Source organism: Cyanobium sp. Lug-B, from assembly GCF_024345635.1.
In the GTDB taxonomy this organism is placed as follows: Bacteria; Cyanobacteriota; Cyanobacteriia; order PCC-6307; family Cyanobiaceae; genus Cyanobium; species Cyanobium minutissimum.
The window spans coordinates 1-56,060 of sequence record NZ_JAGQBM010000016.1 but is presented as its reverse complement, the minus strand read 5'-3'; the positions used below and the strand labels follow the sequence as shown (position 1 = coordinate 56,060).

The window sequence follows — 56,060 nt, the reverse complement described above, 5'->3', positions numbered from 1 at the left end:
GTGGATCAGCGGCTCGCTGGCCCTGCTGCTGGCGGCCCTGATCGGCTGGTCCGGTGGGGCCGCGCCCTGGCTCGCCCTGCCGCTGGCGGGGTTCGGCCTGGCCGGGATCTTTCCCGCCACGATCCTGCTGATCCCGCGGCGCCTGCCCGTCGCCCTGGTGCCGGCCGCCGTCGGCCTGGCCACCAGTGCCGCCAGCGCCGGTGCGGTGGCCGTGCCCACCTCGCTGGGCTGGATCGCCGCTGACCTGGGGCTGGCCGCCGTGCCCGCCCTGCTGATCCCCGTGGGGCTGGCCCTGGCCGGCCTCCATGTCCTTCTCCTGCCACGCCATGGTTGACATCGGACTGACCCATGTGGCCCTGCCCGTCACGGATCTGGAGCGGAGCCTGGCCTTCTATGCCACCTACACCGACCTGCGTCCCGTCCACCGGCGGGACAGCGGCACGGGCCTGCGCGTCGCCTGGATCGGCGATGGCACCCGGCCCTTCGTCGTGGTGCTGATCGAGAACGGCGTGGTGGAGGCGCCGTTGCGGCCTCTGGGCCACCTCGGGGTGGGCTGCGCCAGTCCGGAGCGACTGCTGGAGCTCTGCGAACGGGCCCGCAGCGAGGGGGTGCTGATCGCAGAGCCGCGGGACGATGGCCCGCCCGTGGGGCTCTGGGCCTTCCTGCGCGATCCCGACGGCCACACCCTGGAGCTCTCCTACGGCCAGGAGATCGGCCTCGCCTCCACCCCCACCCCTGAGACGCCATGAACCTCGACAACGACCTGCAGTGGCTGAACGAACCGCCGCAATGGGAACGGGAGGCCGCCACCGGCCGCCTGCGGCTCTGGCCGGCGGGCCGCACCGACTTCTGGCAGCGCACCCACTACGGCTTCGAGGCCGACAACGGCCATGCCCTGCTGCGGGAGATGGACGGTGATGGGCTGCTCACCTGCCGGGTGACGGCCCATCCGCGCCACCGCTACGACCAGGCCGGGCTGCTGCTGCGGCTGTCGCCGGCCTGCTGGATCAAGACCTCGGTGGAATACGAACCGGACGGCCCCAACCGGCTCGGCGCGGTGGTGACCAACGCCCAGGCCTCCGACTGGTCGACCCAGCCCCTGGCGCGGGAGATCCGCACGGTGTGGTTCCGGCTGCGCCGCGAGGGCCGCGATGTGATCGCCGACGCCAGCCTGGATGGGGAGGACTGGCAGCAACTGCGGATGGCCCGGCTGCAGGAGCTGGGCGAGACGGGACCGGCACAGGTGGGGCTGTATGCCTGCAGCCCCACGGCGGCGGGATTCCAGGCGGAATTCGATCACGTCGCCTACGCGCCGGGAAGAATGTCGTAGTGCATGACGTCTTCCCGGGTGCCGAGCTTGGTGTACAACGCGACCGCTGGGTCATCGCCGTAGTCGGCCTGGACGTAGATCACATGGATGCCGCGCTGCTGGGCGATGCGCCTGATGGTGTTGATGAGTGCGGTGGCGATGCCCCGGCGCCTGAACTCCTCCGCGACGGCCAGGTCGTAGATGTAGAACTCGCTGCGCTCCTGCTCAAACTTGGGAAGGACGTAACCGGCCAGGCCGCCGACCATCTGGTCTGCCGCAAAGGCGGCGACGGCGATGAAGGTGTCGCTGGCCAGGAGCCTGGTGAGGTAGGCGTCACTGGGTTGATGGTGGAGGTAGGACTCGGGGTCGTCGAAGGCGTCGCTGAAGAGGCCCAGCATCTGACGAAGCGCCGGGGCATCCGTGGGGCCGAGGACCCGGATCGAAGCGGGGCGGTGGCTCATCGCAGAACCAGGTAGACAGCGAGGACCAGGAAGCCGACACCAAACGACAACCAATAGGGCCAATCCGACGGTGCGGTGTTGTCGAGGACGGCGGATGCCGGATGGCGTGGGTTGTAGTAGACCCTGACCCTGCTTCCCTGGGGGTAGGGCTTGATGACCGACTCCATCGCCGCACGGCTGACGCCGTACCCGGAGAACGAAGCGCGGAAGCCAACGTAGGTTTGGCCGCCAACTTCATAGTGATAGCGAAGAATGGGCTTAGTCGTTTCCAGGCGTGCGTCGTCCACGCGAGATTCGGTGACGCGACCCATGACGCTGGGCCACTGCCGGCACTGCTGGGAGCGCAGCTTCAACCACACAGACAACCACACCAGGGCGGCGCCTGCGAGGAGCGAGAACGCAGCGAACACCATGGGTACAGATGCGAAGCCAGCTCTTGAGGTTACGCAGTAGCGGGTTACGCCGTACTGCCTGGAGCAGACGGGATGCATCTGGCTACCTCGGCCAGAGCGTCGCAGAGACCATCGAGCGGCACCGTTCTCGGGCAGAGCTTCTGAAGCAAGGTGAGAACGTGATTGATGTTGAGCGGATCCATCGACCCCCAGCGCATGGGCGACCAGAAACGCAGCAAGAATCCCGCGCGGCGCGTTGCTGATGAGATCCGAGCCTGACCATGTCCAGAACTCCTGAAAGGCGACGCCTAGGGGGATGCCATTCGCGTGTAGGGGCTATGAACTGCTCTTGCGGTGAGTTTCGATTCGGTCGTGGTTCATCGTCAATCGCCACTTATCTGCCTAACGTTTGCTTCTGCTGCAGCAGCGAGCGGCGTTATCCCGCACCCGAGTCGGCGCGCCCGCTGAGCGGCCGGGCGTACACGAGGAACTCTCGCGTTCCGTCGCGGAAGTCGCGGCTCGACACCCGCTCGAATTGGAGCCGTTGGTAGAGGCGCTGGGCGCTGGTCATCGCGGCTTGCGTCCACAGCCAGGCAACGGTGGCGCGCTGCGCCTCAGGGGCGTCGAGGAGGGCGGTGACCAACGCTTCGCCGACGCCACGACCCCGGGCGTCGGCTCGCACGGCCAAGAGATGCACCTCGAGCTCATGTGCGCCGGCGATCCGGCACGCGGGCCCGCCACCGGGGACGAGGGTGACGGTGCCGAGCAGCGTGCCCGACGCATCGTGTGCGCCGAACGTGAACCCACGCGCATGGACCGCGTCCGCCCGGAAGAGCGCGGCGGCGCGGGCCGCCTCCGTGAAGCCGGCGTGGACGTAGGCGTCGTGGAGCAGTTGCTCAAGCGCCGCGTCGTGGCGCGGGCTGCGGACAAGCGGCTGGATAATGAACTCGTCGATCACGCGCGTCGATATAACGTTCGAGTCAACCGGCCCGCCGTATCGGGTCCGGTGGTTCAACGACGGGTTAGGCGGCGCTGTGTCCGGCAAGGCGTGCACCTGGCCTTAGATGACTTGGCCAATGCGCAGGAGATTGCCGTCAGGATCGACGATGGCAAACTCTCGGAGACCCCACGGCTTGTCTTCGAGTCTGTCCATGCGTGGGATGCCTGTGTGTGGTAACCCAAGGGCTGAGCACGCTTTGTAGAAAGTATCTAAGTCTTGGACTCTGATATAGCAGCCAGATGAGGACTCTGCAGGTTGGAGATCCATGTGCGTGAAGAAATGCAGTTCGACTGCACCACGCCTGAAGATAGCGTAATCGCTGTTGAAGGGGTGCGCTCCGCCTTCGAAGCCGAGTCGTCGATAGAACTCTGTAGTCGAGGCGACTGAGCGAGATGGCAGCGTAGGAATGGCGAGGTCGTAGTTCTGCATCGTGGTGGGACTCTCTTTGTTTGCGCCGCGTAACGCCAAGTTGACCCGCAGCATGGCGAAGCTAGGCTGTCGGTGTCGAGCTTGATGTTAGGTTTTTCTCCATTCGACTGAATACCTCCAGAACAAATGCCTTCTGAATACGTGACCTGGAAGCAACCTATGCATCTCCTTCCTGATTTGCCCCATGGTGCTCGTCGCAGGCGCGGTTACCATTTCGATGACACCTTCCTGTTTTGGGCCTCTTAACAAGCTATAAATCATATTTAGTGGAATTGCAGCAGAACCGTAGATGAAGTCAGTAAGGCCCGACTCGCGATAGCAACCTAGTATAAACAAAACGCCTCCTGTTCTCAGAAGGTCCGTTGCTTTTGCAATGGCCTTTTCAAGATTCATATGGTGGAGGCTCGAGATCATACAGATGAAGTCATAGTGACTATCACGGAATGGGTATTGCAAGAAGCTACCTAGGTGAAACCTAACGTGGTCAAGGTCTGCATAATGCTCTCGGGCAAACTGGATCGCCCAATGGTCAAGATCGATAGCATCTACTTCTTCACAATGGGGACCCAGCATGACAGCGAAATCGCCTTCACCACACCCAACATCAAGGGCTTTCCCTCTAGACGTAGGGAGCCTTGATAAGATGAAGTCATAGTAATGAGAGTTATGATTCCATGGAACAGAAGCTAGTGCGCTGGGAAGACTTGCCATGAGAAGCTTCTAAACGATTCTAATGTGAGCAAGCAAGACACGGAGTCTTCTAAGAAATCTTGTGCCACGACCACTCTTTTTGCGAATTGAATCAATCTCCGGGGCCAGCTCATTCAAAATGCAGTCGACCACTTGATACAGATCCATACGATCAGTGTCGATCTTATTTGAAAAAACATCTGACTCGAGACCACTCAAACACCTGTCGATTTGCCGAAAGTTCCAGGAGCCACCATCAAATCGCTTCTTGAGGCGTCTTTCGATTGTCTCTTTTCTGGCAATCAGGGTGAAGTCTTGCACAACAATTCCAGCATCGTCTAATGGGTTGATGATTTGCCGGAAGTAGGCCTCTGATACAACGGTCATCGGTACAATGACCACACGATTTCTGTCATTCTGTGCTTCATGGAGAAGTTCCGATACCCACTTTCTCCACAATGGATAGTCCTGGAAATCGGGAAGCCTACTTTCGGGCAGTATCTGTTTCTGCAGGAAGAACCCAACTTCTTCTGGGTCCACAACGATTGAGTTCGGGATGCGATACTTAAGCTCATAAGCTGTCTGGGTCTTTCCGACTCCAAACGGTCCGTTAATCCAAATGATCATTGTGGCGTTCCTTCTTGATCTCCAATAAAACTAACTCTTCCACTCAGCAGCGGCTATAAGTCAAAGGATTCAGCCCCTCTTGGGTGCAATTCATTCGTACTCCCGTCTGCTGAAGTGGATTGTTGGCTGGCCTTCCCCGAGTGGCAGAATTTTATGAGAATAGCTGATGGGGTTTGCTTCACTTGACTTCTGTCAAGCGTGGCAGCTTCCACGTGCCCTTCAGGACTGGATCCTTAGGGCCATACAGGCGCGCCACGAAGAAAAAGGGACCAGCTGGCGCAGGCAACCAATTCGAGACTTTGTCCGCTCCTGGATTCTCGCTCTGGATATAGATCTCCAGGGATCCATCGGCTCCCAGCTTCAGACCTGATGTGCGATCACCGATCGAATAGCGTTGAATGGGGTTCTCCACAAGCAGGCGTTCCGGCAGCTTGTACATCGTCACCGACCAGAACTCCGTCACCGGTGGCAGCTGGCCCGGTTCGAATCGCAGCACCCATCGCCTGCGCCCATCAAGCACCTGGCCGTCGGGCCCGGTCTGCTGGGTGGCATAGAAGGCCTCTTCACTGCTGTTGCCATAGATCCCCAGCATCGCTCCCATCGAGCGGAACGTGAGGTAATCCGACCCCAGTTGCTGTCGGCTACCGAAGAATCCCTGGGAGCTGGTCTGTTGTTGGGCCTTGGCCTTGAGCTCCTGGCGGGCCTCGGCCACCCCTTCCTCCAGGGCGGTGCGGAGCTTCGGATCCAGCCTGGCCGGATCAAAGGGCAGGCCGGGGCCGATGCCGATGCGGGCGAACCGGGCCCGCATCGCCCGCTCCGATGGCACGGCGGGCATGAACGGCAACAGGGCATTGAGGTAGGTGATGAAGCCGATCCCCTCGGCCTTGGAGGCGTCCCAGGCGGGCCAGGCCACCGCAGGGGCGGGCGGTGGCGCCGGTTGGCCTGTGAATCGCGACAGGGGCGTGAGGACGTATTGGCCCTGGATCGCCTTCAGGGCTGGGATGTCATCGGGCCCGTTCAACTGGGTGCGGGTGAGGGTGCCGACGAAGTCGGTTTCGGCGCGGAACACCTTGGTGATGCCCTTCGGCACCGTGCCCTTCCAGCGGGGTCCGGCGAACAGATAGGTGCCGGCCCCGCGGCCGGTGGAACGCACGCCGGTGTAGGCGAAGTTGTGGGTGTAGAGGTCGAACCACTGGTTGACGTAGTAGCGGGGTGCTGGCACCGCGGGCAGCGACAGCACGATCGGCTCGGTGCGCAGATCCAGCCAGGCCCAGGAGTAGGGCGTGTCGTTGTTGGGGGTGACGATGTCCTTGTCGGCCGGGGTGGCGGAGCGGCTGTAGTGGCGGAAGCGGTCGAAGCCACCCACGTAGCCCGGGAACGCCTTGTTCTGGGTCTGGTTCCAGAGGGTCTGGTAGCCCTGCAGGGGGGCATAGGCATAGAGCCAGGCCTCCTTGGCGATGGCGCGGGCTTCTGCGGGGCTGGGGGCTGGGGCCTGGCTCGCTGAGCTGGGGACTGGTGCCGAAGCCGGTGTCGCGGCCAGGGAACCCAGGGGACTCAGCGGCAGAGCGGCGATGAGGGCGGCGATCAAGGTGACCGCTGGTCGGCTGGGGGTCGGGACCATCGTGTGGGCTGGGAACGCTATGGGTACGGAGGGGGCTGTCAGGCGATGGGTTGCCTCAGGGCTTGAGCGCTTCGATGTCGTTCAGCTGCCAGGCCTTGCTGAAGTAGGCCTCGGTGGGGCCGTAGAAGCGGAAGTAGGCGAACCAGCCCTTGCCGGGGGTGGTCTTGATCCAGTTGGCGGCGCCGGCGGGCCGCACCGGGCCAAAGGTCACATCCACCGAGCCATCGGCGTTGGTGACCAGATCCGCCTTGCGGGAGCTGAGGTCGGCGGCACCCTGGTCGGTGATGAGCGGGCCACGGCTGAGGTTGTCGTAGAGGGTGATCGACCAGAACTGCTTCACCGGCGCGCCCGCCGGCACGCGCATCCGGTAGGTGCGGCCGCCATCCAGCCAACGCCCGCCTTTGTCTTTGGAGGCCTCCAGGTACACCTGGCCAAAGCCCACGATCCGCCCCTGCATCCCCGCCGACATGCCGATCGCCTCGTAGAACCAGGAGCTGCGCTCGTCGAGCTGCACCCGGCGTCGGTCGGGGGTTTCCTGGTCGAGGTCGAACAGCACCGCGTACTCCCAGTGCTTGCCGGGGTACACCGTTGCGCCGGGGATTCGCTTGTCGTAGGCGATGGTGCGGGCCATCAGATCCCCCACCTGGGCGGCCTCCGTGAGCAGCTTGGCCTGGCGGGCATCCGGTTGGAAGGGCTGGCCAGGGGTGATCCCCAGAGGAGCCAGCATCCCGAACATCATGCGGTCGCGGGGGGCCACCGGCTCGTTGGCATAGAGCTCGCTCAGCAGGCGCCAGTAATTCAGGTCGGCGGGCTGGGCCGACTGCCAGGGGCGACCCGCCACCGGCACATAGGCGTTGGTGGGCGGGTTGTCCCGCTGGTTCCAGCCGTAGAGCCGGTGGCGGCGCACGGTGGCTTCGGCCACGGCCTTGTCGGGATCAAGGCCCCGGGTGCCGAACCAGATCTGGTGGCTGGGGGAACGCACCAGACGGTAACCGGGGGCCACCGGCTCGGGGCTGCCGGGGGGCAGGATCAGGTACTTGCCACCGGCGCCCTTGTCGGGTCCCGTCTGACCCATGTCGGTGATCGGCTGCTGCCAGATGTCCATCACCCCGCCGGCGGTGAGCCCGGCGGGCACCTCAATCACCAACGGGCCCTGCTTGGCCAGGTCCCAGAAGCTGAAGGCGTAGAGGGTGGTGATGTTGGGGGTGAGCATCCCCGCCTTGTCCTTCAGGGTCTGGTAGAGCACCACATCGCCGTTGCGGGCGCCGAAGGTTTTGGCCTGGGCGTCGTAAAGCGCCTTGAAGCCCACGGCCGGCAGGGCCCAGAGGTAGGCCTGGGTGGCGCGGTGGAAGTCGAGCTCGTCGTAGAGCCTGGCCGCGGTGGCCTTGGTGGGGTAGCCGTTCTCCAGTTGGAGAACCCCAAGCCTTGTCTGTTGGGCATCAGACGCGACGGGCTGCTTAGCTTGCACGCCACTGAAGAAGCTGATACCGGCCAGGGAGGCGATCAGCGACTTCCGAAAGAGGTTGAGCTTCAAGGATTTAAGTCAGCGATCAACTTTAGCTGCTCGATCAGCTACGGCCGAGCAAACGCTGTTCCTGAGAGGCAGGCAAAGGGCTATCGCTGTCGAGACAAACTCAACGATGCCCTGTCTACTCCAGGGGATTGCTCAAAGGTGTCGCATCAAGACAAGCAAGACTGTCGGACCTAAACCTCTTCCGCCGTGCTCAAGTCAGCTCGGCTTCACATCACACTCTGGCCATCAACTTCAGTGCATGGGCCGAGACGACCATAATGATGGCAGAAAGGCTCTGGCGTGACCCCATCTGTCGCCCAGTTCATTTGAGAGCTGGTGGTTGGTCAAGCCGCTCTCCACTGGGCGCTTGGGTGGCTCTCATGGCGTCGTGACGCAGCCTCGGGGGAGTTCCGGGGGTGGGCGTTCCGGCCGCGATGGACCTCTGGCCGCCCTCGACCTGGCGGAGCAGCTCGAGACCCTCTGCCGCGACATGCCGCAGGTGGGCCCCGTCATCGCAACGCTGACGGACGCATCGACCTGGAGGAGTTCGCCGGCCTGCTGGAGGGAGCGGGTCGGAGAGCTGATCCCGGCCAGCGGCGAGTTAATGCCCTGATCGCTGCGGTCGAAAGGGATGCGGACGGCCGTGTGGATGCCGAGGAATTCCGGAGGCTGTTCCAGGACGCAGAGAATCGCCAGCGGCGCTGGTCCAACACCTCGATGCCGGACCGGGACTGGTGGGGGAGCCTCTGGCCCGAGCCTGCCGACACGCTGCTTCACCTGGGATTGCGTCCCGGGATGGCGATGCTGGACGTGGGGTGCGGCTACGGCCTGTTCACGATCCCGGCGGCTCGGCTCGTGGAGGCCCGGCCGGAGTGGGTCTCGACTTTGACGCGGATGTGCTGGAGCAAGGAAGGAGCCTGGGCTCCTGTCTTACCAACCCGCACCGTTCGAGATGGTGTTCCTGCACAGCACCCTGCACAGCATCGATGACAAGGTCGGCCTGGTGAGCGAGGTGCATGCCCTGTTGGCTCCGAGGGGCCGCTTCGCGGTGGTGAACTGGCTGCCGATTCCCCGCGAGCAGACCATCTGGCTGGGACATCCGCGCGGTCCGAAACAGGAGGTGGGCATGGGGGCTGAGGCCACCGCGAATCTGGTGCTGGGCGCTGAACTGGAACTGCGGCTGGAGCGCACCGTTCCTCTACCTCCCCTCCATTTCGGCCTGATCTTCACCAAGGCCGACGGAGCGATCGCTTAGGGGCGTCTGGCGCAATCACCCGACCCCAGGGCTTGATTAGATACCCCTCACTGTTTTGCCTCAGAAAGCTGTTCAGGGGCAAGGGGGTGTGAGGCCGCAACTCGAACAAGACCCTTTTTCTGCTGGCCAAATGTGAGCCGAGAGTGAGTGCTGCTAACACTTGGAACGGGCGACAGTGGTAAGTGACACATGCAGCGCGGGCAGGACGCGAGACGTTTCCACATCCGCAATGTGCCAACAAAGAGCATGTACAGAATTCTCGCGAGAGCGCCAACCAGGCGAGGGTTGGTGCCAGAGGCATAACGCTCATAATCGCCAGCTCGCAAGAAGCATATGGATTCGACAGCTCAATCAACGCGGTGGGCCTGATGAATCTTGATGTTATGTAGGCTTTTGATATGGGAAGAACTTCTTTGCTGCCTGGCCACATCCATTCACAAAAATACTGTCAAACGAAGCGCCAACGAAGCCACCAACAAACGGGACAAACTTCATGAGGTTTACCACGCCTTTTTCTCCGGCTTTTGTAATGAGCCTAAATCCCACCCTCCTGTTTATCTCGACAAGAACTCTCCCGGGAATCTGTCGCAGTAGATTTCCAACTACTCTAGAGCCGAAGGCGATCCCTGCAGTTTTGAGAATCTCTTCTGCGGCCTCTCCGATCAAGCACAACAAAACTATTGTTCGTGTCTGTTCAGAATGCACATCGTAACCTCTAAGACATGCGATCGCTGCAGCAGTATTTGCTCCCAAAGCATAAGACGCTGCTAATCCTGTAGGTATACTGATCGGCATTGCTGCAAACCCACCTATTCCAGTAACGAAACCTGTTCCGGCGGCGTAGGCAGTTCGCCAAGCGATTATTGAGTCAATTGCCTCTTCAACACTGCTCGCATTCATGCGGTGGTCTGCAGCGACTTTCTCTGCAGACGGGAGGACTCCTAAACCATTAATACCTGCATCGGCAATCCATTGAAGAGTTTGCTGAACAATGCTATTGTCGTCAAGAGCCATAGTGAATGAGAAAAGCCATTGATTGGCTCGATACAGTAACTTGCAAGACGGTAGCTGATTCTCCTATGGGTTGGGGTCAACTCACTCCTGGACACCACTGAAGTCCATGCGCATATCTCAACAGAACTCCGCATAAAGACGCCAAGATCAGAAGTGGGACGCAGCCTTGGAATAGACAGCAAGCTCAACTCCCGTCTTCTGCATCTTGCTGCTATACGGATTGACACCAAGCATCAACTCTCCCAATGCATTTCCAAGAAATCATGAACGAATTGAAACAGATAGCCAAGAATTCAGCATTAGATGCTAACTCTGTTTGATCGGCTGCATCAAATACCCCATGCTACTATACTCAGTTTCTCTCAATGTCTGCGCACCTCCGATGATCGCTTGAGCGGAAAACCTGCTCTCCTGCAGAATTCCCTAAAGTCAGGCGTGTATGTGTCAATATCAAAACTACCCTCGAGAATAAAATCACTCTGCATTTCCAGCATCCATCTCAACGTGTTTTTCCATTCTCGTGATTCATGAGTCAGCTCAAACAGAGCTTCGGTGATGGCCATTTTATTGTTGCCAATCCAATGACTTGGATTCGAGGTGGCATGAATTGTTCTCCCGGCGGCAGAGCTTTTCTCTTGCTCGGCACTGAGATCATTCCATTTAAGGAACAGATCTACCGCCTGTGACCCTCGCGTCGACTTTTGTGTTTTGTAAAACTGTATTGCACTCACGCACAGAGCAACAACAGCAGTTATACTAGCAATAATCGTGCAAAGATCGGCCAAATAAGATAGGTGACTATCAGACATCTTTGATTTCGAATGGGGGAAGCGGAGTTCAAGATCATATGGCTAGCATAGTGCTGCATGGGCCGTACGCGCCAATGAGTGGCGCCGATGTGCGCAGCAAGGAGGCGTACGCTCCATTGCCTGGTTAGGCATCTGGCGCCTTTGCCACCAGATTAAAGAGAGAGGCAAGAGTCTCGGCCTTCTTAAACAATTCGTCGTAGGTAATGATTTCAACATCTTTTAGGGACGTACGAAACAGTTCGAATGATTTTCGCTTTTTCTCACTATCAAGTTCGTCAGTTGCGTTGCCTGTCACGATTATGCATCTAGGATTAAATATTTCGACCTGTGGTGAGGCTCCATTTAGAAGCGTTCGAATGCTGCTGGACAACTCTCGTCGGTAATCCAGGGCCTGTACAATTGCCCCGGAGAGCTCTGCGGATGGGCGGTACACGCCAGTGCGGTATTTGCTGCCAAGCAGTCTGGAGGTTGGCGTCTTTATCTCCACAAGTAGTGCGTCATTAGACGAGTCATTTGCGTACAGATAGTCGACGAATTTGGCATCTTGTCGATCGATTGACATGCCCCCGACGTATGCTTTTTCTCCAACGAATACAACAGGAACTGCAAATATTTATGTTAGAACATATGGGTTCTCTTTGAAGACCTGCTGCCAGAACTCTTCTTGTGGATTTGTCTTATTTCCGCGCCAAGTCTTAATGACGTCGACAAGTCGACTTGCAGAGTGGCCCATCCATACCACTTCTTCAAGATGGATCTTGAAGACGCACATTGCTCGAGCGCGTTCAGATGCGCGCATGGCCCAGGCTGCCTTTCTCGCGTTGTTTTCTTGGATGGCGTCGCGTACTACCGCGTTAAAGGTTCCAACCAGGAGAGCCCACCACTCTTTAGTTGACTGATCCTGTTGAATTCGTTCGTAGCCGGCAGGACCATCTGCTTCGCTATCCAAATCAAGGTCTTTGAGTATCTCCGAGTCTCGGAGGATCTCGTCCGCGTACTTTTCGGTTCCGGCTAACAGGTCATCAAGGTCTGATTCAGACTTGATGTCTTCGACGAATATGAGCTTCGCGAACCACCCGAGTCCGCTCTTGAAAAACCGTCCCGACCCCTTCAGTGGGTTAGCAGCGATCTGGAGCCACCCATTTGGGAATACAAGTTGGTCGCCTCGGACAATCTTGATGCCACGCCCGTTGTCGCCTGGTTCTCTCAGATTTATGCTTCTCCCGCACTCAGCGCAAGATCGAACTACATAAGGGGACGAGAGATTCTCGATGTCGACGAGGTGTTTGCACGCTTTGCAGGACATTTAAGACGGCCTCAAGAAACCTAACTCTTTATTGGACGGTTCCTTGAACCACGGAACATCCTTCGCCCCTTTCCGTAGACCAAAGCTTACGCCAGTGAAGCATCAGTCGAGAATCCTTTCCTGCGCAGAGATCTTAGTTGGAAGGGCCAAGTCATTGGCCGTGGTTCACGGGTCCGATAACCACATGTAGCTATGGCTACATCATGTCTGCTGGGCTGCAGACACCGAGCGGCCCCCGGTTCAACACATGGGTGTAGATCAGGGTGGTGCTCACGTCCTGGTGTCCCAGCAGCTCCTGGATCGTGCGGATGTCCTGCCCCCGTTCCAGCAGGTGGGTCGCAAAGGAGTGGCGGAAGGTGTGGCAACTGGCCGCCGCCAGATCAACCTGATGCAGCTGGCGCACCCTAATCTGTACAGACCTCATGTACAGACGCCCACCATGGCGCGCGTCTCCGTCACCCACCTGCGCCAGAACCTGCCGTCCTGGCTCAAACGGGTTCAGGCCGGGGAAGCCATTCAGGTCACCTCCCACGGCCGGGTGATTGCCCGCATCGAGCCGGAACAGGACCCGGCCGAGGAGGCCCGCCGCTGGCTGGAAGGGCTGGGCGGCAGCGTCACGCTGGGGGATGTCATCACCTCGATCGCCGATGGCGACGCCGATCTCGAAGGCGCGGGTGATGCTGACCATCTGTGACACCCATGTCCTGTTGTTCTGGGCCCATGAGCCCGCCCGGCTGTCCCGACGCGCCGCGAAGGCACTGGCGCAGGGACGCGCCCAGGGCCAGCTGGCCATCGCCGACATCAGCCTTTGGGAGCTGGCCCTGCTGCACGAACGCGGGCGGCTGACCCTCCCGGAAGCCGTACCCCCGGCCCTCTACCTGCGCCGGCTACTTGAAGCATTGCGGCTGGAGGTGCTGCCGATCACCGCCGAGATCGCCCTGCTCTCCCGGGGCCCCCATTTACGAGGTGTTGACCAGGCCGGTCGCCTCATCGCCGCCACGGCCCTGCAGGGCCGGCGGCCCCTGATCAGCGCCGACGAGAAGCTCCGCGCCATTCCGGAGCTGGAGACGATCTGGTGAGCACCCCCGACCGGAGCCGCCCCTCCCCCCTCACGATCCGCCCCCTGCAGAGCGCCGACATCGCCACCATCACCGGCTGGGCCCGCCAGGAGGGCTTCGCGCCGGGCGTGGGCGATGTGGCCATCTACCGCCAGACCGACCGCCAGGGGCTCTGGGTGGGCTGGCTCGGCGACGAGCCGGTGGGGTGCATCGCCGGGGTCCGCTACAACGCCTCCTACGGCTTCATCGGCCTGTTCCTGGTGGTGCCCGCCCAGCGGGGCCGGGGCTACGGGGTGCAGCTGTGGCGCCACGCACTCCAGCACCTGGCCGACGTGCCCTGCATCGGCCTCGAGGCCGCCCCGGACCGGATCGACGACTACGCCGGCTGGGGCTTCGCGCCCGCCTCCCCCACCACCCGCTGGCAGCGGCTCGTCGACGACAGCGGCGCAGCCCCGCCGGCCGCCGCCCCGGAGCCCCCCTGGTGCCTGCTGGAGGGCGGTGCCATCCCGGCGACGGCTGTCCAGCGCTTCGATGCCGAGCGGGAACCCTCGCCCCGCCCCCACTTCCTGCGCCAGTGGCTGCGGCATCCGGCCGGCACGGTGCTGGCCCTGGTGGATCGCGGCGGCGCCTGCCACGGCTTCGGGCGGGTGCGGCCCTGCCTGTTGGCCGATGGCGAGGGCTGGCGCGTTGGGCCCCTGGTGGCCGACAGCCCTGCCGCCGCCCGGGCCCTGCTGGAGGGCCTGCTGCAGCGCCATCCCGGCACGGTGCTGATCGATGCCCCCGGCGCCAATGCCGCCGCCGCCCCGCTGCTGGCGTCGCTCGGGTTCGCCCCCGTCTCCCGCACCCTGCGCATGTACAGGGGCGTGCCGCCGGCGGTGTCGCTGGCGGACGTGTACGGGCTGGCCTGCCTGGAGCTCGGCTGAGCACCCAGCACCGCGATGGCTCCCCTACCTTCGGTGCCATGGCGTCGCGCCCCACCACCCCACTCCCCGGCCTGGTGCTGCTGTCGCTGGCCCTGGCGGCCCCGCTGGCGGCCGGGCGCCTGCGGGCCGCGCCGATCCCCCTGATGGAGCCGGCGGGCATGGACCTGCTGGTGGCCAGCGGCGAGCGGGCCGACTACGGCCCCCTGGCCGAGCAGTTCCTCACCCAGGCCAACCTCGCCTACTGCGGTGTGGCCAGTGCCGCCATGGTGCTCAACAGCCTGGCCGTGCCCGCCCCCGCCGTGCCGGGTTACGGGCGTTACCGCTTCTGGACCCAGGAGAACGTCTTCGAGGTGCCCGCCGGCCGCACGGTGGTGAGCGCCGAGGTGGTGCGGCGCCAGGGCATGACCCTGGCCGAGCTGGCCGGCCTGCTGGCGGCCCACGGGGTGGCGGCCGAAGCGATCCACGGCGACCAGCTCAGCCTGGAGCAGTTCCGCACCCTGCTGCGCGCCAACCTCAGCCAGCCCGGCGACCGCCTGCTGGCCAACTACCTGCGCCCCTCCCTCGGCCAGGCCGGCGGCGGCCACATCGCCCCGCTGGCCGCCTTCCACGCCCCCTCCGACCGGGTGCTGATCCTCGATGTGGCCCGCTATCGCTACCCCTCGGTGTGGGTCCCCGTCGCCGACCTCTGGCGCGCCATCCGCACCCTTGATTCCACCTCGGGCCGCAGCCGCGGCCTGGTCACGATCCGACGAACATCCGGCGCGTGATCCCGATCAGGAGACGTCAGATCGGCGCCCACGACATCGAGAAAAGGCTCAGGAACTGGAAGAAAAAAGACTGTTCCAACGACGCGAAAGTCTTCTGGAGATCTGGCTCGTCCCTTTGGAAAGCGCCCGAAGCGGATAGCCATTCAAGGCGGCCAACAGGCAGCACCGGAGCCCATGGAAAAGATCATTGTTGTTGAAGTAAGATGCGGCGAATCTAAGCTGATTGGTTCCATGGACCCTACGGATCGGTGGAACAAGATCCCGCATCGCTGCGCCATAGCGTGAGTAAAAGCCTTCCACGCGGGACATCACACTTCGTTCCCTGAGCCGAAGATTCCTGGGACTGGTCAGCTGATCAGCCGATCCCTCATTCTTGATCACGAGGGGCAGCTCGGTGAAGACCGTGGTGAATCCGGCTCCCAGGCAACGCAGATACAGATCAATGTCACCGCCAACCCGGTGACGCTCCTCGAAGAGACCGACGTCGTCAAAGACACGACGGCAGAGCAGCAGGGCCGAGGGACCGGAGCGCAGAAAATGCCTGCCGATGAGCAACGTTTGATGCATCGGCGACATGTAGCGATCCAGATCAGGGGTCTGGGAATCAAACTCCGATTGACCGTTCCAGCGCACCTCCACGCCGCTGAGGGCCATCGAATGGCCTGGCTGCCTCTGCAGCGATGAGATCTGAACCTTCAAGTAGTCCGGTCTCCAGAGATCATCGGAATCAAGAAAAGCAATGTATTGCCCCCGGGCAACGCGAAGGCCATGATTTCGTGCGGCACCATGGCCAACGTTGGTGTTCAGGCTGATCAGTCGCACATCCGGATAGTTCTGCTGAACAAAGTTGACGGTATCGTCCTGCGAACAATCATCAACAACGATGATTTCCACGGTGCCGTCATACGTTTGAGCACAAACAGATTGCAGTGCCTCATTCAGCTTGTGGGCGCGATTGTATGTGGGCAGAATGACAGTGACATCGATATCAGCCATTCGTCTACGTGTTTCTGGTTTGCTGACCCTCTTGTCTGGAGTCCAATGGCTCCAGAGCTGAGGCTGTGATCGCCTTCTGGATGCACGGCATGCAGGCTCCCTCGGCCCCAGGCCAATGGACATTCAGCAGGCGCGCCAAGGTAGGTGCGAAATCGAGGGCTGAGATGGGTTGACTGATGGCTCCCGATGACACTCCCGGCCCCGTCACAAAGACAATGCCTTCCGGCTTGTGATCTCCGGTACGGACACCGGAATAGGCATTGTGGAGCCGACCGATCTTCGCGGACTCAATCGAACGCGGGGACTCCTTTCGATTCCACTCCACGATCAGATCCGGGAGATCGGCGAGGTGATGGCCCTGGTAATGGTGGGAGGTGCGCAGGACCTCCTTCACCACAGGCTCCCCTGTTTCAACATAAACAATCGCCTTCAGATCCTGCACCAGCTGCTGGCAGACCTGCTCATACTGCTCACCCATTGACACCTTTCCCCGCGGCTCTCTGCCAACCACATTGATGCGGATCGCTCCACAGGCGTCGTTGTTGCTCAGCATGAAGTACCGGCGGTCCTCCACATGAAGCGTCACTGCCGCGAAGTCGGGCACGGGAAACTCCAGGCCTGGGTCCAGGAACTTTCTGAATCGCCACCACAGCAGCTCGGGGCTTCTTGCATAGGTCCGAAGCTTCCTGGCAAGGCGATCAGCCAGGCTCGAAGATGCTGGTGTGGGCCGCTTGGCTGCATCGTGGTGATCCAGACGCAGGAGGATGCGCTCCAGGAAGGAATTCACCCCATCCTGCGGACCCATGCCATGACTGCTGTAGACAAAGACGTAGCTGTCCTTGTCCACTTCCGAAATCAGGCGTCCGATGGAAGCATCCAGCGCCCTGTAGCCCGCCAGCAGGGGATCTCCAAGCGACGCAGCCAGGAGCGGATCATGATCAGCATGCCTGGAATCATGGAGATGCCAGCATTGATGGCCCACACAATGGGGCTCGGTGAAGACGGTGAGAAACAGATCCCAAGGTCCCTGTCGTAAATACTTGGTCGAGAGTTTTTCCTTGGAATTGGTTCGCGCGATCATGGCCTCCACGAACTGCTGGAAGCCCTCGGGCGTTCGTTCGATGTCGTTGCACCGGGGAATCGGATTCTTTCCAAACTCAGCTTCCACCTCGGAGGCCAACCTGACAGGGTAGGCGTGGAAGACATCCTGCTTGTTGGCTTTGTGCACGCCCCAGTCCGTGATCTGCATGCCATTGAGCCGCTCCGACGGGGGCGTCAGGGGGACATCGATGATGGCCACCCGTTTGCCTGCTGAACTCAGAACATCCCAGAACCGCTCACCCTCAAGATCAAAGCTGTTGTGGCGGTAGGTTTCATAGGTTCCAGTTCGTAGCTGGCTGAAGTTGTAGCGGCCATGGCGGGCAGCTGAGACACCTGTGGCGAACGACGGCCACACGGCGCCCACATAGAAGCCGACAGGCGTGGTGGTGACACCCCAGGCCGATTGTTCCAGCAAGTGTGAAAAGGTCGGCAGCAGGCCCATGGACGACCACTGCAGGATCAGATCTTTATCTGCCGAATCGATGCCAATGAACAGAATCCGGGTGGGGCTGGCCACGGCAGATCAGAGGCGAACGTCCACGTGAAGCGTTGAGGCCAGCCTAGGGCTGGACAGGATGGCTTCAACGTGCTGGGCCCCGTTGCACTGGTTTCCTGCGATCAGGAAACCATGGGGCGAACATGCATTCCGGCAGCCGGATCAGCGTGGCTCCCGTGTGGGCACCAGCGCAGGGTCAACCGCCTCCAGGAACCGTTCCGCCACCCGGTCCCAGCGGAAGGGCGCCACGTGCCCGCGGCCGTAGGCGCGGCAGCGGGCCTGCAGTTCGGCATCGGTGAGCAGCTTGAGAAGAGCCTCGGCCAGGGCCGCCGGATCCCGCGGCGGCACCAGCAGCCCGGCCCGGCCGTGGGGCACCACCTCGGGGATCGCCGTGGCCGTGGTGCTCACCACCGGCAGCCCACTGGCCATCGCCTCGAGGAACACGATGCCGAAGCCCTCCTGGATCGACGGCAGGCAGAACACCGCGCTGCGGCGGTACCAGTCCCGCACCGCACCGTCGTCGGGCAGGGCCCCCAGCAGCTGCACCACCGCCCCCAGCTCCAGCCGCTCCACCAGCTCCCGCAGGGCCCCGTGCTCCGGCCCGTCGCCGATCACCACCAGCCGGGCCGTCGGCAGCCGCTGGTGCACGGCCGCGAACGCCGTGATCAGATCGGCCACCCGCTTGCGGGGGTACTGGCGCGCCACGCACAGCACCGTGTGGGGCTCGCGGGCCCCATCCAGGACGGCCAGGGCGGCAGGGTCTTCAGCCGCGGGATTCCAGAGCCCGGTGTCGATGCCCTCCGGCACGAGTCGCAGCCGCTCGGCCGGCACGCCGTAGTGGGCTTCGATGCGCTCGCAGCAGTAGCGGCTGGTGGAGAGCACCAGGGGTGCCCGGCGGGCGTTGAGGCGCTCCAGCCGCGACAGACCCCAGAGCATCAGCCGGGGCCAGCCGCTCTCGCAGCGCGACTCCTCCGCCAGCACCCCCTTGATGCAGCACACGTAGGGCACCGGGCAGCGGTGCGCCACCCGGAAGCCATCGATGTCGAAGCCCACCACCAGGTCGTAGCGGCCCTCGGCGGCCGCCAGGCGCCGGGGCAGGGTGAGGTTGAACCAGAGGCGGCGCAGCAGCAGATTCCGCGGCCAGGCCCCCTCGGGCACCAGCCGCTCCACCGTGTGGCCCCGGGCGACCAGGGCACCCGCCAGGCCGCCGATCGCCGCCGCCGTGCCGCTGCCCTCGGCCACGTCCTGCAGCCAGGAATCGAGAAAGGCGATGCGCATGCTGGGGCCGGCCGCCGGGCCTACACCCGCGCCGCCAGGCCGGTGGGCTCGAGCATCAGCTTGCTGTTGCGCACCTCGTCATCCATCTCGATCGGGTACTGGCCGTCGAAGCAGGCGGTGCAGAAATGGCTCGAGTGGGCCTGGGCCGCCTCCACCATGCCGCCCTTGGTGAGGTAGGCCAGCGAATCCACCCCCAGGTGCCGCTCGATCTCCTCCAGCGTCAGCCGGGCGGCGATCAGGTGGTCCTGGGTGTCGGTGTCGATGCCGTAGAAGCAGGGGTGGGTGACGGGCGGTGAGCTGATCCGCATGTGCACCTCGGTGGCACCGGCATCCCGCAGGGCCTGCACCAGCTTGCGGCTGGTGGTGCCGCGCACGATGGAGTCGTCGATCACCACCACCCGCTTGCCGAAGAGCACATCGGGCAGGGGGTTGAGCTTCACGCGGATGCCCGCCTCCCGCATCGCCTGGGTGGGCTGGATGAAGGTGCGGCCCACGTAGCGGTTCTTGATCAGGCCATCGGCGAAGGGGATGCCACTCACGTGCGAATAACCAATCGCCGCCGGGATGCCCGAATCGGGCACGCCAATCACGATGTCGGCCTCCACGGGCGTTTCCCGGGCCAGCACCTCACCGATCCGCACCCGGTAGCTGTAGAGCGACTCGCCGAAGAAGCGGCTGTCCGGCCGGGCGAAGTAGATCATCTCGAAGACGCACAGCTTGGGCGGCTCCTCGCACCAGCGCTGCCGCTCGGGGATCGGATCGGCCTGGCGGAAGTGGATCAGCTCGCCGGGCTGCACGTCATCGACGAAGCTGGCGCCGATGATGTCGAGGCCGCAGGTCTCGCTGCTGGCCACCCACTGGCCCTGCTCCGGTTCGCCCAGCAGGCCGAACACCAGCGGCCGGATGCCGTGGCCGTCGCGCAGGGCGAACAGGCCGTCGGGGGTGCCGATCACCAGGCTGAAGGCGCCGCGGCAGCGGCCGGCGGCCTTGCGGATCGCCGCGTTCCAGCCCAGGCCGGAATCCACCGCCTCCTGCAGCGCGAAGGCGATCAGCTCTGAGTCGGTGGTGGAGGTGAACTCTCCAGCCATGTGCGCGAGCGAGTCCCGCAGCTCCGCCGCATTCACCAGGTTGCCGTTGTGGGCCAGGGCCAGGGGCCCCAGGCGCGTCATCAGCACCACGGGCTGGGCATTGCAGACCTTGCTGCTGCCGGTGGTGGAATAGCGGTTGTGGCCGATCGCCAGCTGGCCCGGCATCCGCTCCAGCACCTCCTGGTCGAACACCTGGCTCACCAGGCCCATGTCCTTGTGCAGCCGCACCTTCACATCGTCGAAGACGGCGATGCCCGCCGACTCCTGGCCGCGGTGCTGCAGGGCGTAGAGCCCGAAGTAGGTGAGGTTGGCCACTGCCTGACCCGACGCCAGCACGGCGAACACGCCGCAGGCCTCCTCCGGCTTGTCGGGGCGCTCACTGGCGAGGTCGTCCTGGCCTTCGGCGGTGCTGGTCAGGGAAGCGTGCGCATCGCGGTGATCGGCGAAGGGCACGGGAGGTTCAGACCAAGGACCGGCTTCATCTTGGCCCATTACCTGTCGGGTGGGGGGCCGGCCTTGCCCAGGCGGGCGGGGATCGCCTGCTCGTAGGTGTGGCGCAGCGGCTCCACCGCCAGCGCCAGCAGGGGCTCGCCGCCCCGGGCCAGCACCAGGCGGGAATCCGCCGAAACCGTGCCCAGGCGCTCGGCCGGCACGGGCTCACCCGCCTCGGACGCCGCCGCCAGGGCCTCCCGCCAGGCGGCCTCCTGCTCCGGCGCCACGCTCACCAGCACCCGGGCCCCGCCTTCGGCGAACAGCAGCCGGTCGGTGCGTCCCGCGCCGGCGGGCAGATCCACTGCGGCCCCCAGGCCGGAGGCGATGCAGCTCTCCGCCAGCGCCACCGCCAGGCCGCCGTCGGAGAGGTCGTGGGCGGAGCGCACCAGACCCGCGGCGATGGCCTGGCGCAGGAAGCCCTGCACGCGCCCCTCCAGGGCCAGATCCGTCAGCGGCGGGCGGCCCGTGAGCCGGCCGTGCACCACCTCCAGGTAGCTGCTGCCCCCCAGCCCCAGGCGCTCGTCACCGTTCTCATCCAGCGGTACCCCCAGCAGCCAGATGGCATCGCCGGCCTGGCGCCAGGCCAGCCCCGTCACGTGGGCCAGGTCGTGCACCAGCCCCACCATGCCCACCACCGGGGTGGGGTGGATGGGCTGCATGCGGCCGTCCGGCAGGCGGGTCTCGTTGTACAGCGAGACGTTGCCGCCGGTGACCGGGGTGGCCAGGGCGCTGCAGGCCGCCGAGAGGCCCCGGCAGGCCATCGCCAGCTGCCAGTAGCCGGTGGCGGTGTCGGGGGAGGGGAAGTTGAGGTTGTCGGTGACCGCCAGGGGTTCGGCGCCCGTGCAGGAGAGGTTCCGGGCCGCCTCCGCCACCGCCGCCATCGCGCCCCGCTCCGGATCGAGGGCCACCCAGCGGTTGGGGCAGTCCACCGTGGCTGCCACGCCGCGGGTCGCCGCCTCCATGGCCCCGGGCCCCTGCTGGGGCCGCAGCCGCACCACTGCCGCATCGGCGCCGCCGGGCAGCACCACGGTGTTGGCCTGCACCTGGTGGTCGTACTGGCGGTACACCCAGCGCTTGCTGGCGATGGTGGGGTCATCCAGCAGGCGCAGCAGCGCGTCGCCCCAGCCCAGCGCTCCGTCGGCCAGCTCCAGGCCGCCGGCATTCGAGGCCGCCGGCAGCTGGGCTTCGCTCCACGTCCAGTGGGCCTGGATCTCGGCCGGGGGTTCGGCCAGCAGTTCGTGGTGGTTGATCGGCGTGTCGTCCGCCAAGGCGCTGGCGGGCACCTCGGCCGCCACCTCGCCATGCTGCAGCACCCGCACCACGTTCTCCTCCAGCACCCGGCCCACCACCGCCGCCTGCAGGCCCCAGCGGCGGAAGCGCTCCATCAGCGGCTCCTCCCGCCCGGCCGCCACCACGAACAGCATCCGCTCCTGGGATTCGCTCAGCAGGAACTCGTAGGCGCTCATGCCGCTCTCCCGCGCCGGCACCCGGTCCAGATCCAGTTCGATGCCCAGGCCCCCCTTGGCGGCCATCTCCGAGCAGCTGCAGGTGAGGCCGGCGGCGCCCATGTCCTGGGCCGCCACCACATCGCCGCTCTGGAAGGCCTCCAGGCAGGCCTCGATCAGCCCCTTCTCCAGGAACGGGTCGCCCACCTGCACGGCGGGCCGGTCGTCGAGGGAGGCCTCGGTGAGCTCGGCGCTGGCGAAGCTGGCGCCGCCCATGCCGTCGCGGCCGGTGGTGCTGCCCACGTAGACCACCGGATTGCCCACGCCCACCGCCCCGGAGCAGACGATGTCGTCGGTCTCCATCAGGCCCAGGGCCATGGCGTTCACCAGCGGGTTGCCGCCGTAGCTGGGGTCGAACGCCACCTCCCCGCCCACCGTCGGCACGCCGACGCAGTTGCCGTAGTGGGCGATGCCGGCCACCACCCCCTCCATCAGGCCCACGTTGCGCTCGTCCTCCAGGGGCCCGAAGCGCAGGGCGTTGAGCAGGGCGATCGGGCGGGCCCCCATGGTGAAGATGTCCCGCAGGATGCCCCCCACCCCGGTGGCCGCCCCCTGGAAGGGCTCCACCGCCGAGGGGTGGTTGTGGCTCTCGATCTTGAAGGCCAGCCGCTGGCCCTCGCCCAGGTCGACCACACCCGCGTTCTCGCCCGGCCCCACCAGGATGCGGGGGCCGCTGGTGGGGAACTGGCCCAGCAGGGGGCGGGAGTTGCGGTAGCAGCAGTGCTCCGACCACATCACCCCGAACATGCCCAGCTCGGCCCGGTTGGGGGGTCGGCCGAGGCGACGCACGATCTCGTCGTAGTCGCCCTGGCTCAGGCCCTCCTTGCGCAGGGCCTCGGGCACCGAGAAGGACGGGGTCGACACAGGAACCACCGGGGGGCGCGGCAACGGCCCTCCAGTATCAGATCCAGGGGTCGTCGTCCCCGTGGGGCTCCCGGCCCCGGTAACGGTCGCGGCGCGGCGCCGGCTCCACCGGGGGCGCTTCCCGGGTCTCCCGGAACTCCCGGGGCGGTGCCTGGGGCTCCTCCTCCTCGGGCCAGTCCTCGAGGGGGTCGGGTTCGTCCGGCTCGCCGGCGTAGGGCTCCTGGGGATAGGGGTCGGCCCCGGCGGGGTCATCGTCGTAGGGGTCGCGGCGCTCCCGCGCAGGGTCCGGGTCCAGGTCGGGCCAGGGCCGCTCCTCGCGGAAGGCATCCGGCCAGGGGGGCTCCTCCAGCCAGCCCTCCAGCCGCTCCTCAACGCGGCCGCCCACCTCCTGCACCTGCTCCTTCCAGCGCCGCGAGCGGCGCAGCAGCTGCTGGCGCACGCTGGCGCGGGCCACCGGCAGGTCGTCGAGACCCCGCAGGGCGGTGAACACCCGGCCGGGCTGCTGGTCGACGATCCGGTCGGGGCTCAGGCGCCAGCGGCTGGTGCCCGGCAGCCGCGGGTCGCTGCGGGCCACCAGGTAATGCAGGATGCGGCCGCTGCGCAGCTCCACGGCGGCGTCGGCCACCAGCCCCAGGGGCACGTCATCGGCGCCGGTGAGGGCCGCATCGATCAGGGTGGGCAGCCGCTCCAGGGTGGCGGCGTCGGTCTCCGCCGGCTCCCCCTTCACGAACACCTCCTGCTCCCCCAGCCCCCGCAGCTGATCCAGCCGCCAGACGAGCCGCTTCTGGGCGAAGGCCGAGGGCCGGCTGGCCCAGCCCAGCAGCCGGTGCACCGGCGGGTGCATCCAGGCCAGCACCCCGGCGCCCCGCTCGAGGCCCTGATCGCACCGCACCTGCCGCCGCAGCAGATCGCTCAGCAGCAGCTGGTCGGGAAGACCCACGGGCTCAGCTGGTGCGGATCTGGACGGGCATCACCAGGTAGGTGAACGCCTCATCGGCCCCCACCGGCGCCAGCACGGCCGGGGTGGTGGCGGCGTTGCACTGCAGCACCACCTGGTCGGAGCCCATGGCCTTGAGGCCATCGAGCAGGTAGCGGACGTTGAAGGCGATCTCGATCGCCTCCCCCTCGATCGTGGCCGCCAGCGATTCCGAGCCGCTGCCCACGTCCTGGGCGTCGGCCCGGATCGTGGCCGTGCCGGCGCCCGGGTCGGCGCTGATCTTGACCACGTTGTTGTGCTGGTCGGCCAGCACCGCCACCCGCTCGAGGGCGGCGATGAAGGCGCGGCGGTCGAGCACCATGCGGCGCTGGAAGGAGGCCGGGATCAGCTGGCGGTAGTTGGGGTAGGTGCCGTCGAGGCTGCGGCTGGTGAGCACCTGGTCGGCGGAGAGCACCACCACCTGGCCGCGCTCGCAGAACAGGCTCAGGGGCTCCTGGGAGCCGCGGCCCGAGAGGATCCGCTCCAGCTCCCGCAGGGATCGGGCCGGCACGGTGACGGCGAAATCCTCGCCATCGGCGGCCGGCTGGTCGGTGGCCTCCACCGCGTGAGAGAGGCGCTGCACCGCCAGGCGGTGGCCGTCGGTGGCGGCGCACTCCAGGCCTTCGCCGTCCAGGCGCAGGTGGACCCCCGTCAGCAGCTGCTTGTTCTCATCGGGGCTGCTGGCGAACAGGGTGGCCCGCAGGCCCTTCACCAGGGCCTCGGCGTGGAAGCGGATCGGCGTGCCGCTCTGGGCCAGGGGCAGGTCCGGGTAGTCGTCGGCGGGCATGCCCCGCATCCGGTAGCTGCCGGAGAGGTTGGTCAGCTCCAGCTGCTCCTCGCCCTCGGGGCAGCTGAGGCTGATGGGGCTGTCGGTGGCCAGGCGGGCCACGATCTCGCCGAACATCTTCGCCGGCAGGGTGATGGCGCCGCTGGTCTCGACGGCGGCGGGCAGGCTCGTCTGGATGCCGAGGCTGAGGTCGAAGCCGGTGAGGCTGAGGCGGCCGGTGCCCGCGTCGGCGGTGAGCAGCACGTTGGCCAGCACCGGATGGGTGGGGCGGGTCGCCACCGCCCGGCTGACCAGCTGGAGGCTGGCGCTGAGTTCAGCCTGGGAGCAGACCAGCTTCATGGCGGGGGCCGGCGAGGGCGGCACGGCGTTCGTGAGGCCCCACGGTTTCACAGGGCGCGCCAAAGCGCAACGGGTGGTCTCCCGACTGTTCAGAGGATCAATCAAGGATTGAGAAGAAGAAAAACAGCCCGTCGCAGTAGGAGCGGGGGAAAACGGGTAAACAGGCTGTCTTCCCTTGGCACCACTGGTGTCTGCTGGGCGGATGGCTGGGGAATGGGGCGCAGAAATGGGCCATTTCGAGGGGTTTTCCACCGATTCCCGGGCCTGGGGAAACCGTGGACCGGCCACGGGGGATGTCCCTCCCCACCCTCTCCCGGCCGGTGGTGGGGAATGTCCCAGGATTTCCCCAGACGGTTGGCCCGGCGTCAGCGCCCGTGAGCGCGGCGTCAGGCGATCAGAAGCCCATCACCTTGGCGACGGTCTCGGTTTCGGGGGCGATGCCGGTGTGGAAGGTGGCGTCGTTGTTCTCGATCGCCGTCGTCGGGTCCTTGAGGCCGTTGCCGGTGAGCACGCACACCACCGTGGCGCCGGCCGGCACCTCCTCCCGCCGCTTGATCAGGCCGGCCACCGAGGCGGCGCTGGCGGGCTCGCAGAACACCCCTTCCCCCTGGCCCAGCAGCTTGTAGGCCTCGATGATCTCGGCGTCCGTCACCGCCATGAAGTCGCCGTTGCTTTCGCGGCGGGCGTTGAGGGCGTTCTCCTTGTTCACCGGATTGCCGATCCGGATCGCCGTGGCGATCGTGTCGGGCTGCTCCACCGTGTGCCCCAGCACCATCGGTGCGGCGCCGGCGGCCTGGAAGCCCATCATCCGCGGCAGCACCGTGCTGTGGCCCGCCTGGCGGTACTCCTTGAAGCCCATCCAGTAGGCGCTGATGTTGCCGGCGTTGCCCACCGGGATGCAGAGCCAGTCGGGGGCCTCGCCGAGGGCGTCGACCACCTCGAAGGCGGCCGTCTTCTGGCCCTGCAGCCGGTAGGGGTTGAGGGAATTGACCAGGGTGACCGGGTAGCGGTCGGCCACGTCGCGCACGATCGCCAGGGCCCGGTCGAAGTTGCCCTGCACCGCCAGCACCTCGGCCCCGTAGAGCAGGGCCTGGGCCAACTTTCCCTGGGCCACGTAGCCGTCGGGGATCAGCACGAAGGCCCGCATCCCGCCCCGGCGCGCGTAGGCCGCCGCCGCCGCCGAGGTGTTGCCGGTGCTGGCGCAGATCACCGCCTCCGAGCCTGCCTCCTTGGCCTTGCTGATGGCCATCGTCATGCCCCGGTCCTTGAAGGAGCCGGTGGGGTTGAGGCCGTCGTACTTGAGGAACACCTTGACGCCGCGGCCCACCCGTTCGGCGATCACCGGCGCCGGAATCAGGGGGGTGGCCCCCTCCCGCAGGGTCACCACCGGCGTGGCGTCACTCACGGGCAGCCAGCTGCGGTACGCCTCGATCAGTCCCGGCCAGTCCTGCATGGTGGGCTGCCGGCCCAGGCGTCGCAGGGCTCGTAGCAGGGGCACGGGGGACAGCGGCGTGGCTGACGTCAATGTAGGGCTCCGGTCTGGGGCGTCAGGGGGCGGGGGCGGCCGGCGTGGCGGGTGCCGGCGCCGGGGTCGCCTGGGGTTCGCTGCCCCGCAGCCCGTCCAGCGGCGACTCGGAGAAGAAGCGCACCAGTTCGCTGATCGAGGAGGCCTTGGACGCCAGCGCCATCAGGGCCGGGATGCTCACCTCCAGCTCCCGGGTCGGGTAGGCCCGCAGAAAGGTGATGGCCGACAGCGACCCCTTGCCCTCGTAGGTGCCCAGCACCATGGCGGAGCGCAGGGCGGGCACGCCGGCTTCCGGGGCCCGCAGGGGGAACAGGATCCGGGCCAGGCGGGCCAGGATCGCCTCACCGATGCGGGTGTTGAGCAGGCGGCTCATCAGCACGATCGGCAGCTTCACCGATTCGTTCAGAAGCTTGCTGACCTGCTTGGGGTCCTGGCGGCCGAGCCGCAGCACGTCGGCCAGCAGGCCGCGGGCCTCACCGGTGGTGGCCAGGTGCTCCAGGTCGGCCACCGGGATCGAGCGCCGGAAGGCCCCGCTGGTGAACACCAGGTTCTCGGTGGCCATGGCCGCGGGAGTCGCGCAGCACAGTCCCAGACCCAGGACAGCGGCCAGGAGCCTTCGCCGCTTGTTCACGCTTGTCTCCCTGTGGGTGCCGTTGACTCTACGGATCTCAGGCGCCGGAGACACCGGCGGCCTGACGCACCGCCGGCGTCACCAGCACATCGCGCAGCAGGTGCACCACGCCCCGCTCCGCCAGACCCTTCGCCACCTGCAGCCCCATGCGGCGCAGATCCGGTTCCCCCAGCACCCGGGGCAGGCGCTTCAGCAGCAGCGATGGCTCGAAGCCGGGCAGGTCGCGCAGGATCGCCAGCAGCTCCTGGATCGGCTCCAGATCCAGCAGCGGTGGGCCCGCCGGGGTGGGCGGCAGGGTCCGCAGCCCCGGCGGCAGCAGGCGGGTGGGCAGCCGCCGGCCGAGCCGCAGGGTGGTGTTCCAGGCCAGGGCATCCATCTGCTGCACCAGCGCATCGACGAGCTGCTGGCGCAGCAGCCCGCCGTTGGGGGAGAAGAGGAAATCCAGCACCTGGTCGAGCAGGCCGTCGAGGTCGAGCTGGTTCTGCAGCGAGGCACTGGCCACCAGGCTCTCCAGCCGCTGCCAGCGGAACTCGTCGCCGTCGTAGAGCATCTCCCGCAGGCTGCGCCGCAGGTCGGGATCGGGATCCTCCATCAGCCGGCGGGCGAAGTAGGGGTAGGCGGCGCCGAGGATCTTGAAGTCCGGGTCGACGCTCAGGGCGATGCCCTCGAGGGTGACCAGGGAGCGGATGATCAGGGCGTAGTACGGCGGCACCTGGAAGGGGAAGCGGTACATCACCCCGGAGAGGTCGTCGGTGACCGCCTTGAAGTCCATGCGGCTCACCCCCATCTCCAGGGCCTGGCCGAAGACCGTCTCGAAGGCCGGCACGATCGGCTCGAGATCCACCGCTTCCCCCAGGAAGCCCAGATGCACGAAATCCTTCGAGAGGGCGCCGAAGTTGCGGTTCACCAGGTGCACCACCGCCTGGATCAGCCCGGTGCGCGCCTCCCGGGACACCTCGCTCATCATGCCGAAATCCAGGTAGGCCAGGCGGCCGTCGGGCAGGGCCAGCAGGTTGCCGGGGTGGGGATCGGCGTGGAAGAAACCATCCTCCAGCAGCTGCTTCAGGCTGCAGTTGACGCCCACCTCCACCATGTCGTCGGGGTCGACCCCCAGGGCCCGGACCGCGTCGAGGTTGGTGAGCTTGACGCCGTCGATCCACTCCATCGTCAGCACCCGGCGGCTGGTGGCCTGGCGGTAGATGGCGGGGACGGCGATGCGGGGGTTGTGGCTGTGCAGGCGGGCGAAGGTCTCGGCGTTGGTGGCCTCGTTGATGTAATCCATCTCCTCGAAGACCCGCTTGCCGAGTTCATCGATCAGACCCACCAGGTCGCTCTTGATCACCCCCACATTCCGGTTCAGCCAGGCGGCGATGTTGCGGACGATGTAGAGGTCGAGGGTGATCTGCTCCCGCAGGCCGGGGCGCTGCACCTTCACCGCCACCCGTTCGCCGCTCATCAGCACGCCCCGGTGCACCTGGCCGAGGGAGGCGGCGGAGATCGGCTCCTTCTCCAGGGAGGCGAAGATCGTCTCCACCGGAGCGCCGAGGTCCTCCTCGATGCAGGCCATGGCCAGGGCGCTGTCGAAGCCCGGCAGCTGGTCCTGCAGCTGGGCCAGCTCCTCGAGCAGCACCGGAGGAATGATGTCGGGCCGGGTGGAGAGGGCCTGGCCCGCCTTGATGAAGGCGGGGCCGAGGGCCACCAGCAGCTCGGCGCACTCCCGGGCCCGTTCGCGCGCCCGGGCGGGGTTGGCCAGCTGGCCGGTGAACCAGTCGACGCCCACCCCCAGCAGGTAGAGGCCGATCGGCACCAGCGTCTGCCAGACCCGCCGGGCCAGGCGCATCGGGTGGCCGGCGTAGATGCGGGTGATGGCGGCCGGGTCGTAGCTGAGCAGGCCGGCCGCCTCCAGGAAGTCCCCCATCTCAACGCCCATCTCGACGGTGGCGCCCGGGCGCTCGGGGGTCGCGGCGGGGGCGGGGGGTGAGGAGACCATGGCTGGGGGGCACCGCCGCGGCGCCGGCAGGCGGAACCCCCTTCTAAACGAAAGTCACAGCCGCTACGGTCGGGCCACGTACCGATCGCTCGCCGGAGGCCTGGGTGCTCACGGGTCTGCGCCTCGAGAACATCGCCCTGATCGAGCGCCTGGAGCTGGTGTTCTCGGCCGGCTTCACCGTGCTCACCGGCGAGACCGGCGCCGGCAAGTCGATCCTCCTCGATGCCCTCGACGCCCTGCTCGGCGGTGCCCAGGGCAGCCAGGGGGCCCGCCTGCTGCGCCGCGGCGCCGAGCGGGGCCGTATCGAGGCCAGTTTCAGCCTGGCGGCCCCGGTGCGCGACTGGCTGGAGCGCCAGGAGCTCGAGGCCGAGGACGATGAGCTCCTGCTCAGCCGCGACTGGCGCCTGCAGGACGACCGTCTCACCAGCCGCCACCGGCTCAACGGGGTGGTGGTGAGCCGCAGCCAGGTGCTGGAGCTGCGCCCCCTGCTGCTCGACCTCACCGTGCAGGGCCAGACCCAGCAGCTGGGTCGCCCCGGCCAGCAGCGCCGCTGGCTGGATCGCTTCGCCGGCGAGGAGCTGGCCGCGCTTCTGGAGGCCACCCGCTCCGCCTGGCAGCTCTGGAAGGGGGAGGCCGACGCCCTGGCGCGGGCCCGTGCCGACCGGGAGCGCTTCGCCCGGGATCGGGAACGGCAGGAGGAGCTGCTGGCGGAACTGGAGGCGGCGGAACTGGACGACCCCGCCGAGCGCCAGCGGCTCCAGGGCGAGCAGGACCGGCTCGCCCACGGGGTGCGCCTGCAGGAGGGGGTGATGACCCTGATCGGCCGGCTGGTGGAGGGGGCCGAGGGGGCCCCCTCGGTGCTGGATCACCTGGCGGCCTGCGACCAGGAGCTGCAGACCATGGCCGGCCTCGACGCCGGTGTGGCACCGCTGCACGGGGCCTGCGCCGAAGCTCTGGCCAGCCTGCAGGATCTGGCCCGGGATCTGGATCGCTACGGCTCCCTGCTGGAGAGCGATCCCGACAGCCTGGCCCTGCTGCAGGAGCGCATGGCCCAGCTCAAGGCCCTGGAGCGCCGCCATGGCCAGACCCTGGCCGAACTGATGGCCCGGCGCGACGAACTGCGCGACCAGCTGGCCGGGGCGGATGCCGAGGCGGCCCTGGCGGGCCTGGAGGCCGCCGAAGCCGCCGCCCGCCAGCGGCGCGACCGGGCCAATGCCGTCCTCACCCAGGCCCGCAGCGCCGCCGCCCGCCTGCTGGAGGACCAGCTGATGGCGGCCCTGCGCCCCATGGGACTGGCCAATGTGCGCTTCAGCGTGGCCCTCGGCGCCGCCGAGCCCGGCGAGGAGGGGGCCGATGCGGTGCAGTTCCTCTTCTCCGCCAACCCGGGCCAGCCGCCGGCACCCCTGGCGGAAGTGGCCTCGGGTGGGGAGATGAGCCGCTTCCTGCTGGCGCTGAAAACCTGCCTGGCCGCGGCCGACCCCCACGTCACCCTGCTGTTCGATGAGATCGATGCGGGGGTGAGCGGCCGCGTCAGTGGTGCCATGGCCCAGCTGCTGCGGCGCCTCGCCGAGCAGCGCCAGGTGTTCTGCATCACCCACCAGCCCCTGGTGGCCGCCGCGGCCCAGCACCACTTCCGGGTCAGCAAGAGCGTCGAGGCCGGCCTCACCCACACGCGGGTGTCCCACCTGCGGGACACTCAGGAGCGCCAGGCGGAGCTGGCGGAACTGGCCGGCGGCGACTCCGGCGAGGCCCACAGCTATGCGGCCAGCCTGCTGGGGTCAGGGGCGGCGGCGATCAGTGGTGGAACCCCGAGGCCGTCGCTTCGCTGAGGGCGTTGTGGCCGGGGTGGCTGGCGAAGAAGTCGAGCGACTGGCGGATGTTCTCCAGCAGCAGATCGGCCAGATCGCGGCTGACGCCATGGCGTACCAGGATCCGTTGCACCGTGATGTCCTGGCAGTGGGCCGGCAGGCTGTAGGCCGGCACCTGCCAGCCGCGCACCCGCAGGCGATCGGCGAGGGCGTAGAGGTTGAAGGTCACCTCGCTTCCCTCCCGGATCCTCCAGGTGAGAGCGGGAATGCCCGTCTGGTCGTCGCCGCCGAACAGGATCTCGAACGGCCCCAGCCTGCCGATCTCCGCCGCCAGGTACTGGGCCGTGGCATAGCAGGCGGCATGCACCTTGCGGTAGCCCTCCCGGCCCAGGCGCAGGAAGTTGTAGTACTGACACACCACCTGCCCCCCCGGCCTGGAGAAGTTGAGGGTGAGATCGCGCATGTTGCCGCCCAGGTAGTTCACCCAGAACACCATCTCCTCCGGAAGATCGGCGGCCTGCCGCCACAGCACCCAGCCCACGCCCAGGGGCGCCAGGCCGAACTTGTGGCCGGAGGCATTGATCGAGCGCACCCGCGGCAGGCGGAAGTCCCAGACCAGATCGGGGGCGCAGAAGGGGGCCAGGAAGCCGCCGCTGGCGGCATCCACGTGGATGGGGATGTCGAGGCCGGTGCGGGCCTCCAGGTCATCGAGGGCGGCCGCCAGGGCCTCCACCGGTTCGTACTGGCCGGTGAAGGTGACCCCCAGGGTGGGCACCACACCGATGGTGTTCTCGTCGCAGTAGCCCAGTGCCGCCTCGGGGCTGAGGATCAGCTGGTCGGGCTGCATCGGGATCTCGCGGTGCTCGATGTCCCAGTAGCGGCAGAACTTGTGCCAGCAGATCTGCACCGGCCCGGTCACCAGATTGGGCCTGTGGCTGGGTTTCCCCTCCCCCTGGCGCCGGGCCTCCCAGCGGCGCTTCATCGCCAGGCCCCCGAGCATGGCGGCCTCGCTGGAGCCGGTGGTGGAGCAGCCGATGGCGCCGTCGACCGAGGGGGCATGCCAGAGATCGGCCACCATGCGGGCGCAGCGGGCTTCGATCTCAGCGGTCTGGGGATATTCGTCCTTGTCCTCGATGTTCTTGTCGATGCACAGATCCATCAGGGCATGGACTTCGTCCTCCACCCAGGTCTGGCAGAAGGTGGCCAGGTTCTGGCGGGAATTGCCATCCAGCATCAGCTCGTCGCGGATTGCGGCGAACACGGCGCGGGGATTGTGTTCCTGCCTCGGAAAATGGCTCTTGGGCAGGGTGACCGAGAGATCGGAGGAGGAGTAGATGTCGTCCTCCAGCGAGTACCGGGCTGCCGCTCTGTCGTGGAGGGTCATCGATCGCACCGGCGCTCACCTGGCCCGTCCAGGCTAGGAGCGCGCTGGGCCCGTGCCGCCCGCGTCGCCCCTCAGGGGGAAACGGCGCCGCCCCCGCCGGCAGGCGCTCCCCCGAACCGCCACCGCACACCACCGCCATAGGAGATCTCGTTGCCGTTGCTCCAGAAGGAGCCGCCCACATCGGCATACAGCGACAGGCTTTCTGACGCTTCGTACTCGACATTCAGGCCCACATCCAGGGCACTGGCGCCGCGGTTCTGACCCAGGAGGGTGAGCGATCCGGGTTCCGGAACCTGGGCGAAGGAGGCCGTAAGCTGGTGCTCCTCGTCGGCGTTTCCCATCACGTCGTACGCGTAACCGATGCTGAGTCGTGGAATCAGCCGCGACTGCTTCGACAGCCTAATCGGCACTTCCAGGGTTCCCCCGAGGCCCAGCACGAGCGAATCGGCCGTGTGACTGTTGACCGCCAGATTCAGGGAATCGGCGCCGGTTTCGTTGATGGCACCCTGGCTGTATCTGGCGTAGGACACGAGAGCCCGCGGCTTGAGCCGGATGGCGTCGCGCTGGGGGGCCGGTGGGCTGTCACGGTCACCGGCGGCGGGCTTGGCGGGGTTCAGAACCCAGTCGTATTCCGACGTCAGGGCCAGGGTGAGGCCGTTGCCGGCCCAGCGCGCCTGGGCGGTGCGATCAATCGTTCCGAACTGAATCGGACGATTGGATCGGTTCTGGAAACTGCTGTACCCGGCCAGGGCGGCAATCTTCCAGGCCGGTCCAGGGGAGTAGAGGCCATAGACGGCCCCTGAGTAGGTGTCCGCATCGATGCGGACGTTGCTGAACTGGTAGTTGGAAAGCCCGCTGGTTCCGTAGCCGAAGACGCCACCCACCCGCCAGTCGCTGGAGAGCCGGTACTCCAGACCGTAGGTGGACTGGAAGATCCTGTAATCCAGCGAGGCCAGGCCGCCGGTGCCCCTCAGTGACGCCTGGGTGTTGGAGGCCTCCAGCATCAGGGCCCAGCGGCGGCTGTCACCCTCGGAGCCGAAGGACAGCTTCCGGGTGGACAGGGCCAGGTCCAGGGCGTCCCGGCGGAAGCGCTCCAGGGTCTCCAGCCCGATCGACACCTGGCTGGCGTAGGGCTCGGCGATCACCTGCTGGAAGGACTGGTTGACCGCCGCCTGGGTGGGAAGCGCGTTCACCGCCGCCAGCACCCCATTGAAGTCGGCATTGCTGGTGGCTCCGATCACCGTCGGCACACCCGCCGAGCCCGTGACGACATAGGCGGTCACGCCCTGGCCGAGCCCCGCGGCGGCGGGCTGCTGGGGGCCAGGGGAATTGGCCAGGATGCTGGAGGCGGCGCTGCTGACGTTCGGATTCTGGGATGTGGGGACAGCCTGATAGTTGAGGATCAGAAGATCGGTCGTTCGGCCGATGCAGCGTGTGCCTGCATTGGCCCCATCCCAGTAGCAGAGATCCCAGGTGCCGCGCACCTGAAGGGGCCTGTAGCCATAGGCAGCCCCAAGCGGGGACTGCAGCAGGGCCGCCGCGGCATCGGCGTTCGGCTGACTTCCCCACCAGGCCGTGCTCTTCACCCTGGGATCGATGCCCGACGGCAGATCCGGTGCCTGGAAGAAATCGAAGTCGATCTGATACTGAACGCCATTGGCGCCGATGGTTGTGGTGGTGTCAGCCCTGGCAGGCAAGCCCATGCCGGCCAGCGGAAGGATGCTCAGCAGGCCATGAACAATCCATGGGGAAATCCCCAGCATCTTGCCGAGCATGACATCCGTAACCACCGCGAGAAACTCTATCGAGAGGACACTGGATGGACAGGAATGTAACGGAGTTCTGTTTCCTTCTCATGGCTAAATGTGGATGCCGATGTGAGAAAAACGCAAGTTTCATCATGGGCTAGCGGGACGCCCTGGGCTGGTCGCTGTAGAACGGAGTCATCTGCACCAGCGCCTTGGCCGGTCTGCAACCGCGGCAGCTGCTGGAGGCACCGGGTCTGCACACGGTTCTGCACACCGGGGCGTTCGGCCGGTGGGACAGCCTGGTGGCCCGCACCCTTGGCCATCACCGCAGCCGGCTGTTGCCCGGCTCGCCGCCGTTTGAGGCCCAGATCCGCTGCGGCGCCGTGGAGGAGTTCCAGGTGCTGCTGCTGCGCGGTTGCGGCCGGCTGGAACTGGAGCGGGAGCAGTGCGGCCACGGGGTGCTCTGGATCCCGCTCCAGGGGCTGACCCAGGAGTGGGTCAACGGTGTCGAGCGGGTGGCGGAACCGGGCATGGCCCTGCTGTTCCGCCCCGGGGATGCCATGCGGGGGTGCACCAGCGATGCCATCACCGGCCTCTCGATCCTGATTCCCGAGTCCTGTCTCCGGGGTGCAACGGCGCCTTCTCCCCTGCTCGACCAGGGCCACGCCAGCCGGCAGCTGATCGCGGCCGGGCTTCAGCTGGCCCGGGCCGCCGCCTGGGAGCTGGGGGGCTCGGAGCATGCCGCCGCGGCCGTGGCGGAGGCCCTGCAGCAGTGGGGCTACCCCCTCGACAGTGAACGGGGTCCTGAACGCATCACGGCCCGGCGCCGGCGCCAGGCCGTGGCTGAGGCCCGCGACTGGATGCGGGAGCACCTGGCCCACCGCTTCCGCATCGAGGAGCTGGGCCGGGCCATGGGCCTCTCGGTCCGGACCCTGCAGTACGGCTTCCAGGAGGAACTGGGGCGCTCGCCGATGGCGGAGGCCAGGCGCCTGCGCCTCTCCCGTCTGCGCCAGCTTCTGCTGGAGTCCGGCCAGGACCACCGCAGCATCGCCGAGCTGATGCAGGCCGCCGGACTCCTGGCCTGCGGCGCCACCGCCGCCGACTACCGCATCCGCTGGGGCGAATCGCCGCGCTGCACCCGTCGGCGACGGAGCCTGGAGCCGTGATGCCGGAACCCGCCATCAGTCCGCCCTCCGCAGCCCCGATGACCACGGAGGGGGCCTTTGCCCGCTTCGATGCCCTGCCGGCGGTGGAGATCGACGACCTGCTGGGGGCCTGGAGGGGGGAGAGCGTCCCCACCGGTCATCCGCTCGACGGTGCCCTGGAGGCCTTCCACTGGCATGGGAAGCGTTTCGACAGCGCCGAGGAGGTCCATCCGCTGGTGTTCCGCAGCCTCGGCGGCGGCCGCACCTGCCTGGAGCCGAGGGCCATGGGGCCCGGGCTGCGCCTCAGCGGGCGCGTGCCGATCCCGACCTCGCCGCTGGCCGGCCGCCTGTTCCAGCTGCTGCTGCCCCTGCTCAGCACCCGCCGCTCCCGGGCCCGGCTGCGGATGACCCGCTACCGCGGTGTGGTGAGCGCGACCATGCAGTACGACCACCTCCCCATCAACGATGTCTTCCGCAAGGTGGACGACGACACCGTGCTGGGGGTGATGGACCTCAAGGGCATGGAGACGCCCTTTTTCTTCCTGCTGCGCCGGGAAGGACCGCAGCCGTCACATTCCGTTACGATTTCAGTGGCGAAGGCCGTCTCCGGCTGATGGCTCTCCCCCGAACGCTTCTCGCTTCCTGATCACCATGCGCTGGACCGTCGCCGACATCCCTGACCAGTCCGGCCGCATCGCCCTGGTCACCGGGGCCAACAGTGGCCTGGGCCTGGAAACCGCCCGGGCCCTGGCGGCCCGGGGCGCCACCGTGCTGCTGGCCTGCCGTTCCCTCGCCAGGGCGGAGCAGGCCCGCGAGCAGCTGCTCACCGCCGCAGCCTCCACCGGCGCCCTCGACCTGGTGCCCCTGGATCTGGCCGATCTGGCCAGCGTGGCCGCCGCCGCCGCCACCGTCGCCGAGCGCTACGGCCGCCTCGACCTGCTGATCAACAACGCCGGCGTCATGGCGCCGCCCCGGACCCTCACCCGCCAGGGTTTCGAGCTCCAGTTCGGCACCAACCACCTGGGCCACGTCGCCCTCACCCTCGCCCTGCTGCCCCTCCTGCGCGACCGGCCCGGCGCCCGGGTGGTCACCGTCACCTCCGGGGCCCAGTACTTCGGTCGCATCGCCTTCGACGATCTCCAGGGCGAGCGCCGCTACGACCGCTGGCGGGCCTACGGCCAGAGCAAGCTGGCCAATGTGATGTTCGCCCTGGAGCTGCAGCGGCGCCTCGCCGAGCAGGGCGGCCCCGTCCTGTCGCTGGCGGCCCACCCCGGCTTCGCCCGCACCAACCTCCAGCCCGCCTCGATCGCCGCCACCGGCTCCTGGATCGAGCCCCTGGCCTACCGGCTGATGGATCCGCTGTTCCAGAGCGCCGCCATGGGGGCCCTGCCCCAGCTGTTCGCCGCCACGGCCCCCGAGGCCAGGCCGGGTGGCCACTACGGCCCCGACCAGTGGGGCGGCCTGCGGGGCTGGCCCACGGAGGTGCGCATCGCCCCGGCCGCCCTTGATGCCGACCAGTGCCGGCGCCTCTGGGACGTGAGCCTGGAGCTCTGCGCCGCCGCCGCCCCCTTGCCGGCCCTGGCCTGAGCCTGTCCCAGGGCCATCCCCCGTAGACTCATCGGCTGCCGACCGCCCCCCATGCCCCGTGCCCGCGTCGGATCCTCCAGCAAGAGCGCGGCTCCCGGCAACGGCACCTCCGGCAAGCTCCCGGAGGATGCCGCCCCCTCTCCCGACATCGCCCTGCGCACCCTCACCGGCGGCAGCCTCGAGGACGTGATCCGGGTCCGCGGGGCCCGGCAGCACAACCTGCGCAACGTCGATCTCACCATCCCGCGCAACCGGATGGTGGTGTTCACCGGCGTGAGCGGCAGCGGCAAGAGCTCCCTCGCCTTCGACACGATCTTCGCCGAGGGCCAGCGGCGCTACGTGGAGAGCCTCTCCGCCTACGCCCGCCAGTTCCTCGGCCAGGTGGACAAGCCGGACGTGGATGCGATCGAGGGGCTCTCGCCCGCCATCTCGATCGACCAGAAGTCCACCAGCCACAACCCCCGCTCCACCGTCGGCACGGTCACGGAGATCCAGGACTATCTGCGCCTCCTCTACGGCCGCGCCGGCGAACCCCACTGCCCCCAGTGCGACCGCTCGATCAAGCCCCAGTCCATCGATGAGATGGTGGACCAGATCCTCACCCTGCCGGAGGGCACCCGCTACCAGCTGCTGGCGCCGGTGGTGCGGGGCAAGAAGGGCACCCACGTGAAGCTGCTGGCCGGCCTGGTGGCCGAGGGCTTCGCCCGGGTGCGGATCAACGGCGAGGTGCGCGAGCTGGCCGACAACATCGAGCTCGACAAGAACCACGCCCACCACATCGAGGTGGTGGTCGACCGGCTGGTGGCCCGCGAGGGCATCAACGAGCGGCTCACCGATTCCCTGCGCACCGCCCTCAAGCGGGGCGAGGGCCTGGCCCTGGTGGAGGTGGTGCCCAAGGCCGACGAACCCCTGCCCGAGGGGGTGGAGCGCGAGCGGCTCTACTCCGAGAACTTCGCCTGCCCCGTGCACGGGGCGGTGATGGAAGAGCTCTCGCCCCGCCTGTTCTCCTTCAACAGCCCCTACGGCGCCTGCCCCGACTGCCACGGCATCGGCCACCTGCGCAAGTTCACGGTGGAGCGGGTGGTGCCCGATCCCTCCCTGCCGGTGTACGCCGCCATCGCCCCCTGGAGCGACAAGGAGAACAGCTACTACTTCTCCCTGCTGTTCAGCGTCGGCGAGGCCTTCGGCTTCGAACTCAAGACCCCCTGGAACCAGCTCACCGACGCCCAGCGCACGGTGCTGCTGCACGGCAGCCAGGAGCCGATCGCCATCAAGGCCGACAGCCGCTACCGCAAGAGCGAGGGCTATGTGCGGCCCTTCGAGGGGATCCTGCCGATCCTGGAGCGCCAGCTGCGCGATGCCAGCGGCGAATCCATGCGCCAGAAGCTGGAGAAGTACCTGGAGCTGGTGCCCTGCGCCAGCTGCCACGGCCTGCGGCTGCGCCCCGAAGCCCTGGCGGTGCGGGTGGGCCCCTATGCCATCCATGAACTCACCTCCGTGAGCGTGGCCGACAGCCTGGAGCGGATCGAGGCCCTGATGGGGGTGGGTGCCCATGAAGGGGCCGAGCCCCTGCTCAGCAGCCGCCAGATCCAGATCGGCGACCTGGTGCTGCGGGAGATCCGCATGCGGCTGAAGTTCCTGCTCGATGTCGGCCTGGATTACCTGAGCCTGGATCGGCCCGCCATGACCCTCTCCGGCGGGGAGGCCCAGCGGATCCGCCTGGCCACCCAGATCGGTGCCGGCCTCACCGGCGTTCTGTACGTGCTCGACGAGCCCAGCATCGGCCTGCACCAGCGCGACAACGACCGCCTGCTGGCCACCCTCACCAAGCTGCGCGACCTGGGCAACACCCTGATCGTGGTGGAGCACGACGAGGACACGATCCGCGCCGCCGATTACCTGGTGGACATCGGTCCCGGCGCCGGCGTCCATGGCGGCCACATCGTGGCCGAGGGCACCCTCGAGAACCTGCTGGCCGCCGAGGCTTCCCTCACCGGGGCCTACCTGAGCGGTCGCCGCTCCATCCCCACCCCCGCCGAGCGCCGCGATGCCGGCAGCCGCCGGCTCACCCTGGTGAACTGCAGCCGCAACAACCTCCAGGGCATCGACGTGGAGATCCCCCTCGGCCGGCTGGTGTGCGTCACCGGGGTGAGCGGCAGCGGCAAGAGCACCCTGGTGAACGAGCTGCTGCACCCGGCCCTCGAGAACCGCCTCGGCATGAAGGTGCCCTTTCCCACCGGACTCGAGGAGCTGCGGGGCATCAAGGCGATCGACAAGGTCATCGTCATCGACCAGTCGCCGATCGGCCGCACCCCCCGCTCCAACCCCGCCACCTACACCGGCGCCTTCGATCCCATCCGCCAGGTGTTCGCCGCCACGGTGGAGGCGAAGGCCCGCGGCTACCAGGTGGGCCAGTTCAGCTTCAACGTCAAGGGCGGCCGCTGTGAGGCCTGCAGCGGCCAGGGGGTGAATGTGATCGAGATGAACTTCCTCCCCGACGTCTATGTCCAGTGCGATGTCTGCAAGGGGGCCCGCTACAACCGCGAGACCCTGCAGGTGACCTTCCGGGGCCACACCATCGCCGATGTGCTGGAGATGACGGTGGAGCAGGCCGCCGAGGTGTTCGCCGCCATCCCCCAGGCCGGTGACCGCCTCAGCACCCTGGTGGACGTGGGCCTCGGCTACATCAAGCTGGGCCAGCCCGCCCCCACCCTCTCCGGCGGTGAAGCCCAGCGGGTGAAGCTGGCCACCGAGCTCTCCCGCCGCGCCACCGGCAAGACCCTCTACCTGATCGACGAACCCACCACGGGCCTGAGCTTCTACGACGTCCACAAGCTGATGGACGTGATGCAGCGTCTGGTGGACAAGGGCAATTCGATCCTGGTGATCGAGCACAACCTGGATGTGATCCGCTGCGCCGACTGGCTGGTCGACCTGGGGCCGGAGGGCGGTGACAAGGGGGGCCAGATCGTGGCCGTCGGCACCCCCGAAACCGTGGCCGAGAACCCTGCCAGCCACACCGGCCGCTACCTGCGGCACGTGCTGGAGCAGCATCCCCCCATCCCCCTCGCGGCCTGACCCATGGCTGAACTCACCCCCGCCCAGGCGGCCCTGCTGCGCATCGTCTGCACCGTCGCCTGGGCCGACGGCGAATGCTCCAAGGCGGAGCGGGAGCTGCTGGCCGAACAGATGGCCACCCAGCTGCACGGCGGCAGCCCCGAGAGCTTCGGCGACGCGCAGCTGGAGGCCTTCCTGGCCGAGCGGCTGCCGGTCTCCGGCCTGGACGACCTGGTCACCCAGCTCCCGGGCTCCGACGACCGCCAGCTGGCGCTGAAGCTCAGCTACATGATGGTGCGGGTGGGGCGGCGTTCCCCGGCGGAGCCCAGCATCAACGCCCAGGAACGGGTGGCCTACCGCCACCTGGTGGAGCTGCTGGGCCTGGAGGACGCCAGGATCCAGGAGATCGAGTGGGCGGCGGAGGCCGACCTGCCGAAAAAGGAGGGGCTGGCCCAGCTGCTGGCCGAGCTCACCGCCGGCTGGCGCAGCCCGGATGACGGCCGGGGCCCGGCCGCCTGAGGCCTCAGGGCAGGGGCTCCTCGCCGCTGCCGCCGGGGTAGGCCTGGTTGCTGTCGGGCATCCAGTAGCTGAGGTCGTTGTGCCAGTAGAGCCGGCCGGGCACCCGCTGGGTGCTCAGCTTGGTCTTGCCGAGGGCGGACATCAGCTGGGTCATCTCGATCGGCGAGAGGTCGGTGACCATGTCGTTGCCGGCGATCTCCAGCAGGGCCGGCAGCTTGGCGATCGTGGCCGGCTGGGCCAGTTTGCTGAACACCTGGGCCATCACCAGCCGCTGGCGCTCCATCCGGCCCAGGTCGCCCCGCTCGTCGTGACGGAAGCGCAGGAACCCCTCCAGTTCCTTGCCCTTCAGCAGCTGCTTGCCGGGGTAGAGGTCGATGTAGAGGCCCTGGGCGTTGTCGACGTAGTACATGCGCTTGGGCACATCCACCTCGACGCCTCCGAGGGCTTCGGCCACCTTGTTGACGGCGTCGAGGTTCACCTTGAGGTAGCGCTCCACCGGGGTACCCAGCAGGGTGCCCACTTCCGCCTTGGCGGTCTGGATGCCGCCGAGGGCGAACAGGGAGTTGGCCTTCACCACCCCCAGCTGGGGCGATTCGATGAACGTGTCCCGCGGCACCTGGGTGATGTGGGTGATGTCGCCATCGAGCCGCACGGTGAACATGACGTCGGTGTTCTCACCGACGGCATCGCGGCCGAGCACGAGGATCGGCCGGTTGTCGATCGTGAGGGGATTCAGCACCGCGCCGATGCCGCGCGAACTGGGAATCAGGCCCGCCAGGAAGGGGGCGATCCGGGCCGGCAAGGGGCCCGCCATCAAGGCTCCGACGGCGACACCGATGCCGAAGGTGACCAGGGGCCGACGCCGGGAACGCTGCGGGGCCGGGGGCCGCTGCTTCGGATCGGGCCGGGCGCCGGTCTTCTCCGGCAGCGCCACCGCCCCGAGTTCCCGCTTCTGCCGGGTCTTCCGGGAGCGAGCGAGCCTCGAGGGGGAATGGGCCTGGGTCATTGTGCTACCTGCAGGGGCGCACCATAGGGCTCAAAGCAGCGAAAATCCAGTGGTGGCGACGGTTTATCGGCTGGTCTGCACCTGCACGAGGGCCGCAGCCCCGTCGGCGCGCCGGCGGGCGTCCGCCTCATCGTCGCCGCGGGCCAGGGCCACCCCCAGGCGCCGCCAGGGCCGGGCCTCCGGTTTGCCGAAGATCAGCACCTGGGTGTCCGGCACCGCCAGGGCCTGCTCCAGCCCCCGGTAGGTGGGGCTTCCGGCACCCGGTGGCACGTCCGCTCCGGCCAGGATCACCCGTGAGGCCGCCGCTCCGAGGCTGCGGATCTCCGGAATCGGCAGCCCCAGCACCGCCCGCAGGTGCAGCTCGAATTCGCTCAGGTTCTGGCCCACCAGCGTCACCAGGCCGGTGTCGTGGGGCCGCGGCGACAGCTCGGAAAACACCACCTCCTCGGCGCCGGGCTCGCCGCAGAGGAAGAACTCCACCCCGAACAGGCCGGCGCCGCCCAGGTCGTCGGTGACGGCCTTCGCCATCGCCTGGGCCGCCGCCAGCTGCTCCTCCCCCAGCCGGGCCGGTTGCCAGCTGCACTGGTAGTCGCCCCGTTCCTGGATGTGGCCGATCGGCGGGCAGAACAGGGTGGGCCCCTGCCACTGGCGCACCGTCAGCAGGGTGATCTCCAGGCCGAAGCGCAGGAACTCCTCCACGATGACCCGCGCCCCCTCCCCGCGCGCCCCGGCCATGGCCGCCTCCCAGGCGGCTTCGATCTCCTCGGGGCCGTCCACGACGCTCTGCCCCTTGCCCGAGGAGCTCATCACCGGCTTCACCACCACCGGCCAGCCCAGGGGCGCCGCCGCCGCCGCCAGTTCGTCGGCGCTTTCGGCATAGGCGAAGCGGGCGGTGCGCAGCCCCAGCCCGCCGGCGGCCAGGTCCCGGATGCGGTCGCGATTCATCGTCACCGCCGTGGCCCGGGCGGTGGGAATCACCGTGAGACCCTCCGCCTCCAGTTCGGCCAGGGCATCCACCGCCAGGGCCTCGATCTCCGGAATCACCACGTCGGGCTGATGGCGCCGCACCACTGCCTTGAGGGCCTCGGGGTCGGCCATGGCCACCACCTCGCTCACCTGCGCCACCGCCATGGCGGGGGCACCGGCGTAGCGGTCGACAGCGATGACGCGGCAGCCGAGCCGCTGGGCGGCGATGGCCACCTCCTTGCCCAGTTCGCCGCTGCCCAGCAGCATCACCGTCCGCGGGAAGGGGGAAGGGCCTGGTGCCATGGCTGCGGTGCGGATCAGGCGATCCTGACGCGGCACCTGCCCCTTCCCCTAACGTGCCGCGATGCCCGCGGCTCTCCCCTTGCTCCCCCAGAGCTTCGGCCCCCTGGCCCCCCGAACCCTCGCCTTCAGCACCGCCGGTGACGCGGCCAACGGGCTGCTGCCCTTCGGCTGGAACGTGACCGACTTCCAGACCTGGACGCTGGTCTACCTCGGGGTGTCGTCCCTGGCGTTCGTGCTGGTGTGGCTGGTGGGATACCTGCGCCGCTGAGGGGCCCCGCCCTCAGGCGCCGGACTCGTCCAGCAGGGTGAGCTGGCTTTCGGCCGATTCCTCGCTCACGAAGCCGTACGCCCCGAACACCGCCGGATCGGGGTGGGTGATGCGCTGCCCCTCCGGGTGACGCTCCACCTTGAAGCCCTCATCGGCCATGCGGCGCATCAGGGCGGCCGCCTCCTCAAAGCGCGCCGCCATGGCCTCCAGGCTGGCGCAGTCGGCGGTGAGACCCGTTTCCTTCCAGGTGAAGTAGGCCATGGTGGTGACGTCCTGAAAAGGATTCGTTCTTAAAAGGATCTTGGACCAAGTTTAGTTCGAGCCGAACGGCTGGTGTGTCGGTGGTGTGTGTCGATTGATGGAGCTTCCCTTGTGGGGGATAAACCAGTCGACCGTGAGCCAGATCGCCAGGTCCCTGCAGGACATTCTTCCGGCACGGGTGGCCTGATCCTTTGCCGTTCTGTTGGCCGTGATCCGCCCCTCCACCACCTGGCAGTCCTTTCATCAAGGCACTAGATTTCGCGCCGAAAAAAGTTTTGAGCCTTCTTCCGGTGCCATCACGCTCGTCGCCAAACGCCGATCTGTTCGGTCAACCGAGTTCCAGCGATTGATCGTTCGATGCTGTTCCAGGAGCTTCCGTCAACAGACGATGAGTGTGGCGGCAGGCCACGGGCGCGGATGGTCCCCTGTGGCCGCTGGCGCGCTCAGTTCCACGTCAGCGGCAGCGTTGCAGTCCTGCCCCTGGCTCTGTTGGCCGGGGGTGTCATCGGCGTGACCAGCGCTTCGGCACAGGTTGTCAACACCGGCACGTTGACCGGGACCGCGGGGACAGCCGGTGCGGCGGGTCTGCCGGGCACCCCCGGCCCGGCCGGTTCCAACGGCAACGAGGGAGGGGCCGGTGGTCCCGGCGGCAACGGCAGCCTGGGTGCTGCCGGCGGCGCCGGTGGAGATGGTCAGACGGGCACCAACACGTCCATCACAAATTCCAGATCCATTAATGGCGGCAGTGGTGGGACTGGCGGTGCTGGCGGCGCCGGCGGCGACGGCGGCACCGGTGGTGTGGCCAGTGGCGCAGGTGGTTTTGGTGGCACCGGTGGGATCGGCGGCCGCGGTAACGACGGGGGCGCTGGCGGCAATGGCGGGGCTGGCGTCTCCGGGACCGGCCTCCTGATCGAGAACACAGGAAGCATCACAGGCGGCGCAGGAGCTGGCGGAGGGGCTGGCGGCTCTGGTGGCCGCGGTGGCAGCGGCGGCCAGGGCACGCCTCCGGCCATTCGGGGCGGCGCTGGTGGCAACGGCGGCGTTGGTGGCAACGGGGGCGCAGGCGGCAATGGCGGGGCTGGTGTCTCCGGCTCCGATCTCTCGATCAACAACACAGGAACCATCACGGGCGGCGCTGGCGGCGCTGGCGGCGCTGGCGGCGTTGGCCGCGCTGGCGGTGCTGGTGGCAGCGGCGGGTCTGGCCCCACGAATGGATCAAGCGGCTCCTCGGGGGGTGCGGGTGTTGCTGGCGCCAGAGGGATTGGCGCGGCTGGCATCTCCCTGACGGGGGGCACGAACACGATCACCAACGGATCCAGTGCAACGATCCGGGGCGGGAGCGGGGGCACAGGTGGTGACGGCATCAACCTGAGCGGCGGCACGACCGCAATCACCAACCTTGGCACCATTGTTCGTGGCGTGGCCTTCACGAGCTACAGCGTCCGGCTGAGCGGGGATGCGCGTGTCAGTGTGCTGACCAATGCGCAGGCCAGCTCCCCGCTGACCTACTTCGGAGCGTTGCCGGGCACCTACAACGTGGTTGTCCAGTCACTTTCAAACCGGGGCAGACTTTCGGTGTTCGAGCCATCTGGAACGATGACCTTCGGCATCGATGCATCGTCAAGTCTTGCTGTCAACCGCTATACGAACATCCTCACCGGTTTGGCCGCTTCTGCCATCACAAATGAAGACACACAGTTTGCATTCGGTCTGTTGTCGTGGCGCCTCAGCGCCGGATCGGAAGCGAATAGCTGGGATCTGATCGTCTCTACAAAGATCAATCCCAGCCAGACGTATCATGAGGCGAGCCAACTTGGGGCTGGCCTGCTGCCGGATTTTGAGAGCGGCACGCTGAGGGTGGACCAGGCCAACGGCAGTTACGCGCAGAACTTCACACTCGACGCCTCATCCACCAACCGGATCGATCAGTACGGAAACGCGGCCACCTTCTCTGGGGTGCTCTCCGACGCCGTCGCCGGAACGGCGGGCAACCTGGCCATTGTCAATTCTGCTTCGGGCGGTCGAACCACCTTCACGGGCGCGAATACCTACACCGGCACCACGACGATCGAGAACGGCGCGACGCTGGAGATCGGCAATGGCGGCACCACCGGCTCCATCAGCAACGCATCCAATATCATCAACAACGCAAGTCTTGTCTTCAATCGTAGCAACGACTATACCTACACCGGTGTTGTATCAGGAACTGGGCGCCTGATCCAATCTGGTGGTGGTGTCCTGAACTTGAATGGCATCAATCTCTATACTGGCAGTACCACGGTTGCCGCTGGAAGCGGCTTGGCGGTGAATGGTTCCATCGCCGCTTCTTCTGGGTTAACCGTGAATGCCGGTGCCACGATTAAGGGTACTGGAACGTTGCCTGCCACGTCGGTGCTTTCTGGGGCTATTCTTGCCCCCGGAAATTCCATTGGCACGCTCACTTTCAATGGCGACCTCAGCTTAAGTAGTGGATCAATCAGTAGCTTCGAGGTTGGAGTAGCCAGTGCAGACCAGGTGGTATCCACTGGATCTATCGCCCTGGGAGGAACACTGAATCTCAATTTTGGAAACTTCGATGGCGCGCCACTATCGAGCTATACCTTATTCTCCGCGCCAACGATTAGCTCTCAATTCTCATCGATCAATGCGACCGGCCTTTCGTCGTTCTTCAGCTACGGAATCCAATACACCGGTAATAGCGTGCTCCTTTCGGTGTTGCGGGGTATGGCCACCGGGACAACAACCGACATTACCAATGTCAACAGTACGATCTTTTCGGGTGGCACGTTGGTTGTGAATAGTCCAGGCCTGTATACGCAGAATTGGTTGCTTGGAGCCGAGGCCACAAGCACGGTTGACCTCGATGGCAATCGCTCCGTGTTCAGCGGGATCTTCTCTGATTTAACTCCAGGTCAGGCTGGGAGTATCACGTTCTCTAATCCCGGGTTTCTCTCTCTTACGGGCAATAGCACCTACACAGGTTCAACAACGGTTGCCAACGGCGCCACGCTATCGGTCAACGGGTCCATTGCTTCATCCTCCGAGTTGACCGTCCAGCCAGGCAGCACCATTGGTGGTTCCGGCAGCTTGCCTCAAACCAACCTGGTTGCAGGAGCCCAGATTTCGCCTGGCAATTCGATCGGCACGATCACGGCGGCGGGTCTCCGTCTGAACGGCGGCACCATCAACGCTGAAATCCAAGGCCCCCAGAACGACAAGATCAGCGTGATCGGTGACGTGACCAACGTCGCCGGCAGTGTCAATCTGATGGCCTATGGCGGCGGCAGCCCCTGGCCGAACTTCAGTTACAACATCATCACAGCCGGCAATGGCTTTGCAACAAGCAACAGCCTCACACTCAATCCGTCCGGTATCAGCAGTGCCCTCCTGACTTACGGCACCAACCTGGTTCAAGAAGCGGATGGCAATGCGTCCTCCTTCGATGTGCAGTGGCAACCCAGGAATGGCTCCGGGGCTACCGCTTCGGCACTCTCCAGCTTGGGCAAGGGTCAGCGGAATCAGTTGGCCATGGCGGGTGCCTTTGACCGTGTCTTCGCCTCCCTGGCTACGGCGGCTGGCAACCAACCGGGAACCACCACAGGTGCCAATGCCACAGGGACTGCGATCGGTACGACGGGGTTCACAACAGGGCAGGCTGCGGCAGCGGGTGTCAGCAGTGACTTCCTCACCGCCACCTCCGAGCTCCTGGGCTTGACTTCAGGCAGTCAGCTTGCGGCGGCGATTGACTCTCTCTCACCGGAGCCCTATGCGGCTTACCAGGCTGTTGGCCTGGCGACCCTCAAGCGTCAGCGCGAGCTGTTGTTTTCGCTCGCTGGCAACTGCCAGAGCCATGGCTGGTTGATCAACGGCCCGGAGACCAGGAATGGGCAAGCCCCAGAACGTCCCGTGTGTGTCTTTGCTCAAGCCTCGAATACGACAAGCAGCATCAGGGGGCAGGAGGGTCTTTCCTCCTATGACGCTGGCATTTTTTCCTCCGTTTTTGGTCTGGAGTATGCGCTTTCCAGGCAGTGGAGTGTTGGCGCTGCCTACGGCTATGGAACCTCCAATCTCGATGACATGAGTCTGACGTCGGCCAATGTCAGCGCCGATGTCAATGGTGGTGCCTTCTACGCCGTCTATCGACCCACGGAGCGGTGGACCATCAAGGGTTTGCTCGGCTACAGCAGCTTTGCTGTCGACGGCAGCCGCAACGTGGCCTCCATCGGAAATGGCTCAACGATCCATGGGGCCACCGCTGCCAAGGGCTACACCGCGGCGATCCATGCCTCCTACGACATCCTCATCAACGCCGGCCAGGGGAATGGATCGATGCGGCTCAAACCCATTGCTGGTCTGGCCTGGGGCGGCTACCAGCAGAATGGGTTCACTGAATCGGATGGTGGGGCGCTGAACCTCCGTGTTGACGGCAATACGGCCAGCAGTCTGGTGGCCACCCTTGGGATGGAGTTGGCGTTCAGCCCCATCGCCTTGAGTCAGGACAAGGTTCAGAGCATCACACCCCGGTTGGCGGTGGCGTATCAGCTCGATGCACTGGCCAACAGCACTGGAAACAAGTCACTCAACGCAACCTTCGTTGCGGCGCCGAGTGCGGGCTCCTTCTCCACCCAGGGCGAAAACGGAGGGGCCAATGCCCTCACCGTTACCGGTGGTGTTGATGTTCAGCTTGCCAGGAATGCTTCTCTGTATGCAACGGTGAACTATCAAGTGGAATCCAACGGCAGTCAATTCGGCTACGGAGGCGGACTGAGGATTCAGTTCTAAACATCATGCGGTGGCAGGGGCTCAAGGCAGCAGCACCAGCCCCACCAGCACCAGGATCAGGCTGGCGCCCCACAGCCCCAGCACCACCTGCTGCTCCGCCATCCCACCGAGTTCGAAATGGTGGTGCAGCGGCGCCATGCGGAACAGGCGCCGCCCCTGGCCGTCGGGGCCCTTGGTGGCCTTGAACACCCCCACCTGCAGGATCACCGAGAGGGATTCGGCCAGGAACACCCCGCCCATCAGCAGCAGGGGCCAGAGGCTGTCCGTGAGCAGCGCCACCGAGGAGAGGGCCGCCCCCATGGCCAGGGAGCCCGTGTCGCCCATGAACACCCGCGCCGGGTGGCGGTTCTGGCTGAGGAAGCCGAGCCAGCAGCCCGCCATGGCGGTGCAGAAGGCGGCCAGCACCGGATCGCCCCCGTGCCCCCGCAGCATCAGCTGCAGCCCCATGCCGGTGAACACCACGGCGCCGCAGCCGGCGGCCAGGCCGTCGAGCCCATCGGTGAGGTTCGTGGCGTTGCTCTCGGCCAGGAACACGAACAGGGCCAGGGGCCAGATCAGCAGCCCGAGGGTCAGCACCCTGCCGAAGGGCAGCCCCAGATCACCGGGCACCCCGCCCCCCAGCCAGCCGCCCTGGTGGGCCCAGACCAGGAAGCCGACGGCGGCCAGGGCCTGGAGCAGCAGCTTGCCCCGGGGGCTCAGGCCCGTGTTGGTGCGCCGGGTGAGGCTGCGCCAGTCGTCGACAGCGCCGATCGCCATGTAGGCCAGGGTGACCGCCGCCACCGCCAGCGGGCGGGGATCCTCCGGGCTGATCAGCCCCCCCACCAGCACCCCCACGGGGACCACCAGCAGGCCCCCCATGGTGGGGGTGCCCGCCTTGCTGTGGTGGGCCTGGGGCCCCTCATCGCGGATCACCTGGCCGAGCTTCAGGGCCCGCAGCCGCGGCACCCCGAGGGCCGCCACCCCGGCGCTGACCAGGGCCGCCACCACCAGCGGCAGGGTCAGCATGGAATTGGCCACCAGGGCATCGCTGGCCAGGCAGGCGCCCAGCAGGATCAGGGCGAGCAGGGCCGCAGGGAGGCGGCCGTCGCGGGAGGCCATCGGAAACGCTGCAGGGTGGAGCCGGCGCGGGCCGTCAGTCCTCCCAGTCTTCCTCCGAGGGCTCGTCGGCCGGGTTGTAATCCTCCTTCTCGCCCATCAGCGCCGACAGCTCCTCCTCCTCCACCGTGCTCACATCGGTGCTGGCGGTCTCCTCGTCGGCGACCAGGCGGCCGCTGGCCTCCAGCAGGCTCAGCAGGTCGGGCTCATCCCGCAGCGGCAGCACCGGCGCCGGCTCGTTGCGCCGGTAGCGGGTCAGGGAGGGGTTGATGGTGTCGAGAATGCTCATGCCGTCAGGCTGGGTCGTCAAGGACCGACTCACCACTCTATCGCGCCGCCCCCATGACCCCGTCCAAGTTCCTGGAGGTGGGCCGGCTCTGGTCGGCGGCTCTCCTGCTCAGCACCCTGCTGGCCGCCGCCGGCCTGCGCTGGCCCCAGCCCCTGCCGGTCCAGCCGGCGGTGGTGGCCGCCCTGGTGCTGGGGCCGCCCCTGCTGCTGGCCCTGGTGGTGCTGCTGCGCTGGCGGCTGCCGCCGGCGGACCAGGGGGGAGAATGACCCCCAGGCGCCAGAATCGGGCGCCACAGCGCAGGAGCGGCACGGATGGCGACGTTGGGGCAGCAGGGGGCGGGCGCTGAACAGCCCGGGGGCATGCCGCGTGCCGAGCGGGTGGTGCTCGCCTATTCCGGTGGTGTCGACACCAGCGTCTGCATCCCTTACCTGATGCGCGAGTGGGGGGTGAAGGAGGTGATCACCTTCGCCGCCGACCTCGGCCAGGGCGATGAACTCGAGCCGATCCGCCTCAAGGCCCTGGCGGCCGGCGCCAGCCAGTCGCGGGTGGACGACCTGATCGACCCCTTCATCCGCGAGTTCGCCTTCCCGGCCATCCGCGCCAACGCCCTCTACGAGGGGCGCTACCCCCTCTCCACGGCCCTGGCCCGCCCCCTGATCGCCCGCCGCCTCGTCGAGGTGGCCCGCGAGGTGGGGGCCGACGCGGTGGCCCACGGCTGCACCGGCAAGGGCAACGACCAGGTGCGCTTCGACGTCGCCATCGGCGCCCTGGCCCCCGACCTCAAGGTGCTGGCCCCGGCCCGGGAGTGGGGCATGAGCCGGGAAGAGACGATCGCCTACGGCGAGCGCTGCGACATCCCGGCGCCGGTGAGCAAGAAATCCCCCTACTCGATCGACCTCAACCTGCTGGGCCGCAGCATCGAGGCCGGCCCCCTGGAGGATCCGATGGTGGAGCCGCCGGAGGAGGTCTTCGCCATGACCCGGTCGGTGGCGGACGCCCCGGCCGAGGGCCAGGTGGTGGAGATCGCCTTCGAGCAGGGCAATCCGGTGGCGATCGACGGCGAGCGCCTCGATCCGGTGGCCCTGATCCGGCGGGCCAATGCCCTGGCGGGGGCCCATGGCTTCGGCCGCCTCGACATGATCGAGAACCGGGTGGTGGGCATCAAGAGCCGGGAGATCTACGAGACCCCGGGCCTGCTGCTGCTGATCCGCGCCCACCAGGAGCTGGAGAGCCTCACCCTGGCCGCCGACGTGCTGCGCTACAAGCGCCAGATCGAGATGAGCTGGGCGGATCTGGTGTACCAGGGCCTCTGGTTCGGACCCCTCAAGGACGCCCTCGACGGCTTCCTCGACCGCACCCAGGCCACGGTCAACGGCCTGGTGCGGATCCGGCTCCAGAAGGGCAGCGCCACCGTGGTGGGGCGCTCCAGCGCCAGCGACAGCCTTTACGTGCCCGATATGGCCACCTACGGCGCCGAAGACCTCTTCGACCACCGGGCCGCCGAGGGCTTCATCTACGTGTGGGGGATGCCTACGCGGTTATGGGCCGCCCGTCGTCGTGGCGACTGATCTTCTGGGGTGCCCCTCCACCGCCGCGTCCCTCCCGATCCGAGCGGCTGGCGGCGTCCGGGCCGCCCAGCCGCAGGGCCCGCTTCAGGGCCTGACCCCAGCCCTGCTTCCTGGCCACGGTGGGCACCAGCAGGGGCTGGGAGCGGCCTGAACCGGGGGGCGGTCCGTCGGCCGCGGCGGGGTTGAGGCTGTAGAGCCGATCCCGCAGGGACTGGTTGTCGGCGAGCAGGTGCTTCTGGTGCTCCATCACCGTGGCCAGGCGCTGCTGGAACTTGCGCTCGAAGATCTCCGGCAGGTCCTCCAGCATTTCGTGCAGGGCCTTCAACTCATCGCGGGCGGCGGCCAGCTCCATCTCCAGCTGCTGGGCGTCGGGGCCGGTGGTGGTGATGGCCAGGCTGGTGGGGCTGGCGGTGGCGGGGCCAGGGGTGGCCGCCGTGGCTGTGGCCGGCGGGGGGGCGGTCGGCATGGCAGGGCCGAGGTCGTCAGCGACGGGCTCGGCGACGATGGGGGCCGGATCGTGGGCGGCGGGGACGTCGCCGAAACTGAAGCTGGCGGGCGGTGGCACCGGTACGGGGGCCACCGGCTGGCCGGGCGTCAGCACACTGGCGGCCGGCGGCGGCGGACTGGAGGGCCAGCTGGAAGGGGGGAAGGCCGGCTGGGCCGGCAGTCCGCGCGACGCCGGTCTGCCTTCCGGGCCGGCCTCATCGCCGTCCGTGGACCTGTCCGTCGCCGTCATCGCCTGGCACCCATTGGGCGGACTTTAGGCCCAGGGAACAGGGGAGAACAAGCCGACTCAGGCCGTCGCCGCTTCGGTGGGAGCCACCTCGACCGCCGCGCCGGGGACGCTGCGGGGCGGGGGCATGGGACCGTCCTGAATGACGGTGAGGTAGCGGATCACGTCCTCGGAGAGACGCATGGCCCGCTCCAGCACGGCCACCTGCTGGCCGTCGCCGCTGTGGTTGAGCTGCACATAGATGCCTTCCCGATGCTTGGCGATCGGGTAGGCCAGGCGGCGCTTGCCGCGCATCTGGGTGTCGAGCACTTCGGCGCCGGCCTCGACGACGATGTCGCGGTACTTGGCGACGTGGGTCTCGACTTCCTCCTCCGGGATGTCCGGCCGGAGGATGTACATCGTTTCGTAATAGGGCTGCGTCATGGTCGCCTGTGGAGGGGCTGATGGGCACCGGGGCCCGTCAGCGACGGATCCAAGACCCTATCGCAGCGCCGTGGCTCCCTCCGGCGGAGCTGCTCAGTAGAGCTGCATCCGCACCGCCTCGGAGACGGTGGGGATGTCGGCCTCCTTGCCCCGCAGGCTCTGGACCACGGAGAACAGCACCAGCAGCACCGTGCCCAGGAAGATCGTGTTGGAGAGGGTGCGGACGGCGAAGCCGGCGCCGAGGGGTGCCAGCACCGTGTCGAAGGCCAGGCTGAGCAGCACCAGCACGATGTCGATCAGGATCGCCTGCAGCACGTTGAAGCGGATCGGGTAGGGCACCCGGGGGTTGCGCACCACCAGCAGGAACAGCAGCAGGAACAGCACCAGGCCACCGAAGGGGACGGCCTGCTCCAGAATCACCAGGGGCAGGGCCGGCAGCGCCAGCCACTGCAGCAGCGGGAACATGTCGAACAGGGCCTGCCCGAAGCGCAGGGCATCGCTCAGGGGCAGCAAATAGGCCAGGGCTCCCAGCAGCCGCTGCCAGATCGGGGGACCTTCCATGGGGGCGCTGGCTCGGGGGCGGACGGTTCCCGCAGGCTAGGGGGGCCCCAGCCGGGCCAGGGCGGCCTCCCGCATGGCGATCACCGGCACGTCCCGCCGGCCGCTCCAGAGCCGCAGGGAGGCGGCCCCCTGCTGCACCAGCATCTCCAGGCCGTCGATGGTGCGGCAGCCCCGGGTGCCTGCCAGGCGCAGCAGGGCCGTGGGCCGAGGTGTGTAGATCAGGTCGTAGACCGTGGCGGCCGGTCGCAGCAGGGCCACCTGCTCCGGGGTCAGGGGCGAGCGGCCCGCCGCCGCCGGATCCCCGCCGGAGGCCATGCCCACCGGGCTGGTGTTCACCACCAGGTCGGCGCCCGCCAGCGCCGCGGCCAGGGGATCTGCCCGGTCGGCCATTGCGGAGTCCCAGGCCAGGGGCTCCAGGCCGGGGGCCCAGTCGGCGCAGGAGGCGACGAAGTGCTCCAGGCGGGTGCTGTCACGGCCCGCCACCCGGATGCGGTTCACGCCGAGCTCCACCAGGCCCGCCACCACCGCCCGGGCGCTGCCGCCGCAGCCCAGCACCAGGGCCTCGCGGGCGGCCAGGTCGCGCAGCGGCGCCAGGAACCCCTCCACATCGGTGTTGGTGCCCAGCCAGCCGCCGCCGTCCCGTCGCACCAGGGTGTTCACAGCCCCCAGCCGCCGCGCCAGGGGGGTCAGTTCCTGGGCCAGGGCGGCGGCGGCCTGCTTGTGGGGCAGGGTGACGTTTAGGCCGCGGCAGTCGATCGCCTCCAGGCCCTCCAGCACCACGGCCAGGTCTGCCGCCGCCACCGGCAGGGCCAGGTAGACCCAGTCAAGGCCGAGGGCGGCGAGGGCGGCGTTGTGCATCGCCGGCGAGAGGGAGTGGCGCACCGGATCCCCCAGCACCCCCGCCAGGGCGGTGCCGCCACCGATCGCCGGTGCTGCCTGGGGGGTCGCCATGGGCTCGGGTGAGCAGCTGCCGCCCGACCGTAGATCCCCCGGATCCCAGGCTCCGACAGGCCCAGACCCGCCTCCCGGTACGGCACCGGTTCGGGAACCACCCCTCGCCTGGGTGAACCCTGGATGCGGAAGATGGCTCCAGTCAGAACTTCATCCACACCAGGAGGTGGTCATCCATGGGCAAGGTCGTCGGTATTGACCTCGGCACCACGAACAGCTGCGTCGCCGTGATGGAGGGCGGCAAGCCCACGGTGATCGCCAACGCCGAGGGCTTCCGCACGACGCCGTCGGTGGTGGCCTACACCAAGAACCAGGACAAGCTGGTCGGACAGATCGCCAAGCGCCAGGCGGTCATGAACCCGGAGAACACCTTCTATTCCGTCAAGCGGTTCATCGGCCGTCGGGTGGATGAGGTGAACGAGGAGTCGAAGGAAGTCAGCTACGGCGTCGAGAAGGCCGGCGCCAACGTCAAGATCAAGTGCCCGGTGCTCAGCAAGCAGTTCGCCCCCGAGGAGATCTCGGCCGAAGTGCTGCGCAAGCTGGCCGAGGACGCCGGCAAGTACCTGGGTGAAACCGTCACCCAGGCGGTGATCACCGTTCCGGCCTACTTCAACGACTCCCAGCGCCAGGCCACCAAGGACGCCGGCAAGATCGCCGGCCTCGAGGTGCTGCGCATCATCAACGAGCCCACCGCGGCCGCCCTGGCCTACGGCCTGGATCGCAAGAGCAACGAGCGCATCCTCGTCTTCGACCTCGGCGGCGGCACCTTCGACGTCTCCGTGCTGGAAGTGGGCGACGGTGTCTTCGAAGTGCTCTCCACCAGCGGTGACACCCATCTCGGCGGCGACGACTTCGACAAGGTGATCGTCGATCACCTGGCCGACAGCTTCAAGGCCAACGAGGGCATCGACCTGCGCCAGGACAAGCAGGCTCTGCAGCGCCTCACCGAGGCGGCCGAGAAGGCCAAGATCGAACTCTCCAGCGCCACCCAGGCCGAGATCAATCTGCCCTTCATCACCGCCACCCCCGAGGGCCCCAAGCACCTCGACCTCACCCTCACCCGGGCCAAGTTCGAGGAGCTGGCCTCCAAGCTGATCGACCGCTGCCGGGTGCCGGTGGAGCAGGCGCTCAAGGACGCCAAGCTCTCCACCAGCGAGCTCGACGAGATCGTCATGGTGGGCGGCTCCACCCGCATCCCCGCCGTGCTGGAGCTGGTCAAGCGGATCACTGGCAAGACCCCCAACCAGACCGTCAACCCCGATGAGGTGGTGGCGGTGGGTGCTGCCATCCAGGGCGGTGTGCTGGCCGGCGAGGTGAAGGACATCCTGCTGCTCGATGTCACCCCCCTCTCCCTGGGTGTGGAGACCCTCGGCGGCGTGATGACCAAGATGATCACCCGCAACACCACCATCCCCACCAAGAAGTCGGAGGTGTACTCCACCGCCGTCGACGGCCAGACGAACGTGGAGATCCACGTGCTGCAGGGCGAGCGTGAGATGGCCTCCGACAACAAGTCGCTGGGCACCTTCCGCCTCGACGGCATCCCCCCGGCCCCCCGTGGCGTGCCCCAGATCGAGGTCACCTTCGACATCGACGCCAACGGCATCCTCAGCGTCACCGCCAAGGACAAGGGCAGCGGCAAGGAGCAGAGCATCTCGATCACCGGCGCCTCCACCCTCAGCGACAACGAAGTCGACAAGATGGTGAAGGATGCGGAGGCCAACGCCGCCGCCGACAAGGAGAAGCGGGAGAAGATCGACCTGAGGAACCAGGCCGAGACCCTCATCTACCAGTCCGAGAAGCAGCTGGGCGAACTGGGCGACAAGGTGGCCGCCGAGGACAAGGCCAAGGTGGAGGGTTTCGCCAAGGACCTCAAGGAGGCCCTCGAGAAGGACGACTCCCCGGCCATCAAGGCCAGCCTCGAGGAGCTGCAGAAAGCCCTCTATGCCGCCGGTGCCTCCGTGTACCAGCAGGCCGGGGCCGAGGGTGCCGCCGCCGGCGCCGCCCCCGGTGGCAATGGCAACGGCACCGCTTCGGCCGCCGATGACGTCATCGACGCCGAGTTCACCGAGAGCAAGTGATCCGTCGGCCGAGTGCCGCGGTTCCGACAGCCACGGCCCCCCTCTCCAGGGGGGCTTTTTTCATGGCTGCCGCAGTGTTCTGGCGCCGCTGGGGCGGGCCTCGATCTGCTCCGCCACCCAGGCGGCGCTGGCGGGAGCCAGCAGGATGCCGTTGCGGTAGTGGCCGCTCGCCAGCAGCAGCCCCGGGGCCGGCTGCTCCAGGAGGGGGGCCGGCCGGCCGACCGGGCGGGGGCGCAGGCCCTGCCAGCGACGCACCACCCGCGCCGGCCGCAGCCACGCGGGT

At 67.0% G+C, this 56,060-nt stretch carries 54 protein-coding genes (1 of these 54 running past the window's edge); 19 read left to right on the top strand and 35 right to left on the bottom strand.

Features of this window, described 5'->3' with window-relative positions:
• The 3 genes from KBY81_RS06105 to KBY81_RS06095 form a co-directional block, all read left to right on the top strand.
• Positions 1-334 carry part of the coding region annotated (locus KBY81_RS06105; protein ID WP_396103664.1) for an MFS transporter on the top strand (this coding region is incomplete at its 5' end). The annotated region extends 257 nt beyond the left edge of the window, so 334 of the 591 annotated nt are shown.
• Entirely contained in the window at positions 327-749 is a 423-nt protein-coding gene (locus tag KBY81_RS06100; RefSeq protein ID WP_254975960.1) for a VOC family protein, read from the top strand. The genes KBY81_RS06105 and KBY81_RS06100, both read left to right, overlap by 8 nt.
• Positions 746-1,330 (top strand): DUF1349 domain-containing protein, encoded by a 585-nt coding sequence (locus KBY81_RS06095; RefSeq protein WP_254975959.1) that lies wholly within the window; start codon positions 746-748, stop codon positions 1,328-1,330. The genes KBY81_RS06100 and KBY81_RS06095 overlap by 4 nt, the downstream gene beginning before the upstream one ends.
• Here the strand turns inward: KBY81_RS06095 and KBY81_RS06090 are convergent.
• From KBY81_RS06090 to KBY81_RS06065, 8 genes are all read right to left on the bottom strand, one after another.
• Positions 1,306-1,770 (bottom strand): AAC(3)-I family aminoglycoside N-acetyltransferase, encoded by a 465-nt coding sequence (locus KBY81_RS06090; RefSeq protein WP_254975958.1) that lies wholly within the window; start codon positions 1,768-1,770, stop codon positions 1,306-1,308. The genes KBY81_RS06095 and KBY81_RS06090 overlap by 25 nt on opposite strands.
• The gene (locus KBY81_RS06085) at positions 1,767-2,183 is read right to left on the bottom strand and encodes a DUF3592 domain-containing protein (protein ID WP_254975957.1); all 417 of its coding nucleotides are present in this window, start codon (positions 2,181-2,183) and stop codon (positions 1,767-1,769) included. The genes KBY81_RS06090 and KBY81_RS06085 overlap by 4 nt, the downstream gene beginning before the upstream one ends.
• Positions 2,184-2,598: 415 nt before the next feature.
• Positions 2,599-3,120: an N-acetyltransferase gene (locus KBY81_RS06080; protein ID WP_254975956.1), complete on the bottom strand. Its 522-nt coding sequence runs from the start codon at positions 3,118-3,120 to the stop codon at positions 2,599-2,601.
• A 102-nt stretch (positions 3,121-3,222) separates the two neighbouring features.
• Positions 3,223-3,591 (bottom strand): bleomycin resistance protein, encoded by a 369-nt coding sequence (locus tag KBY81_RS16725; RefSeq protein ID WP_396103665.1) that lies wholly within the window; start codon positions 3,589-3,591, stop codon positions 3,223-3,225.
• A gap of 87 nt (positions 3,592-3,678) precedes the next feature.
• The gene (locus KBY81_RS16720; RefSeq protein ID WP_396103663.1) at positions 3,679-4,302 is read right to left on the bottom strand and encodes a class I SAM-dependent methyltransferase; all 624 of its coding nucleotides are present in this window, start codon (positions 4,300-4,302) and stop codon (positions 3,679-3,681) included.
• A gap of 9 nt (positions 4,303-4,311) precedes the next feature.
• Entirely contained in the window at positions 4,312-4,908 is a 597-nt protein-coding gene (locus KBY81_RS06075; RefSeq protein ID WP_254975955.1) for an AAA family ATPase, read from the bottom strand.
• 178 nt (positions 4,909-5,086) lie between these two features.
• On the bottom strand, positions 5,087-6,496 hold the full coding sequence (locus KBY81_RS06070) for a DUF1254 domain-containing protein (protein WP_254975954.1): 1,410 nt from the start codon (positions 6,494-6,496) through the stop codon (positions 5,087-5,089).
• Between the two features lie 88 nt (positions 6,497-6,584).
• The gene (locus KBY81_RS06065) at positions 6,585-8,063 is read right to left on the bottom strand and encodes a DUF1254 domain-containing protein (protein ID WP_254975953.1); all 1,479 of its coding nucleotides are present in this window, start codon (positions 8,061-8,063) and stop codon (positions 6,585-6,587) included.
• A 931-nt stretch (positions 8,064-8,994) separates the two neighbouring features.
• Here KBY81_RS06065 and KBY81_RS06060 point away from each other — a divergent pair.
• Positions 8,995-9,297, top strand: coding sequence for a hypothetical protein (locus tag KBY81_RS06060; protein WP_254975952.1), 303 nt, complete (start codon positions 8,995-8,997; stop codon positions 9,295-9,297).
• A 381-nt stretch (positions 9,298-9,678) separates the two neighbouring features.
• On the opposite strand, the gene KBY81_RS06055 is transcribed toward KBY81_RS06060, so the two are convergent.
• The 5 genes from KBY81_RS06055 to KBY81_RS06035 all read right to left on the bottom strand — a co-directional run bounded on the left by KBY81_RS06055 (position 9,679) and on the right by KBY81_RS06035 (position 12,829).
• Positions 9,679-10,311 (bottom strand): EcsC family protein, encoded by a 633-nt coding sequence (locus tag KBY81_RS06055; RefSeq protein WP_254975951.1) that lies wholly within the window; start codon positions 10,309-10,311, stop codon positions 9,679-9,681.
• 362 nt (positions 10,312-10,673) lie between these two features.
• Complete coding sequence (locus KBY81_RS06050) at positions 10,674-11,120, bottom strand: hypothetical protein (RefSeq protein ID WP_254975950.1); 447 nt, start codon at positions 11,118-11,120, stop codon at positions 10,674-10,676.
• 124 nt (positions 11,121-11,244) lie between these two features.
• A complete protein-coding gene (locus tag KBY81_RS06045) occupies positions 11,245-11,682 on the bottom strand; it encodes a Shedu immune nuclease family protein (RefSeq protein WP_254975949.1) in 438 nt (145 codons plus the stop codon).
• Between the two features lie 51 nt (positions 11,683-11,733).
• On the bottom strand, positions 11,734-12,426 hold the full coding sequence (locus KBY81_RS06040) for a hypothetical protein (protein WP_254975948.1): 693 nt from the start codon (positions 12,424-12,426) through the stop codon (positions 11,734-11,736).
• Positions 12,427-12,622: 196 nt separating this feature from the next.
• A complete protein-coding gene (locus KBY81_RS06035) occupies positions 12,623-12,829 on the bottom strand; it encodes a tyrosine-type recombinase/integrase (protein WP_254975947.1) in 207 nt (68 codons plus the stop codon).
• A 36-nt stretch (positions 12,830-12,865) separates the two neighbouring features.
• Here KBY81_RS06035 and KBY81_RS06030 point away from each other — a divergent pair, with 36 nt between their 5' ends.
• Genes KBY81_RS06030 through KBY81_RS06015 form a run of 4 tightly spaced genes read left to right on the top strand, consistent with a single transcriptional unit; the run spans position 12,866 to position 15,174 of the window.
• Entirely contained in the window at positions 12,866-13,120 is a 255-nt protein-coding gene (locus tag KBY81_RS06030; RefSeq protein WP_254975946.1) for a type II toxin-antitoxin system Phd/YefM family antitoxin, read from the top strand.
• Complete coding sequence (locus tag KBY81_RS06025; RefSeq protein WP_254975945.1) at positions 13,104-13,505, top strand: type II toxin-antitoxin system VapC family toxin; 402 nt, start codon at positions 13,104-13,106, stop codon at positions 13,503-13,505. Before KBY81_RS06030 ends, KBY81_RS06025 begins: the two co-directional genes overlap by 17 nt.
• Positions 13,502-14,407 carry a GNAT family N-acetyltransferase gene (locus tag KBY81_RS06020; protein ID WP_254975944.1) on the top strand — a complete coding sequence of 302 codons (906 nt, stop codon included), beginning with the start codon at positions 13,502-13,504 and terminating at the stop codon, positions 14,405-14,407. Before KBY81_RS06025 ends, KBY81_RS06020 begins: the two co-directional genes overlap by 4 nt.
• Positions 14,408-14,445: 38 nt before the next feature.
• The gene (locus tag KBY81_RS06015; RefSeq protein WP_254971984.1) at positions 14,446-15,174 is read left to right on the top strand and encodes a phytochelatin synthase family protein; all 729 of its coding nucleotides are present in this window, start codon (positions 14,446-14,448) and stop codon (positions 15,172-15,174) included.
• Between the two features lie 48 nt (positions 15,175-15,222).
• Here KBY81_RS06015 and KBY81_RS06010 read toward each other — a convergent pair whose 3' ends face one another.
• From KBY81_RS06010 to KBY81_RS05965, 10 genes are all read right to left on the bottom strand, one after another.
• Positions 15,223-16,170, bottom strand: coding sequence for a glycosyltransferase (locus tag KBY81_RS06010; protein ID WP_254975943.1), 948 nt, complete (start codon positions 16,168-16,170; stop codon positions 15,223-15,225).
• Between the two features lie 4 nt (positions 16,171-16,174).
• Entirely contained in the window at positions 16,175-17,788 is a 1,614-nt protein-coding gene (locus KBY81_RS06005) for an alkaline phosphatase family protein (RefSeq protein ID WP_254975942.1), read from the bottom strand.
• Between the two features lie 141 nt (positions 17,789-17,929).
• Positions 17,930-19,045, bottom strand: coding sequence for a glycosyltransferase family 4 protein (locus KBY81_RS06000; protein WP_254975941.1), 1,116 nt, complete (start codon positions 19,043-19,045; stop codon positions 17,930-17,932).
• Between the two features lie 20 nt (positions 19,046-19,065).
• Positions 19,066-20,625 (bottom strand): amidophosphoribosyltransferase, encoded by a 1,560-nt coding sequence (gene purF / locus KBY81_RS05995; RefSeq protein ID WP_254971991.1) that lies wholly within the window; start codon positions 20,623-20,625, stop codon positions 19,066-19,068.
• Positions 20,625-22,994: a phosphoribosylformylglycinamidine synthase subunit PurL gene (gene purL, locus KBY81_RS05990; protein WP_254975940.1), complete on the bottom strand. Its 2,370-nt coding sequence runs from the start codon at positions 22,992-22,994 to the stop codon at positions 20,625-20,627. The genes purF and purL overlap by 1 nt, the downstream gene beginning before the upstream one ends.
• Before the next feature lie 37 nt (positions 22,995-23,031).
• Entirely contained in the window at positions 23,032-23,934 is a 903-nt protein-coding gene (locus tag KBY81_RS05985) for an RNA methyltransferase (RefSeq protein WP_254975939.1), read from the bottom strand.
• 4 nt (positions 23,935-23,938) lie between these two features.
• Positions 23,939-25,096 carry a DNA polymerase III subunit beta gene (gene dnaN / locus KBY81_RS05980; RefSeq protein ID WP_106222261.1) on the bottom strand — a complete coding sequence of 386 codons (1,158 nt, stop codon included), beginning with the start codon at positions 25,094-25,096 and terminating at the stop codon, positions 23,939-23,941.
• A 394-nt stretch (positions 25,097-25,490) separates the two neighbouring features.
• Positions 25,491-26,549: a threonine synthase gene (gene thrC / locus KBY81_RS05975; RefSeq protein WP_106222262.1), complete on the bottom strand. Its 1,059-nt coding sequence runs from the start codon at positions 26,547-26,549 to the stop codon at positions 25,491-25,493.
• Between the two features lie 94 nt (positions 26,550-26,643).
• Positions 26,644-27,252, bottom strand: coding sequence for an alpha/beta hydrolase (locus tag KBY81_RS05970; protein WP_254975938.1), 609 nt, complete (start codon positions 27,250-27,252; stop codon positions 26,644-26,646).
• Between the two features lie 37 nt (positions 27,253-27,289).
• Positions 27,290-29,182 (bottom strand): AarF/ABC1/UbiB kinase family protein, encoded by a 1,893-nt coding sequence (locus KBY81_RS05965; protein ID WP_254972353.1) that lies wholly within the window; start codon positions 29,180-29,182, stop codon positions 27,290-27,292.
• 164 nt (positions 29,183-29,346) lie between these two features.
• On the opposite strand from KBY81_RS05965, the gene recN reads away from it, so the two are divergent.
• A complete protein-coding gene (gene recN, locus KBY81_RS05960) occupies positions 29,347-31,071 on the top strand; it encodes a DNA repair protein RecN (RefSeq protein ID WP_254975937.1) in 1,725 nt (574 codons plus the stop codon).
• On the opposite strand, the gene KBY81_RS05955 is transcribed toward recN, so the two are convergent.
• Together KBY81_RS05955 and KBY81_RS05950 are read right to left on the bottom strand one after the other, a co-directional pair.
• Positions 31,037-32,434, bottom strand: a complete 1,398-nt coding sequence (locus KBY81_RS05955) for a glutamate decarboxylase (RefSeq protein WP_106222265.1) — start codon at positions 32,432-32,434, stop codon at positions 31,037-31,039. The two genes, recN and KBY81_RS05955, sit on opposite strands and share 35 nt — an antisense overlap.
• A gap of 71 nt (positions 32,435-32,505) precedes the next feature.
• Positions 32,506-34,137 (bottom strand): autotransporter outer membrane beta-barrel domain-containing protein, encoded by a 1,632-nt coding sequence (locus KBY81_RS05950; RefSeq protein WP_254975936.1) that lies wholly within the window; start codon positions 34,135-34,137, stop codon positions 32,506-32,508.
• A 257-nt stretch (positions 34,138-34,394) separates the two neighbouring features.
• Between KBY81_RS05950 and KBY81_RS05945 the strand changes: the two genes are divergently transcribed.
• The 5 genes from KBY81_RS05945 to KBY81_RS05925 are packed head-to-tail and all read left to right on the top strand — an operon-like array spanning position 34,395 to position 40,490.
• Positions 34,395-35,348 carry a helix-turn-helix domain-containing protein gene (locus KBY81_RS05945; RefSeq protein ID WP_254975935.1) on the top strand — a complete coding sequence of 318 codons (954 nt, stop codon included), beginning with the start codon at positions 34,395-34,397 and terminating at the stop codon, positions 35,346-35,348.
• A 38-nt stretch (positions 35,349-35,386) separates the two neighbouring features.
• Positions 35,387-35,941, top strand: a complete 555-nt coding sequence (locus KBY81_RS05940) for a DUF4334 domain-containing protein (protein WP_254975934.1) — start codon at positions 35,387-35,389, stop codon at positions 35,939-35,941.
• A gap of 37 nt (positions 35,942-35,978) precedes the next feature.
• A complete protein-coding gene (locus KBY81_RS05935) occupies positions 35,979-36,914 on the top strand; it encodes an oxidoreductase (protein WP_254975933.1) in 936 nt (311 codons plus the stop codon).
• A 51-nt stretch (positions 36,915-36,965) separates the two neighbouring features.
• The gene (gene uvrA, locus KBY81_RS05930; protein ID WP_219904372.1) at positions 36,966-39,992 is read left to right on the top strand and encodes an excinuclease ABC subunit UvrA; all 3,027 of its coding nucleotides are present in this window, start codon (positions 36,966-36,968) and stop codon (positions 39,990-39,992) included.
• 3 nt (positions 39,993-39,995) lie between these two features.
• On the top strand, positions 39,996-40,490 hold the full coding sequence (locus tag KBY81_RS05925; RefSeq protein ID WP_254975932.1) for a TerB family tellurite resistance protein: 495 nt from the start codon (positions 39,996-39,998) through the stop codon (positions 40,488-40,490).
• 4 nt (positions 40,491-40,494) lie between these two features.
• Here the strand turns inward: KBY81_RS05925 and KBY81_RS05920 are convergent, their stop codons facing one another.
• Positions 40,495-41,496, bottom strand: coding sequence for an LCP family protein (locus KBY81_RS05920; protein WP_254975931.1), 1,002 nt, complete (start codon positions 41,494-41,496; stop codon positions 40,495-40,497).
• 63 nt (positions 41,497-41,559) lie between these two features.
• On the bottom strand, positions 41,560-42,765 hold the full coding sequence (purT, locus tag KBY81_RS05915; protein WP_254975930.1) for a formate-dependent phosphoribosylglycinamide formyltransferase: 1,206 nt from the start codon (positions 42,763-42,765) through the stop codon (positions 41,560-41,562).
• Positions 42,766-42,844: 79 nt separating this feature from the next.
• On the opposite strand from purT, the gene KBY81_RS05910 reads away from it, so the two are divergent.
• A complete protein-coding gene (locus KBY81_RS05910) occupies positions 42,845-43,033 on the top strand; it encodes a 5'-phosphoribosylglycinamide transformylase (RefSeq protein WP_254975929.1) in 189 nt (62 codons plus the stop codon).
• Between the two features lie 12 nt (positions 43,034-43,045).
• Here the strand turns inward: KBY81_RS05910 and KBY81_RS05905 are convergent, their stop codons facing one another.
• Positions 43,046-43,294, bottom strand: coding sequence for a hypothetical protein (locus KBY81_RS05905; RefSeq protein WP_106222280.1), 249 nt, complete (start codon positions 43,292-43,294; stop codon positions 43,046-43,048).
• Positions 43,295-43,651: 357 nt separating this feature from the next.
• Here KBY81_RS05905 and KBY81_RS05900 point away from each other — a divergent pair, with 357 nt between their 5' ends.
• Positions 43,652-48,076 (top strand): autotransporter domain-containing protein, encoded by a 4,425-nt coding sequence (locus KBY81_RS05900; protein ID WP_254975928.1) that lies wholly within the window; start codon positions 43,652-43,654, stop codon positions 48,074-48,076.
• Positions 48,077-48,097: 21 nt separating this feature from the next.
• Here the strand turns inward: KBY81_RS05900 and mraY are convergent, their stop codons facing one another.
• Positions 48,098-49,174 (bottom strand): phospho-N-acetylmuramoyl-pentapeptide-transferase, encoded by a 1,077-nt coding sequence (gene mraY, locus KBY81_RS05895; RefSeq protein WP_254975927.1) that lies wholly within the window; start codon positions 49,172-49,174, stop codon positions 48,098-48,100.
• A gap of 34 nt (positions 49,175-49,208) precedes the next feature.
• The gene (locus KBY81_RS05890; protein WP_015109952.1) at positions 49,209-49,460 is read right to left on the bottom strand and encodes a DUF3134 family protein; all 252 of its coding nucleotides are present in this window, start codon (positions 49,458-49,460) and stop codon (positions 49,209-49,211) included.
• A 53-nt stretch (positions 49,461-49,513) separates the two neighbouring features.
• Between KBY81_RS05890 and KBY81_RS05885 the strand changes: the two genes are divergently transcribed.
• Together KBY81_RS05885 and KBY81_RS05880 are read left to right on the top strand one after the other, a co-directional pair.
• On the top strand, positions 49,514-49,726 hold the full coding sequence (locus KBY81_RS05885; protein ID WP_181280179.1) for a hypothetical protein: 213 nt from the start codon (positions 49,514-49,516) through the stop codon (positions 49,724-49,726).
• A 93-nt stretch (positions 49,727-49,819) separates the two neighbouring features.
• A complete protein-coding gene (locus KBY81_RS05880) occupies positions 49,820-51,028 on the top strand; it encodes an argininosuccinate synthase (protein ID WP_106222286.1) in 1,209 nt (402 codons plus the stop codon).
• On the opposite strand, the gene KBY81_RS05875 is transcribed toward KBY81_RS05880, so the two are convergent.
• The 4 genes from KBY81_RS05875 to KBY81_RS05860 form a co-directional block, all read right to left on the bottom strand.
• Positions 50,991-51,764, bottom strand: a complete 774-nt coding sequence (locus KBY81_RS05875; RefSeq protein ID WP_254975926.1) for a hypothetical protein — start codon at positions 51,762-51,764, stop codon at positions 50,991-50,993. The two genes, KBY81_RS05880 and KBY81_RS05875, sit on opposite strands and share 38 nt — an antisense overlap.
• A gap of 57 nt (positions 51,765-51,821) precedes the next feature.
• Positions 51,822-52,184 carry a 30S ribosomal protein S6 gene (rpsF, locus tag KBY81_RS05870; protein WP_015109956.1) on the bottom strand — a complete coding sequence of 121 codons (363 nt, stop codon included), beginning with the start codon at positions 52,182-52,184 and terminating at the stop codon, positions 51,822-51,824.
• A gap of 93 nt (positions 52,185-52,277) precedes the next feature.
• Complete coding sequence (locus tag KBY81_RS05865; RefSeq protein ID WP_106222289.1) at positions 52,278-52,745, bottom strand: Tic20 family protein; 468 nt, start codon at positions 52,743-52,745, stop codon at positions 52,278-52,280.
• 36 nt (positions 52,746-52,781) lie between these two features.
• On the bottom strand, positions 52,782-53,696 hold the full coding sequence (locus tag KBY81_RS05860) for a shikimate dehydrogenase (protein ID WP_254975925.1): 915 nt from the start codon (positions 53,694-53,696) through the stop codon (positions 52,782-52,784).
• A 176-nt stretch (positions 53,697-53,872) separates the two neighbouring features.
• Here KBY81_RS05860 and dnaK point away from each other — a divergent pair, with 176 nt between their 5' ends.
• The gene (gene dnaK / locus KBY81_RS05855) at positions 53,873-55,777 is read left to right on the top strand and encodes a molecular chaperone DnaK (RefSeq protein WP_254972010.1); all 1,905 of its coding nucleotides are present in this window, start codon (positions 53,873-53,875) and stop codon (positions 55,775-55,777) included.
• Positions 55,778-55,837: 60 nt separating this feature from the next.
• On the opposite strand, the gene KBY81_RS05850 is transcribed toward dnaK, so the two are convergent.
• The coding region (locus KBY81_RS05850) for an FAD-dependent oxidoreductase (RefSeq protein ID WP_254975924.1) at positions 55,838-56,060 on the bottom strand (223 nt) is incomplete at its 5' end.

What these genes read in the sequence shown, in the direction of transcription:
- KBY81_RS05875 (WP_254975926.1), bottom strand. Translation starts at nt 51,764, where the DNA reads ATGACGGCGACGGACAGGTCCACGGACGGCGATGAGGCCGGCCCGGAA.
- purF (WP_254971991.1), bottom strand. Translation starts at nt 20,625, where the DNA reads ATGGGCCAAGATGAAGCCGGTCCTTGGTCTGAACCTCCCGTGCCCTTC.
- dnaK (WP_254972010.1), top strand. Translation starts at nt 53,873, where the DNA reads ATGGGCAAGGTCGTCGGTATTGACCTCGGCACCACGAACAGCTGCGTC.
- KBY81_RS06025 (WP_254975945.1), top strand. Translation starts at nt 13,104, where the DNA reads ATGCTGACCATCTGTGACACCCATGTCCTGTTGTTCTGGGCCCATGAG.
- KBY81_RS05900 (WP_254975928.1), top strand. Translation starts at nt 43,652, where the DNA reads ATGCTGTTCCAGGAGCTTCCGTCAACAGACGATGAGTGTGGCGGCAGG.
- KBY81_RS06000 (WP_254975941.1), bottom strand. Translation starts at nt 19,045, where the DNA reads ATGCGCATCGCCTTTCTCGATTCCTGGCTGCAGGACGTGGCCGAGGGC.
- KBY81_RS06050 (WP_254975950.1), bottom strand. Translation starts at nt 11,120, where the DNA reads ATGTCTGATAGTCACCTATCTTATTTGGCCGATCTTTGCACGATTATT.
- KBY81_RS06055 (WP_254975951.1), bottom strand. Translation starts at nt 10,311, where the DNA reads ATGGCTCTTGACGACAATAGCATTGTTCAGCAAACTCTTCAATGGATT.
- KBY81_RS05885 (WP_181280179.1), top strand. Translation starts at nt 49,514, where the DNA reads ATGACCCCGTCCAAGTTCCTGGAGGTGGGCCGGCTCTGGTCGGCGGCT.
- KBY81_RS06015 (WP_254971984.1), top strand. Translation starts at nt 14,446, where the DNA reads ATGGCGTCGCGCCCCACCACCCCACTCCCCGGCCTGGTGCTGCTGTCG.
- KBY81_RS05865 (WP_106222289.1), bottom strand. Translation starts at nt 52,745, where the DNA reads ATGGAAGGTCCCCCGATCTGGCAGCGGCTGCTGGGAGCCCTGGCCTAT.
- KBY81_RS05905 (WP_106222280.1), bottom strand. Translation starts at nt 43,294, where the DNA reads ATGGCCTACTTCACCTGGAAGGAAACGGGTCTCACCGCCGACTGCGCC.
- KBY81_RS06075 (WP_254975955.1), bottom strand. Translation starts at nt 4,908, where the DNA reads ATGATCATTTGGATTAACGGACCGTTTGGAGTCGGAAAGACCCAGACA.
- purT (WP_254975930.1), bottom strand. Translation starts at nt 42,765, where the DNA reads ATGGCACCAGGCCCTTCCCCCTTCCCGCGGACGGTGATGCTGCTGGGC.
- mraY (WP_254975927.1), bottom strand. Translation starts at nt 49,174, where the DNA reads ATGGCCTCCCGCGACGGCCGCCTCCCTGCGGCCCTGCTCGCCCTGATC.
- KBY81_RS06085 (WP_254975957.1), bottom strand. Translation starts at nt 2,183, where the DNA reads ATGGTGTTCGCTGCGTTCTCGCTCCTCGCAGGCGCCGCCCTGGTGTGG.
- KBY81_RS05920 (WP_254975931.1), bottom strand. Translation starts at nt 41,496, where the DNA reads ATGACCCAGGCCCATTCCCCCTCGAGGCTCGCTCGCTCCCGGAAGACC.
- KBY81_RS16720 (WP_396103663.1), bottom strand. Translation starts at nt 4,302, where the DNA reads ATGGCAAGTCTTCCCAGCGCACTAGCTTCTGTTCCATGGAATCATAAC.
- KBY81_RS05925 (WP_254975932.1), top strand. Translation starts at nt 39,996, where the DNA reads ATGGCTGAACTCACCCCCGCCCAGGCGGCCCTGCTGCGCATCGTCTGC.
- rpsF (WP_015109956.1), bottom strand. Translation starts at nt 52,184, where the DNA reads ATGACGCAGCCCTATTACGAAACGATGTACATCCTCCGGCCGGACATC.
- KBY81_RS05950 (WP_254975936.1), bottom strand. Translation starts at nt 34,137, where the DNA reads ATGGGCTTGCCTGCCAGGGCTGACACCACCACAACCATCGGCGCCAAT.
- KBY81_RS06030 (WP_254975946.1), top strand. Translation starts at nt 12,866, where the DNA reads ATGGCGCGCGTCTCCGTCACCCACCTGCGCCAGAACCTGCCGTCCTGG.
- KBY81_RS05880 (WP_106222286.1), top strand. Translation starts at nt 49,820, where the DNA reads ATGCCGCGTGCCGAGCGGGTGGTGCTCGCCTATTCCGGTGGTGTCGAC.
- KBY81_RS05935 (WP_254975933.1), top strand. Translation starts at nt 35,979, where the DNA reads ATGCGCTGGACCGTCGCCGACATCCCTGACCAGTCCGGCCGCATCGCC.
- KBY81_RS06095 (WP_254975959.1), top strand. Translation starts at nt 746, where the DNA reads ATGAACCTCGACAACGACCTGCAGTGGCTGAACGAACCGCCGCAATGG.
- KBY81_RS05890 (WP_015109952.1), bottom strand. Translation starts at nt 49,460, where the DNA reads ATGAGCATTCTCGACACCATCAACCCCTCCCTGACCCGCTACCGGCGC.
- KBY81_RS06045 (WP_254975949.1), bottom strand. Translation starts at nt 11,682, where the DNA reads ATGTCAATCGATCGACAAGATGCCAAATTCGTCGACTATCTGTACGCA.
- thrC (WP_106222262.1), bottom strand. Translation starts at nt 26,549, where the DNA reads ATGCAGGACTGGCCGGGACTGATCGAGGCGTACCGCAGCTGGCTGCCC.
- KBY81_RS05860 (WP_254975925.1), bottom strand. Translation starts at nt 53,696, where the DNA reads ATGGCGACCCCCCAGGCAGCACCGGCGATCGGTGGCGGCACCGCCCTG.
- KBY81_RS06090 (WP_254975958.1), bottom strand. Translation starts at nt 1,770, where the DNA reads ATGAGCCACCGCCCCGCTTCGATCCGGGTCCTCGGCCCCACGGATGCC.
- dnaN (WP_106222261.1), bottom strand. Translation starts at nt 25,096, where the DNA reads ATGAAGCTGGTCTGCTCCCAGGCTGAACTCAGCGCCAGCCTCCAGCTG.
- KBY81_RS05940 (WP_254975934.1), top strand. Translation starts at nt 35,387, where the DNA reads ATGACCACGGAGGGGGCCTTTGCCCGCTTCGATGCCCTGCCGGCGGTG.
- uvrA (WP_219904372.1), top strand. Translation starts at nt 36,966, where the DNA reads ATGCCCCGTGCCCGCGTCGGATCCTCCAGCAAGAGCGCGGCTCCCGGC.
- KBY81_RS06010 (WP_254975943.1), bottom strand. Translation starts at nt 16,170, where the DNA reads ATGGCTGATATCGATGTCACTGTCATTCTGCCCACATACAATCGCGCC.
- KBY81_RS05955 (WP_106222265.1), bottom strand. Translation starts at nt 32,434, where the DNA reads ATGACCCTCCACGACAGAGCGGCAGCCCGGTACTCGCTGGAGGACGAC.
- KBY81_RS06040 (WP_254975948.1), bottom strand. Translation starts at nt 12,426, where the DNA reads ATGTCCTGCAAAGCGTGCAAACACCTCGTCGACATCGAGAATCTCTCG.
- KBY81_RS06100 (WP_254975960.1), top strand. Translation starts at nt 327, where the DNA reads ATGGTTGACATCGGACTGACCCATGTGGCCCTGCCCGTCACGGATCTG.
- KBY81_RS06060 (WP_254975952.1), top strand. Translation starts at nt 8,995, where the DNA reads ATGGTGTTCCTGCACAGCACCCTGCACAGCATCGATGACAAGGTCGGC.
- KBY81_RS16725 (WP_396103665.1), bottom strand. Translation starts at nt 3,591, where the DNA reads ATGCAGAACTACGACCTCGCCATTCCTACGCTGCCATCTCGCTCAGTC.
- KBY81_RS05965 (WP_254972353.1), bottom strand. Translation starts at nt 29,182, where the DNA reads ATGGGCGTTGAGATGGGGGACTTCCTGGAGGCGGCCGGCCTGCTCAGC.